54 protein-coding genes and 2 pseudogenes (1 of these 56 running past the window's edge) are annotated in these 56,534 nt (G+C 64.1%); 18 read left to right on the forward strand and 38 right to left on the reverse strand.

What is annotated here, in order from left to right:
• The 4 genes and pseudogenes from AWB78_RS43905 to acnA form a co-directional block, all read left to right on the forward strand.
• A pseudogene (locus tag AWB78_RS43905) lies at positions 1-120 on the forward strand (2-methylcitrate synthase); the annotation flags it as partial.
• Positions 121-207: 87 nt separating this feature from the next.
• Positions 208-720 (forward strand): hypothetical protein, encoded by a 513-nt coding sequence (locus AWB78_RS27860; RefSeq protein WP_062609336.1) that lies wholly within the window; start codon positions 208-210, stop codon positions 718-720.
• 31 nt (positions 721-751) lie between these two features.
• Positions 752-2,203 carry a bifunctional 2-methylcitrate dehydratase/aconitate hydratase gene (locus AWB78_RS27865; RefSeq protein ID WP_062609338.1) on the forward strand — a complete coding sequence of 484 codons (1,452 nt, stop codon included), beginning with the start codon at positions 752-754 and terminating at the stop codon, positions 2,201-2,203.
• 43 nt (positions 2,204-2,246) lie between these two features.
• Entirely contained in the window at positions 2,247-4,952 is a 2,706-nt protein-coding gene (acnA, locus tag AWB78_RS27870; protein WP_062609341.1) for an aconitate hydratase AcnA, read from the forward strand.
• Between the two features lie 80 nt (positions 4,953-5,032).
• Here the strand turns inward: acnA and AWB78_RS27875 are convergent, their stop codons facing one another.
• On the reverse strand, positions 5,033-5,350 hold the full coding sequence (locus AWB78_RS27875; RefSeq protein ID WP_062609343.1) for a DUF2917 domain-containing protein: 318 nt from the start codon (positions 5,348-5,350) through the stop codon (positions 5,033-5,035).
• A gap of 311 nt (positions 5,351-5,661) precedes the next feature.
• On the opposite strand from AWB78_RS27875, the gene AWB78_RS27880 reads away from it, so the two are divergent.
• Positions 5,662-7,086: an aminotransferase-like domain-containing protein gene (locus AWB78_RS27880; RefSeq protein WP_062609351.1), complete on the forward strand. Its 1,425-nt coding sequence runs from the start codon at positions 5,662-5,664 to the stop codon at positions 7,084-7,086.
• 6 nt (positions 7,087-7,092) lie between these two features.
• Here AWB78_RS27880 and AWB78_RS27885 read toward each other — a convergent pair whose 3' ends face one another.
• Together AWB78_RS27885 and AWB78_RS46780 are read right to left on the reverse strand one after the other, a co-directional pair.
• Entirely contained in the window at positions 7,093-7,926 is an 834-nt protein-coding gene (locus AWB78_RS27885; protein ID WP_062609463.1) for an NAD(P)-dependent oxidoreductase, read from the reverse strand.
• Positions 7,927-7,988: 62 nt separating this feature from the next.
• Positions 7,989-8,126, reverse strand: coding sequence for a hypothetical protein (locus tag AWB78_RS46780; RefSeq protein ID WP_157697637.1), 138 nt, complete (start codon positions 8,124-8,126; stop codon positions 7,989-7,991).
• A gap of 152 nt (positions 8,127-8,278) precedes the next feature.
• Between AWB78_RS46780 and AWB78_RS27890 the strand changes: the two genes are divergently transcribed.
• Positions 8,279-8,695, forward strand: coding sequence for a MarR family winged helix-turn-helix transcriptional regulator (locus AWB78_RS27890; RefSeq protein WP_062609465.1), 417 nt, complete (start codon positions 8,279-8,281; stop codon positions 8,693-8,695).
• 58 nt (positions 8,696-8,753) lie between these two features.
• Here AWB78_RS27890 and AWB78_RS27895 read toward each other — a convergent pair whose 3' ends face one another.
• From AWB78_RS27895 to AWB78_RS27905, 3 genes are read right to left on the reverse strand one after another with little or no spacing between them, the layout of a single operon-like run.
• A complete protein-coding gene (locus AWB78_RS27895; protein WP_062609353.1) occupies positions 8,754-9,365 on the reverse strand; it encodes a hypothetical protein in 612 nt (203 codons plus the stop codon).
• A 32-nt stretch (positions 9,366-9,397) separates the two neighbouring features.
• Positions 9,398-10,171 carry a molybdopterin-dependent oxidoreductase gene (locus AWB78_RS27900; RefSeq protein WP_062609355.1) on the reverse strand — a complete coding sequence of 258 codons (774 nt, stop codon included), beginning with the start codon at positions 10,169-10,171 and terminating at the stop codon, positions 9,398-9,400.
• Between the two features lie 3 nt (positions 10,172-10,174).
• Positions 10,175-10,759: a cytochrome b/b6 domain-containing protein gene (locus tag AWB78_RS27905; RefSeq protein ID WP_062609357.1), complete on the reverse strand. Its 585-nt coding sequence runs from the start codon at positions 10,757-10,759 to the stop codon at positions 10,175-10,177.
• A gap of 154 nt (positions 10,760-10,913) precedes the next feature.
• Between AWB78_RS27905 and AWB78_RS27910 the strand changes: the two genes are divergently transcribed.
• A complete protein-coding gene (locus AWB78_RS27910; protein ID WP_062609359.1) occupies positions 10,914-11,585 on the forward strand; it encodes a heavy metal response regulator transcription factor in 672 nt (223 codons plus the stop codon).
• Entirely contained in the window at positions 11,582-13,057 is a 1,476-nt protein-coding gene (locus tag AWB78_RS27915) for a heavy metal sensor histidine kinase (protein WP_232477916.1), read from the forward strand. Before AWB78_RS27910 ends, AWB78_RS27915 begins: the two co-directional genes overlap by 4 nt.
• On the opposite strand, the gene AWB78_RS27920 is transcribed toward AWB78_RS27915, so the two are convergent.
• The 13 genes from AWB78_RS27920 to AWB78_RS27980 all read right to left on the reverse strand — a co-directional run bounded on the left by AWB78_RS27920 (position 13,009) and on the right by AWB78_RS27980 (position 25,067).
• Positions 13,009-14,811 (reverse strand): FAD-dependent oxidoreductase, encoded by a 1,803-nt coding sequence (locus AWB78_RS27920; RefSeq protein WP_062609361.1) that lies wholly within the window; start codon positions 14,809-14,811, stop codon positions 13,009-13,011. The two genes, AWB78_RS27915 and AWB78_RS27920, sit on opposite strands and share 49 nt — an antisense overlap.
• The gene (locus tag AWB78_RS27925; protein WP_062609363.1) at positions 14,808-15,911 is read right to left on the reverse strand and encodes a DedA family protein/thiosulfate sulfurtransferase GlpE; all 1,104 of its coding nucleotides are present in this window, start codon (positions 15,909-15,911) and stop codon (positions 14,808-14,810) included. Before AWB78_RS27925 ends, AWB78_RS27920 begins: the two co-directional genes overlap by 4 nt.
• A gap of 281 nt (positions 15,912-16,192) precedes the next feature.
• Positions 16,193-17,158 carry a D-erythronate dehydrogenase gene (denD, locus tag AWB78_RS27930; protein ID WP_062609365.1) on the reverse strand — a complete coding sequence of 322 codons (966 nt, stop codon included), beginning with the start codon at positions 17,156-17,158 and terminating at the stop codon, positions 16,193-16,195.
• A 16-nt stretch (positions 17,159-17,174) separates the two neighbouring features.
• On the reverse strand, positions 17,175-17,963 hold the full coding sequence (gene otnI, locus AWB78_RS27935) for a 2-oxo-tetronate isomerase (RefSeq protein ID WP_062609367.1): 789 nt from the start codon (positions 17,961-17,963) through the stop codon (positions 17,175-17,177).
• 340 nt (positions 17,964-18,303) lie between these two features.
• Positions 18,304-18,945, reverse strand: coding sequence for a 3-oxo-tetronate 4-phosphate decarboxylase (gene otnC, locus AWB78_RS27940; RefSeq protein ID WP_062609369.1), 642 nt, complete (start codon positions 18,943-18,945; stop codon positions 18,304-18,306).
• On the reverse strand, positions 18,945-20,222 hold the full coding sequence (otnK, locus tag AWB78_RS27945; protein WP_062609371.1) for a 3-oxo-tetronate kinase: 1,278 nt from the start codon (positions 20,220-20,222) through the stop codon (positions 18,945-18,947). Before otnK ends, otnC begins: the two co-directional genes overlap by 1 nt.
• Positions 20,222-21,115, reverse strand: coding sequence for an L-threonate dehydrogenase (gene ltnD / locus AWB78_RS27950; RefSeq protein WP_062609373.1), 894 nt, complete (start codon positions 21,113-21,115; stop codon positions 20,222-20,224). Before ltnD ends, otnK begins: the two co-directional genes overlap by 1 nt.
• 10 nt (positions 21,116-21,125) lie before the next feature.
• Positions 21,126-21,830, reverse strand: a complete 705-nt coding sequence (locus AWB78_RS27955) for a FadR/GntR family transcriptional regulator (protein WP_062609375.1) — start codon at positions 21,828-21,830, stop codon at positions 21,126-21,128.
• Between the two features lie 107 nt (positions 21,831-21,937).
• Positions 21,938-22,276 carry a thioredoxin family protein gene (locus AWB78_RS27960; RefSeq protein ID WP_062609377.1) on the reverse strand — a complete coding sequence of 113 codons (339 nt, stop codon included), beginning with the start codon at positions 22,274-22,276 and terminating at the stop codon, positions 21,938-21,940.
• Positions 22,277-22,360: 84 nt separating this feature from the next.
• Positions 22,361-22,921 carry a hypothetical protein gene (locus AWB78_RS27965; RefSeq protein ID WP_062609378.1) on the reverse strand — a complete coding sequence of 187 codons (561 nt, stop codon included), beginning with the start codon at positions 22,919-22,921 and terminating at the stop codon, positions 22,361-22,363.
• An 86-nt stretch (positions 22,922-23,007) separates the two neighbouring features.
• The gene (locus tag AWB78_RS27970; RefSeq protein ID WP_157697638.1) at positions 23,008-23,340 is read right to left on the reverse strand and encodes a hypothetical protein; all 333 of its coding nucleotides are present in this window, start codon (positions 23,338-23,340) and stop codon (positions 23,008-23,010) included.
• A gap of 418 nt (positions 23,341-23,758) precedes the next feature.
• Positions 23,759-24,688: a 2-dehydropantoate 2-reductase gene (gene panE / locus AWB78_RS27975; RefSeq protein ID WP_062609386.1), complete on the reverse strand. Its 930-nt coding sequence runs from the start codon at positions 24,686-24,688 to the stop codon at positions 23,759-23,761.
• A gap of 37 nt (positions 24,689-24,725) precedes the next feature.
• On the reverse strand, positions 24,726-25,067 hold the full coding sequence (locus tag AWB78_RS27980; protein WP_062609467.1) for a hypothetical protein: 342 nt from the start codon (positions 25,065-25,067) through the stop codon (positions 24,726-24,728).
• A 281-nt stretch (positions 25,068-25,348) separates the two neighbouring features.
• Between AWB78_RS27980 and gnd the strand changes: the two genes are divergently transcribed.
• The 3 genes and pseudogenes from gnd to AWB78_RS27995 all read left to right on the forward strand — a co-directional run bounded on the left by gnd (position 25,349) and on the right by AWB78_RS27995 (position 27,705).
• A complete protein-coding gene (gnd, locus tag AWB78_RS27985) occupies positions 25,349-26,755 on the forward strand; it encodes an NADP-dependent phosphogluconate dehydrogenase (protein ID WP_062609388.1) in 1,407 nt (468 codons plus the stop codon).
• Between the two features lie 161 nt (positions 26,756-26,916).
• A pseudogene (locus AWB78_RS49820) lies at positions 26,917-27,349 on the forward strand (STM2901 family protein).
• On the forward strand, positions 27,346-27,705 hold the full coding sequence (locus tag AWB78_RS27995) for a DUF1493 family protein (protein WP_062609389.1): 360 nt from the start codon (positions 27,346-27,348) through the stop codon (positions 27,703-27,705). Before AWB78_RS49820 ends, AWB78_RS27995 begins: the two are co-directional and overlap by 4 nt.
• Before the next feature lie 10 nt (positions 27,706-27,715).
• Here AWB78_RS27995 and AWB78_RS28000 read toward each other — a convergent pair whose 3' ends face one another.
• The 6 genes from AWB78_RS28000 to AWB78_RS28025 are packed head-to-tail and all read right to left on the reverse strand — an operon-like array spanning position 27,716 to position 34,458.
• A complete protein-coding gene (locus AWB78_RS28000; protein WP_062609390.1) occupies positions 27,716-28,837 on the reverse strand; it encodes a Gfo/Idh/MocA family protein in 1,122 nt (373 codons plus the stop codon).
• Entirely contained in the window at positions 28,834-29,907 is a 1,074-nt protein-coding gene (locus AWB78_RS28005; protein WP_062609391.1) for a sugar phosphate isomerase/epimerase family protein, read from the reverse strand. The genes AWB78_RS28000 and AWB78_RS28005 overlap by 4 nt, the downstream gene beginning before the upstream one ends.
• A 46-nt stretch (positions 29,908-29,953) precedes the next feature.
• A complete protein-coding gene (locus tag AWB78_RS28010; RefSeq protein WP_062609392.1) occupies positions 29,954-30,919 on the reverse strand; it encodes a substrate-binding domain-containing protein in 966 nt (321 codons plus the stop codon).
• Positions 30,920-30,951: 32 nt separating this feature from the next.
• Entirely contained in the window at positions 30,952-31,968 is a 1,017-nt protein-coding gene (locus AWB78_RS28015) for an ABC transporter permease (protein ID WP_062609394.1), read from the reverse strand.
• Positions 31,949-33,436 (reverse strand): sugar ABC transporter ATP-binding protein, encoded by a 1,488-nt coding sequence (locus tag AWB78_RS28020; RefSeq protein ID WP_062609396.1) that lies wholly within the window; start codon positions 33,434-33,436, stop codon positions 31,949-31,951. Before AWB78_RS28020 ends, AWB78_RS28015 begins: the two co-directional genes overlap by 20 nt.
• A gap of 2 nt (positions 33,437-33,438) precedes the next feature.
• Positions 33,439-34,458: a LacI family DNA-binding transcriptional regulator gene (locus AWB78_RS28025; protein ID WP_062609398.1), complete on the reverse strand. Its 1,020-nt coding sequence runs from the start codon at positions 34,456-34,458 to the stop codon at positions 33,439-33,441.
• A gap of 208 nt (positions 34,459-34,666) precedes the next feature.
• Between AWB78_RS28025 and AWB78_RS28030 the strand changes: the two genes are divergently transcribed.
• Entirely contained in the window at positions 34,667-35,083 is a 417-nt protein-coding gene (locus AWB78_RS28030; RefSeq protein WP_062609401.1) for a YciI family protein, read from the forward strand.
• A 37-nt stretch (positions 35,084-35,120) separates the two neighbouring features.
• On the opposite strand, the gene AWB78_RS28035 is transcribed toward AWB78_RS28030, so the two are convergent.
• The 3 genes from AWB78_RS28035 to AWB78_RS28045 form a co-directional block, all read right to left on the reverse strand.
• Entirely contained in the window at positions 35,121-36,314 is a 1,194-nt protein-coding gene (locus tag AWB78_RS28035) for a thiolase family protein (RefSeq protein WP_062609403.1), read from the reverse strand.
• 13 nt (positions 36,315-36,327) lie between these two features.
• Positions 36,328-37,035 (reverse strand): SDR family oxidoreductase, encoded by a 708-nt coding sequence (locus AWB78_RS28040; RefSeq protein WP_062609405.1) that lies wholly within the window; start codon positions 37,033-37,035, stop codon positions 36,328-36,330.
• A gap of 80 nt (positions 37,036-37,115) precedes the next feature.
• Positions 37,116-37,544 (reverse strand): MarR family winged helix-turn-helix transcriptional regulator, encoded by a 429-nt coding sequence (locus tag AWB78_RS28045; protein ID WP_062609470.1) that lies wholly within the window; start codon positions 37,542-37,544, stop codon positions 37,116-37,118.
• A gap of 359 nt (positions 37,545-37,903) precedes the next feature.
• Between AWB78_RS28045 and AWB78_RS28050 the strand changes: the two genes are divergently transcribed.
• Positions 37,904-39,058, forward strand: a complete 1,155-nt coding sequence (locus AWB78_RS28050; protein ID WP_062609407.1) for a branched-chain amino acid ABC transporter substrate-binding protein — start codon at positions 37,904-37,906, stop codon at positions 39,056-39,058.
• A 7-nt stretch (positions 39,059-39,065) separates the two neighbouring features.
• On the opposite strand, the gene AWB78_RS28055 is transcribed toward AWB78_RS28050, so the two are convergent.
• A complete protein-coding gene (locus AWB78_RS28055) occupies positions 39,066-39,992 on the reverse strand; it encodes a LysR substrate-binding domain-containing protein (RefSeq protein WP_062609410.1) in 927 nt (308 codons plus the stop codon).
• A gap of 130 nt (positions 39,993-40,122) precedes the next feature.
• Here AWB78_RS28055 and AWB78_RS28060 point away from each other — a divergent pair, with 130 nt between their 5' ends.
• Together AWB78_RS28060 and AWB78_RS28065 are read left to right on the forward strand one after the other, a co-directional pair.
• Entirely contained in the window at positions 40,123-41,277 is a 1,155-nt protein-coding gene (locus AWB78_RS28060; RefSeq protein WP_062609411.1) for a methionine aminotransferase, read from the forward strand.
• Between the two features lie 32 nt (positions 41,278-41,309).
• Positions 41,310-42,092: an ABC transporter substrate-binding protein gene (locus AWB78_RS28065; protein ID WP_062609413.1), complete on the forward strand. Its 783-nt coding sequence runs from the start codon at positions 41,310-41,312 to the stop codon at positions 42,090-42,092.
• 43 nt (positions 42,093-42,135) lie between these two features.
• On the opposite strand, the gene AWB78_RS28070 is transcribed toward AWB78_RS28065, so the two are convergent.
• Together AWB78_RS28070 and AWB78_RS28075 are read right to left on the reverse strand one after the other, a co-directional pair.
• Entirely contained in the window at positions 42,136-42,474 is a 339-nt protein-coding gene (locus AWB78_RS28070) for a type II toxin-antitoxin system PemK/MazF family toxin (protein ID WP_062609415.1), read from the reverse strand.
• Complete coding sequence (locus tag AWB78_RS28075) at positions 42,471-42,758, reverse strand: AbrB/MazE/SpoVT family DNA-binding domain-containing protein (RefSeq protein WP_082883442.1); 288 nt, start codon at positions 42,756-42,758, stop codon at positions 42,471-42,473. Before AWB78_RS28075 ends, AWB78_RS28070 begins: the two co-directional genes overlap by 4 nt.
• 217 nt (positions 42,759-42,975) lie before the next feature.
• Here AWB78_RS28075 and AWB78_RS28080 point away from each other — a divergent pair, with 217 nt between their 5' ends.
• Positions 42,976-44,544 (forward strand): DHA2 family efflux MFS transporter permease subunit, encoded by a 1,569-nt coding sequence (locus tag AWB78_RS28080; RefSeq protein ID WP_062609419.1) that lies wholly within the window; start codon positions 42,976-42,978, stop codon positions 44,542-44,544.
• A 30-nt stretch (positions 44,545-44,574) separates the two neighbouring features.
• Here the strand turns inward: AWB78_RS28080 and AWB78_RS28085 are convergent, their stop codons facing one another.
• From AWB78_RS28085 to AWB78_RS28100, 4 genes are all read right to left on the reverse strand, one after another.
• The gene (locus tag AWB78_RS28085) at positions 44,575-45,477 is read right to left on the reverse strand and encodes a restriction endonuclease (RefSeq protein ID WP_062609422.1); all 903 of its coding nucleotides are present in this window, start codon (positions 45,475-45,477) and stop codon (positions 44,575-44,577) included.
• A gap of 131 nt (positions 45,478-45,608) precedes the next feature.
• Positions 45,609-46,046, reverse strand: a complete 438-nt coding sequence (locus AWB78_RS28090; protein WP_062609472.1) for a DUF29 domain-containing protein — start codon at positions 46,044-46,046, stop codon at positions 45,609-45,611.
• 93 nt (positions 46,047-46,139) lie between these two features.
• A complete protein-coding gene (locus tag AWB78_RS28095; RefSeq protein WP_062609424.1) occupies positions 46,140-49,823 on the reverse strand; it encodes a DUF748 domain-containing protein in 3,684 nt (1,227 codons plus the stop codon).
• A gap of 182 nt (positions 49,824-50,005) precedes the next feature.
• Positions 50,006-51,472 (reverse strand): DUF1254 domain-containing protein, encoded by a 1,467-nt coding sequence (locus AWB78_RS28100; protein ID WP_062609426.1) that lies wholly within the window; start codon positions 51,470-51,472, stop codon positions 50,006-50,008.
• Positions 51,473-51,778: 306 nt separating this feature from the next.
• Here AWB78_RS28100 and AWB78_RS28105 point away from each other — a divergent pair, with 306 nt between their 5' ends.
• Together AWB78_RS28105 and AWB78_RS28110 are read left to right on the forward strand one after the other, a co-directional pair.
• Complete coding sequence (locus tag AWB78_RS28105; protein ID WP_062609428.1) at positions 51,779-52,429, forward strand: FMN-binding negative transcriptional regulator; 651 nt, start codon at positions 51,779-51,781, stop codon at positions 52,427-52,429.
• Between the two features lie 126 nt (positions 52,430-52,555).
• Positions 52,556-54,802: a heavy metal translocating P-type ATPase gene (locus tag AWB78_RS28110; RefSeq protein WP_062609430.1), complete on the forward strand. Its 2,247-nt coding sequence runs from the start codon at positions 52,556-52,558 to the stop codon at positions 54,800-54,802.
• On the opposite strand, the gene AWB78_RS28115 is transcribed toward AWB78_RS28110, so the two are convergent.
• The 3 genes in view from AWB78_RS28115 to cdhC are tightly spaced (at most 20 nt apart) and all read right to left on the reverse strand, a layout consistent with a single transcriptional unit that may run on beyond the window.
• Positions 54,745-55,224 carry a thioesterase family protein gene (locus AWB78_RS28115; RefSeq protein ID WP_062609431.1) on the reverse strand — a complete coding sequence of 160 codons (480 nt, stop codon included), beginning with the start codon at positions 55,222-55,224 and terminating at the stop codon, positions 54,745-54,747. The genes AWB78_RS28110 and AWB78_RS28115 overlap by 58 nt on opposite strands.
• A gap of 20 nt (positions 55,225-55,244) precedes the next feature.
• Complete coding sequence (locus AWB78_RS28120; protein ID WP_062609432.1) at positions 55,245-56,192, reverse strand: L-carnitine dehydrogenase; 948 nt, start codon at positions 56,190-56,192, stop codon at positions 55,245-55,247.
• Between the two features lie 20 nt (positions 56,193-56,212).
• A protein-coding gene (gene cdhC / locus AWB78_RS28125; RefSeq protein WP_062609433.1) for a 3-dehydrocarnitine:acetyl-CoA trimethylamine transferase CdhC crosses the window boundary here: on the reverse strand, positions 56,213-56,534 show its 3' portion. Its footprint extends 608 nt past the window's final position; 322 of the gene's 930 nt are visible here — the last part of the coding sequence; its start codon lies off the right edge, out of view — the gene reads right to left on this strand; it ends in the stop codon at positions 56,213-56,215.

Below are 56,534 nucleotides of genomic sequence, written 5' to 3' on the forward strand. Positions count from 1 at the left end.
ACGTCGGGCTGGGCCGCGCACATCATCGAGCAACGCATCGACAACAAGATCATCCGGCCGAGCGCGAATTACACCGGACCCGAGAATTTGAAGTTCGTGCCGATAAATAAGCGAAAATAACGGGCTGCGCGATCGGATTTCTCGTGTAAGAAATCCACGCCGCGCTGCAAACCGTTATCAACCCCCATGTTTTGAAAGGTTTTTTCGATGAACAAACTCCTGATCGCTGCAATCGCCGGTACGCTGGCAACGACGAGCGTCTTCGTCAGCACCGACGCCTTCGCCGCGACGACGACCGATGCGAGCAAGGCCAAGACCGCGGCCAAGCGCCCCGCGCCGGCGCGCCGACTGATCAAGCGCAGCCCCAAGGCCGAAGCGGCCGCGGCGGCGAAGACTGATCCGATTCCCGAAGGTGCAGTGAAGTGGTCGTGCAAGGACGGCAATACTTTCTATCTGAAAGGCGACATGAAGCGTGACACCATCGTCACGGTGAACTGGGCCAAGAAGGACTACAAGCTGCCGCGCCAGGACACGACGACGGGCGCCGACCGTTTCCACGACTCCGCATCCGGCATGGATCTGGTCGTGATTCCGTCGAAGGCCATGCTGTTCTCCGACAAGGACTCGTCGCGCCTCGCGGACGAGTGCGTGACGCCGGAAATGGCTGCGGGCGGCGCAGCGCCGACGCAGTCGGAAGCACTGATCAAGAACGCGCAATAACTCAGGCAGCACTTAAATCAGGAATCATTCGATGTCCGCACCGATCTCCAACATCCGGCCTGACCCGGACAAGGTACTGGTCGACATAGTCGATTACGTTCTCGACTACAGCGTCGAAGGCACGCTCGCGCTCGAAACGGCGCGCAACTGCCTGATCGACACGCTCGGCTGCGGACTCGAAGCCCTCTCCTACCCCGCCTGCACCAAGCTGATGGGACCGATCGTGCCCGGCACGATCGTCCCCAACGGCGCCAAGGTGCCGGGCACGCAATTCCAGCTCGATCCGGTTCAGGCCGCGTTCAACATCGGCGCGATGATCCGCTGGCTCGACTTCAACGACACATGGCTCGCAGCGGAATGGGGCCATCCGTCGGACAACCTCGGCGGCATTCTTGCAACGGCCGACTGGCTTTCGCGTAACGCGATCGCTTCGGGCAAGAAACCGCTCAGCATGAAAGACGTCTTGATCGCGATGGTCAAGGCGCACGAAATTCAAGGCTGCATCGCGCTCGAGAACTCGTTCAACAAGGTCGGTCTCGATCACGTGCTGCTCGTGAAGCTGGCTTCGACGGCAGTGGTCGGGCAGATGATCGGCCTGACGCGCGATGAGCTGATCAACGCGGTATCGCTCGCGTTGGTCGATGGCCACGCGCTGCGCACCTATCGTCATGCGCCGAACACCGGTTCGCGCAAATCATGGGCCGCCGGCGACGCGACCTCGCGCGCCGTGCGTCTCGCGCTGATCGCGAAGACCGGCGAAATGGGCTATCCGTCCGTTTTGACCGCTAAAACGTGGGGCTTTTACGACGTGCTCTTCAAGGGCAACGAGTTCAGGTTCCAGCGTCCGTACGGCTCGTACGTGATGGAAAACGTGCTCTTCAAGATCTCGTTCCCGGCCGAGTTCCATTCGCAAACCGCTGTCGAAGCGGCGATGACTTTGCACGGCAAGCTCAAGGCAGCGGGCAAGTCCGTCGAGGACATCAGGAAGATCACGATTCGCACGCATGAAGCGGCGATTCGCATCATCGACAAGAAGGGGCCGTTGAACAACCCGGCCGACCGCGATCACTGCATTCAATACATGATCGCCGTGCCGCTGATTCACGGCCGTCTCACCGCCGCAGACTACGAAGATTCGATCGCGCAGGACGCGCGCATCGACACGCTGCGCGCGAAGATGGAATGCGTCGAAGACCCGCAGTACACGAAGGATTATCACGACCCGGACAAGCGCTCGATCGCGAACGCGCTCACCGTCGAGTTCAACGACGGCACGAAGCTCGATGAAATCGCGGTCGAGTACCCGATCGGTCACAAGCGTCGCCGCGCGGATGGCATTCCGCTGCTCGTCGAGAAGTTCAGGACGAATCTGGCGCGCCGTTTCCCGCAGAAGCAACAACGGGCGATCCTCGCGGTGTCGCTCGATCAGGCAAAGCTCGAAGCGATGCCGGTCAATGAATACGTCGATCTGTACGTGATTTAAGCAAGCAGAGCAATTTCCTCGTCTCAGTCCAAGGAAAATAACCATGGCCCACAATCTCCACAACACGCTCAAAGAATTCGACAGCGGTTCCGGCAAAGCCAAGTTCTACTCGCTGCCGCAACTCGGCGACGCGCTGAAGGTCAAGCTTCAGCGCCTGCCAGTTTCGATCCGTCTGGTGCTCGAATCGGTGCTGCGCAACTACGACGGCAAGAAGATCTCCGAGGAGCACATCGCGCAACTCGCGAACTGGAAGCCGAATGCAGCTCGCGTCGATGAAATTCCGTTCGTCGTCGCGCGCGTGGTGCTGCAGGACTTCACGGGCGTGCCGCTGCTCGCCGACATCGCCGCGATGCGTGGCGTCGCGAAGCGCGCGGGCAAGGACCCGAAGGCGATCGAGCCGCTCGTGCCGGTCGACCTCGTCGTCGATCACTCGGTGCAGATCGACCACTTCCGCGAGCCGAACGCGCTCGATCTGAACATGAAGCTGGAATTCCAGCGCAATAACGAGCGCTACCAGTTCATGAAGTGGGGCATGCAGGCGTTCGACACGTTCAAGGTCGTGCCGCCGGGCATCGGCATCGTGCACCAGGTGAACCTCGAGTACCTCGCGCGCGGCGTGCACAAGAAGGACGGCGTTTATTACCCGGACACGCTCGTCGGCACGGATTCGCACACGACGATGATCAACGGTATCGGCGTGGTGGGCTGGGGCGTGGGCGGCATCGAAGCGGAAGCGGGCATGCTCGGCCAGCCGGTGTACTTCCTGACGCCGGACGTGGTCGGCGTCGAGCTGAAGGGCAAGCTGCGCGAAGGCTGCACGGCAACCGACCTCGTGCTGACCATCACCGAAATGCTGCGCAAGGAGAAGGTCGTCGGCAAGTTCGTCGAGTTCTTCGGCGAAGGCACGGCATCGATCGGCGTGCCTGACCGCGCGACCATCGGCAACATGGCGCCCGAGTACGGCGCGACCATGGGCTTCTTCCCGGTCGACGAAAAGACCATCGACTACTTCAAGGGCACGGGCCGCACCGACGCCGAAATCGCCGCGTTCGAGCAGTACTTCAAGGCGCAGAAGCTGTGGGGCGTGCCGAAGGCCGGCGACATCGACTACACCAAGACGCTCACGCTGGATCTGGGCTCGGTCGCGCCGTCGCTCGCGGGTCCGAAGCGTCCGCAAGACCGCATCGAAATCGGCAACGTGAAGAGCACGTTCGTCGACCTGTTCTCGAAGCCGGTCGGCGAAAACGGCTTCAACAAGAAGGCCGCCGAGCTCGAAGCGAACTACAAGACGGCCGATGGCGTCGACGTGAAGAACGGCGACGTGCTGATCGCCGCGATCACGTCGTGCACGAACACGTCGAACCCGAGCGTGCTGCTCGCCGCCGGCCTGCTGGCGAAGAAGGCCGTCGAAGCCGGTCTGACCGTTGCGCCGCACATCAAGACGTCGCTCGCGCCGGGATCGCGCATCGTCACCGAGTATCTGACGAAGACGGGCCTCCTGCCCTACCTCGACAAGCTCGGCTTCACGCTCGCGGCGTACGGCTGCACGACGTGTATCGGAAACGCCGGCGATCTGACGCCGGAACTGAACGACGCGATCACGAAGAACGATATCGTCGCGGCAGCGGTGCTGTCGGGCAACCGTAACTTCGAAGCGCGTATTCACCCGAACATCCGCGCGAACTTCCTGGCATCGCCGCCGCTCGTCGTCGCGTACGCGATCGCGGGCAACATCACGCGCGACCTGATGACCGAGCCGGTCGGCAAGGGCAAGGACGGCCGCGACATCTACCTCGGCGACATCTGGCCGACGAGCGAAGAAGTGCACGCGCTGCTCAAGTACGCGCTGGATGCGAAGGCATTCCGCGAGAACTACTCGCAGCTCACGAAGGAAGGCGATCTGTGGAGCAAGATCGCGGGCGAAACCGGTCAGGTCTACGACTGGCCGAAGTCGACGTACATCGCCGAGCCGCCGTTCTTCGGCAGCGACTTCTCGATGAAGCCGGCCGATTCGATTCCCGCGGTGAAGGGCGCGCGCGCGCTCGGCATCTTCGGTGACTCGGTGACGACCGACCACATCAGCCCGGCGGGCTCGATCAAGGAGACGTCGCCGGCGGGCGTGTGGCTGAAGGCGAACGGCGTGCAGAAGGCCGACTTCAACAGCTACGGCTCGCGTCGCGGCAACCACGACGTGATGATGCGCGGCACCTTCGCGAACGTGCGTATCAAGAACCTGATGATCCCGGCGAAGGCCGACGGCACGCGCATCGAAGGCGGCCTGACGATCCATCAGCCGAGCGGCGAACAGTTGTCGATCTACGACGCAGCGATGAAGTACATCGACGCCGGCACGCAGACCGTGATCTTCGCGGGCGAAGAGTACGGCACGGGCTCGTCGCGTGACTGGGCCGCGAAGGGCACGCAACTGCTCGGCGTCAAGGCCGTGGTCGCGCGCAGCTTCGAGCGTATCCACCGTTCGAACCTCGTCGGCATGGGCGTGCTGCCGCTGCAGTTCAAGGGCTCGGACAGCATTCAGTCGCTGAACATCACGGGCGAAGAGACGTACGACATCGAAGGTCTCGGCGACGACTTCAAGCCGCAGCAGGAAGTCACGCTGGTGATCCATCGCAAGGACGGCAAGGAAGATCGCGTGCAGGTGCTGCTGCGTATCGACACGCCGATCGAAGTCGACTACTACAAGCACGGCGGGATTCTGCCGTTCGTGCTGCGCTCGCTGCTCGCAGCGTAAGAAAACTCGTTTTGCAGGTGACCGCGCTCGCGAGAGCGCGGGAACATTGAACCCGGCCGTGGCCGGGTTTTTTTTCGTCCTTAAGCCTTCGAAACCGCGATGTGCGGCGACAGCGTGCGGCGCGCGAACCATGCGCGCACGAACTCGCCCACGCTGCGCGCAGGCGTCGAAGCCGACGCAAGCGAGAAGCGGCTGCCGTCTCTCGCACCGCTGACCCAGATCGACGAATACGGCTTCAATTCCACCGACGCGCCCGCGTCGAGCCAGAAATCGCCCGCTTCGCCTTCGATCGTCAGCCAGATCTGACCGCGCGTGACGCGCAGGGTTTGTGGCCGGTCGATGAACCAGCCCGTCGGCGCATCGCACCGGTCGAGTTCGAAAGTCCGAATTTCACGCATGATGCCGCTCCTATGAATCGCTTGGCCGGGAGGCTGCGTGGTGAACACCTGTATGCAGCCGTTAAGCGTATTATTCGACCGATTCCGAACACCTTGAATGCACACTTCTGCACAGTTGCAGAGGAACTGTTAAGCTGAATTCGCTGAACAGTTCGCCGGTCGATGCCAAAAACACACACGCGCGAAACACGCCGGATAGCCATTCGGCCTAGCTTGACGGCAGTTTTCGGATGCGTTCGAATGGCACTACGACAGCAGCGAACAGCGAAATCCAACTGTTCACTCATTCCGACAGAACACTTTCGAACACGATGAACGCACTTCCGCTTCACATCGACGGCGGCACCGGCGTGCCGCTGACCGAGCAGATCGTCACGCAGATCGAGGCGATGATCCGCTCGCGCCGCGTGCTCGCGGGCGCGAAGCTGCCGTCGATCCGACAGTTGGCCGCCGAGCAGCGCATCAGCCGCTTCCCGGTGATCGAGGCCTATGACCGGCTCGCATCGCGCGGGCTCATTCAGCCGAAGCACGGCTCGGGCTTCTACGTGGCGAATCATGTGGAGGAATGCGACCGTCTCGCGGGCAACTGCGATCCGCGCCTCGCGGAAGAGGAATCGAACCAGATCCTCCAGCAGTTCAACTATCCCGGCGAGACGCTGAAGTTGTCGAGCGGCTTCATCCCCGAAGCGTGGCGCGATGTGGACGGCATCACGCAGGCGATCCGTCAGGCCTCGCGCATCGACGTGCCGAGCGTGATCGATTACGCGATTCCCCATGGCGACACCAATCTGCGTCAGCAGGTCGTCATGCGCATCAACGCGCTCGGCATCGACGCCGATCTGCCCAACGTGATGATCACGAACGGCGCGAGCCAGGCACTCGATCTCGTCGTGCGCTTCATGCTGAAGCCGGGCGATACCGTGTTCGTCGAAGATCCCGGCTATTACAACCTCTTCGGCTTGCTGAAGCTGCAAGGCGTGCGGCTCGTCGGCGTGCCGCGGCTCGCGACCGGGCCCGATATCGATGTGGCCGAGGCATTGCTGAAGCAGCATCAGCCGAAGCTCTTTTTCATCAACACCGTGTTCCAGAACCCGACCGCGACGAACATCGCGCCGCAGGTCGCATTCAAGCTGCTGCAGCTCGCGACGCAACACGGCTTCTCGATCGTCGAGGACGATATCTACGCGGACTTCCAGGCCGTGCCGACGCAACGGCTCGCGTCGCTCGATCAGCTCGACCGCGTGATCTATGTGGGCGGGCTGTCGAAGACCCTGTCGTCGTCGCTGCGCATCGGCTATCTCGCGGCGAATCGCGAGCTCGTGAAGAATCTCGTCGACGTGAAAGTGCTGACGAGTCTCGGCGGCACGCGCTTTGCGGAAAGCGTCGCGGCGAGTCTTCTCGAACGCGGCACGTATCGCAAGTATCTGGAACGGCTGCGCAAGCGCGTGCGCGATTCGCTGTCGAGCGCGGTGCAGACACTCGAAGGCTACGGCTGGGATGTGTTCGACGAACCGAGCGGCGGCAACTTCGTGTGGGCGAAAGTGCCGGGCATCGACGATTCGGCCGTGCTCGTCGACGAAGCCGTGAAATTCGGCGTGACGCTCGCGCCCGGCAGCTACTATCGCCCGAACGGCGAAGCGTGTCCGTGGGTGCGCATCAACTCGGCCTATGCGGGCGACCGGCGCGCGGCGCGCTTCTTCGAAGCGATGACGGAAGCCGCCGCCGCGCGCGCATAGTGCACGTCATTGCGCGCGTTCGCCGAAGAAGCGTTCGAGCGCACCGGTGGCGTCCTTATCCTCTGCAAGCCGCGCGTAGAGTCCGGCCGCGCCTTCATAGATGCGATGCTCGGCGAATCCGTCGCCGATGAACTGCGCGATCTCTTCCATCTCCGCGACCCAGCGATAAGCCTTCGGCGGCATGCGCGGCACATTGCTCGCGAGCCATGCGGCGAGCGCGGGCTGACTTTCCGCCAGCTCGCTGAGAAGCGCATCGCCCGCGCCGTTTCGCATCGCGGCGAGCGACATCGCCGAGCCGATTGCCGCCAGCCCTTTCGTAATGCCCGCATACGACATCTTGAGCGCCGATGCCGCGCCGACCGGTCCGTCGAGCACGCGCACGGCGAGGCCGGCATCCGCGAGTTGCCGTGTGCGCGCCGCATGCGGCCCGGACATGTAGAACTTCGGCGCGGACGGCTGGCCGATGATCGCGCCATCGACGAAGGGCGTATCGGCCGGGGCGAGCACGCGCGCGATCCGCTCGACGGTGTCGGGGTTGATCGCGTTGCAATCGACATAGACCGGCTTCGCGTTCGATCGCGCGAGCACGGACGCGATGCGACTCGCGGACTCGACCGCGACGGCGGGCGGCACGATCGACAGGATGAAATCGCATGTCACGAGGCTTTCGAGGCTTGCGTCTTCCATGCCCGCGTCACGCGCACGCGACGCGCTCGCGGCGCTACGGCCTTCGAGCGATGTCAGCACGCGCGCGCCGCCTTGCGTCAACAGGCGGCCGATGGCCGATCCCATGCTTCCCGCGCCGAGCAGCGCGACCGATGGCCTGGTCGATTGAGTCACGTGCGAGCTCCATGTGTCGAGACGAAACACAGAATACGCTCGCAAGCGGGAACGCGCTCGGGCTATTCGCTTTCGTCGGTGTCGGACGAACCGAGCTTCCAGAGTGCATCGAGCCGGCGCAACACGTCGTGTCCTTTGGGTGTGAGGAGCGCGATGCGTTCCGATAGACGGGAAGCACGGAACGAGCGTTGCTGACGCATGTCTCCTTACGCGTGGCGCGGCCCAGCATTACGTTTGCGCGAGATCAAATGTCGTGAGCGGCCATGCCATCGCGAACGCATAAAATCCGCCGATTCGCGCTATGTTCAATCGATAGTTGCAGATCGAATTACATGACATCATGGTGAGCCGTATGTTCGACCAATGCCTTTATTTCAACACCACCGCGCTCGCGCGCACGCTCGAGCGCGAATGGGCGAAAGCATTCAAGCCTTTCGGCCTCACGCCGTCGCAGGCATTCATGTTGCGCGCGGTCGTCGAGCGTCCCGGTCAATTGCAGGGCACGCTCGCCGATGCACTCGCCATCTCCCGTCCGACGGCCACTCGCACGCTCAATGGCCTGCAAAGACTCGGCCTCGTCGAGCGCTGGTCCACCGAGCGCGACCGCCGTGAATCCGCGATTCATCCCACCGATTCCGCGCACGCCATGATGAAGCGCGTCGGCGCGGCCAGCGCGGAGATCACGCGGCGCATGAAGCGCACGCTCGGCAACGCGCGTTTCGACGACACCGTGTCGAACGTCCGGCATATCCGCACGACGCTTGAATGACACGCGCCCGCCGGCATGAATCCGGCGGGCGCGGGCTTTGCTCGGCAAGCCGATGCACTTACATCGGCGGCGCGACGCCATCCTTCTCCACGACGATACGCTGCGCCGCGAAGTCCGAACCCGCCGGGCTCGCGACGACGAACACCTTCTTGCCCGGCTTCAGATCATCGTGCGTTGCGGGCGCGAAGGTCACGACCGGCACATTCTCCGGCACCGTCACCGAATTCGAGCCGCCCTTGTACGACAGCTTCAGATCGCGGCCGCTCGTGCCTTGCACGACCTGATCGACGTTCGCGTTGGTCATCGAGCTCTTCGGGCCGAGGTCCCATGCATAGTGGCCTTCGCCCGTGCCGCGCGCGGCTTCCGGGAACACGAGCACTTCGGTCGCGGTGAGCTTGCCGTCCGTGCCGGTGGTCGCCGCCGTGCCGACGAACGAGCCCGGCTTGATGTCCTGCAGCTTGATGTTCTTCAGCGCGGTGACGGGCGTATCCGACTTGACGGCGATCTTCACGGTATCGCCGCTGCGCCGATGCACGGTGAGCGTATCGCCCGACAGCGACACGATATCGCCGCGAATGCGCGTGGGTTTCGCCGCGGGCGTCTGCGCGAAGGCCGCGGAAGCGAGTGCGAGCGTCACGATGCTGACGCCGAGTTTGATTCGAATCGACATGCAATCTCCTTCGAGTGTGGAAAGCAAGGGCTTCAGGACCCGCCGAACCAGTTGTAACCCTGGTTCTCCCAATAGCCGCCGGGATAATCGTTCGTCACGGTAATTGCGACGATGTGCTTCGGGTTCTTGTAGCCGAGCTTGGTCGGCATGCGCAGCTTCATCGGGAAGCCGTATTTCGGCGGCAGGATCTGACCGTCGTAGGTGAGCGTGAGCTGCGTCTGCGCGTGCAGCGCGGTCGGCATGTCGATGCTCGTCGAGTAGTTGTCGGCGCAATGGAAGGCGACGTATTTCGCGCTCGTATCGGCGCCCGCGCGTGCGAGAAAATGCGCGAAGCGCACGCCGCCCCATTTGCCGATCGCGCTCCAGCCTTCGATGCAGATATGCCGCGTTATCTGGCTCTCCTGCGGCATCGCGTGCAGTTCGTCGAGCGTCCACACGCGCTTGCCCTTCACGAGGCCGCCGATTTCGAGCTTGTACGTCGATGGATCGACTTCGGGCACTTCGTCGATGTCATAGAACGCGTTGAACGGAAACGGCCGTGTGATCATCGATTCCGGATACGTCGGCGCGAGCTTGTTCGGGTCGAAGAGAAGCGCCTGAACGTCGTCGTTGAAGAACGAGATGCGGCGCAGCATCGCGTTGACGGATTTGTCGTCGGTGATGTTGCAGCCCGACAGCATCGCGAGGCCGCCCAGCGAAAGAATGCGCTTGCCGAACAAGCGGCGTGCCGGCGCCTTCAATTCCTTCGCAGCATCCTTGATGATGAGCTCGGCGTCGGGTCTCGATTTGAATAGCTTGAGCGACATGGCTTAACGACCTCGAATCATCAGCACGAGCGAGCGCGGCACGAGCGCGACCATCGCGATATGCACCACGAAGAACGCGACCAGAAAGCTCATGCCGAAGAAGTGCACGACGCGGGCATTGTCATAGCCGCCCATCAGCGTGCGAAACAAGGGAAGCTGCACGGACTTCCATACGGCGAGTCCCGAAAGAATCACGATCACGATGTCCACGATCACCGCGAGATACGCGAACTTCTGCACGGCGTTGTAGTGCGTGAGATCGTCGTGGCCGAGCTTGCCGCGCACCGCAGCGAATGCGTCGCTGAAGATGCTTTTGACCGATAGCGGGAACATGCGGCGGCGCAGGCGGCCCGTGACGAGATTCATCGCGAGATAGACGATGAAGTTCGCGACCAGCAGCCACATCGCCGCGAAATGCCATTGCAGCGCGCCGCCGAGCCAGCCGCCCAGCGTGATCGCGGGCGAGAAGGTGATCGGCTTGAAGATCGGCGATGCGTTGTAGATCTGCCAGCCGCTCGTCACCATGATCAACACGGCGAACGCGTTGAGCCAGTGCGTGATGCGCAGCCATAGCGGTTGTACTTGCACGTCGTGCCTCGCGAATTGGAAGACGGTTCGAGAGGCATGGTAGCCACGCGCCTCTGATCGATCGATGACCTCTCGATGACTTTTTTGTCATTTTCGACGGGACACGCAGGTGCTCTGGCTAGAATGTCGTCAACGACATTCACGCTGCGCTAGCATGACCATCCTCGTTATCGAAGACGACCGCAAGACCGGCGACTACCTGAAAAAAGGGCTCATCGAGTCCGGTTATCAGGTCGATCTCGTGCGCAACGGCACGGACGGATTGCATCAGGCGCTCGCGAACAACTACGAGCTGATCGTGCTCGACGTGATGCTGCCGGGCATCGACGGCTGGCAGGTGATGTCCGCGTTGCGCGCGAAACGTGACCTGCCTGTCATTTTTCTCACGGCGCGCGATCACGTGACGGACCGCATTCACGGGCTCGAGCTCGGCGCCGACGATTACCTCGTCAAGCCGTTCTCGTTCACGGAACTCGTGCTGCGCATCCGAACCTTGCTCAGGCGCGGCGTAATGCGCGAATCGGATACGTTTCAGATCGCGGATCTGCATGTCGATGTCCTGCGCCGCAAGGTGACGCGCAAGGGCATCGATATCGCGCTCACGAACAAGGAGTTCGCGCTCTTGCATCTCTTCTGCAAGCATCAGGGCGAGGCGCTGTCGCGCACGCTGATCGCATCGGAAGTGTGGGACATGAACTTCGACAGCGATACCAACGTGGTCGATGTCGCGGTGAAGCGACTGCGCGCGAAGGTCGATAACCCGTTCGATCTCAAGCTCATCCACACGGTGCGCAGCATCGGCTATTCGTTCGGGGAACAGCCTTGAACCGGCCTTCGCGCTCGCTCGCGGTCCGTATCGCGCTGTCGTTCGCGGTGATCGTATGCGTCGTCGTCGGCATGGTCGGCGCATCGCTCTATCACGCGACGAATCGCGCGCTGTCCACGCGTGCGGATTATCAGCTCATCGGGCGCGTCGAGCATTTCCGTTCGCTGCTGCACGATCTCTACACGATCAAGGAAATCGAAGCGCGCCCCAGGCTCTTCGAGACGATGCTCGGCGACCGGCAGGACGTCATCCTCTTTCGACGCGCGGGCACGGCGCCTTTCATCAACGTCAATCCGGAGCAGATGCCGCTCCCGCCGCTGCATATCGTGCCGGTGACGCGGCCCATCGGGCTCGATGATCTCTACGAAGGCTCGCGCGCCGATGGCGTGCGCATGCGCTGGGTCGGCGCGCAGGCGCGCATCGGCGAGAGCGGCGAAGTCGTCGAGATCATCGCGGCGCACGTGATGACGCAGGAGGCGCGCGTGTTGTCGGCGTATCTCGAGCGCGTATGGATCACCGTGATCGGCGCCGTGCTCGTGACGCTGCTGCTCGCCTACTGGGTCACGAGCCGCGGGCTCATGCCGCTCAAGTCGATGGCCGGCAAGGCCGCGGAGATCACGCCGGATCGATTGTCCGCGCGGCTCGATGTCGCGCATGCGCCGGCGGAATTGCAGAGCCTCGCCGCATCGTTCAATGCGATGCTCGATCGTCTCGAACACGGCTATGAGCGCCTGCTGCAATTTTCCGCCGATCTCGCGCATGAAGTGCGCACGCCGATCGGTGTGTTGATCGGCGAGACGCAGGTCACGCTCGCGCATGAGCGCAGCGTCGCGGAATATCGCAGCGTGCTCGAATCGAATCTGGAAGAACTGGAGCGGCTCGCGCGCATCGCGCAGAACATCCTGTTTCTGGCGCAGGCGGATCATGGGCAGCAGCGCATCGAGCGCGAGCGGCTCGATATCCGCGAGGAACTGGAAACCATCGGCGCTTACTTCGAAGGCATCGCCGATGAACGCCGCATCACGTTCGATATCGACGCCGATGGCGACATGGTTGCGAATGCAATCATGTGCCGGAGGGCGATCGGCAATGTCGTGGTGAATGCGGTGCGCTATGCGACGGCGGGCACCGTGGTGCGCCTGCGCGGACATGCGGATGAAGCGGGCGCGCGCATCGTCGTGGGAAATCATGGCGCGCGCATCGGGCAGGAAGAGCTTGCGAAGCTCTTCGACCGCTTCTATCGCGGCGATGCGGCGCGCAGCGAATTCACCGAATCGAGCGGTCTCGGGTTGTCGATCGTTCAGGCGATCATGCGTCTGCACGGCGGCAGCGCGTCCGCCGCATGCACGCAGGATGGATGGATCGCATTCACGTTGCGGTTTCCGTCGACGGATGAGTGCGCCGCGGACCGCAACGCGAATCCTTACCTCAAGGAAGCCTCCAAAGCTTCCCGCTGCGCCAGCAACCCGTGAATCTGCGCGACGACCGCCGCGCCTTCACCCACCGCAGCCGCGACACGCTTGGTCGAATTCGACCGCACATCGCCGATGGCGAATACGCCCGGCACGCTCGTCTCGAGCGCGAGCACGCCTTGCGTGCGTCCTTCATGCGCCTCGGGACCGGTCATCACGAAGCCCTTGCCATCGACATTCACATTGCAATTGCGCAGCCAGTCGGTATTCGGGTCCGCACCGGTGAACAGGAACAGATGCCGCGAGTCGATCGTGAGCGGCCCTTCCGGCGTCTTGCAGTTGACCGCGGTGAGCGCGCGGCCATCGCCGTCGAGCGAGGTGATTTCCGTATGCGTGCGCACCGTCACGTTCGGCAATGAGGCAATGCGCTCGACCAGATAGTGCGACATGCTCGCCGAAAGCCCCGCGCCGCGAATCAGCACATGCACGTGCTTCGCATGTGTCGCGAGATAGACGACCGCCTGCCCCGCCGAATTGCCGCCGCCGACGAGCACGACTTCCGCGTTCTTGCACAGCTTCGCCTCCACCGGCGATGCCCAGTAATACGTGCCGTGCCCTTCATAACGCTCCAGCCCCGCGATATTCGGCCGCCGATACGCCGCGCCCGATGCGATCACGACCGTCTGCGTCGTGACGCGCGTGCCGTTCTCCAGTTCGATCTGAATCGGATTGCAATCGCAATGCAGCGCCTTGATCTTCGTCGGGATCGCGATATGCGCGCCGAACTTCTGCGCCTGCACGAACGCGCGCCCGGCGAGCGCCTGGCCGGAAATGCCGGTGGGAAAGCCGAGATAGTTCTCGATGCGCGAGCTCGCGCCCGCCTGCCCGCCCGGCGCGCGGCAATCGAACACAGCCACCGACAAGCCTTCGGACGCCGCATACACCGCCGTCGCGAGACCCGCCGGCCCCGCGCCGACGATGGCGACATCGTAGATATGCGCCGGATCGAACTCGGGCAGCCAGCCGAGCTGCGTCGCGATCTGATTCTCATCGGGCGCGCGCAGCACGGTGCCGTCCGGACAGATCACGAGCGGGAAATCGGACGTCGATGCCGAGATGCGCTCCAGCAGCGAAATCGCGTCGGGATCGGTGCACGCGTCGATCACCGTGTACGGATAACCGTTGCGGCGCAGAAAGCCTTGCAGCGACACGAGACGGCCATCGTCCGACTGACCGAGCAGCACCGGACCGCTGCCCTTCTCGATCAGCCCGACGCGCCGCAGGATCAGCGCGCGCATGATGCGCTCGCCCAGCTCCGCTTCCGCGACGAGCAGCGCGCGCAGACGCTCCGGCGGAATCACGATGCCGTCGACATCCTCGGCCGCGAGGCAATCGACGAGACAGGGCTTGCCCGAAAGCTGCGCCACTTCCGCCAGAAAATGCCCCGGCCCATGCTCGACGACCAGATGCTCCTGCCCGAGCGCATTGCGCCGCGTCACGCGCACGAGCCCTTTCAGCACGATCACCATGCCGCGCCCGGTCTCGCCCATGCGGAACAACCACTCGCCGCGGCGCCAGTGCGCGGCCGTGCCGAAGCGGCTCATGCGCTCGATCTCGTTGTCGGTCAGGCGCGGGAACATCTGGTGCGCGCGCGTTTCGAGCGGCGAGAAGGGCGCGCTGTCGTCGCTGGCCACGGGCGCCGCGGCAGGCGACGGCACCACGTTCGGATTCGGATTCTCCAAAGGCTCGCGTGCGTTCCATGCGACGACATCCGGCATGCCTTGACCAAGCTCGCCGTTCGGGGTTGTGCTCATGCGCGATCTCCGTGTGGAAAACCAGCTTCATGAAGGGATGCCGGGCCCGACGAAGCCGCCGGTGCCGCCGCCGATTTCACCGGCCACGGGCACATCGCCGCCATCTCCGCGACTTCCTCGGGCGTGGCCGCCGAGAGCTCGCCGAACTCGGTCAGCGTCGCGACATCGAAACCGGCGAGCCGCCAGGCGTCGAGTCCGCCCGTGAGCGGCACCACGTCGCGAAAGCCCGCGGTGCGCATGGTCTTCGCCATCCACGCCGCCGACACCTCGTTCGGACACGAGCAATAGATGACGACCTTGCGCGACTTGTCGTAGTTCTCGATGATCTCCGCGAGATCGCGCTCGTCGGCGAAGAGCGATCCGGGAATGGTGAACGGATCCAGCATGCGCTTTTCCGGCGAGCGGATATCGAAGATCACCGGCAGCGGCTCGTCGTTCATCAGCGCGTAGAGCTCGTCCACGCTGATGCGCGCCTTCTCCAGCGTGGCCATGAGCGCGCGACGGCGCCACCAGCGATACGCGACATAGATCGCGAACAGCGCGGCGATGACCATCACCGCCTGACGGCCGAGCAGGGAGATCATCGCGAAGACCATTTCCAGCTGCGCCGCGAAGATCACGCCGACGATCAGCCCGACCGCGCCCCACAATGCGATGCCCGCGCCGTCGTGCGCGATGAAGCTGCGCAGCCGCACGCCCATCGCGCCCGCGAGCGGCACGGACACGAGCGAGAGGCCCGGTATGAACTTCGCGACCAGCAGGATGCGCACGCCCCAGCGGCCGAAGAAGCGCTCGGTTTTCTTCACGCAGGTATCGCGCGAGAGGGACAGCTTGCAGATGGTCTTGAGGGTCTTGTCGCCGTACTTGCGCCCGCCCTGGAACCAGACGAGATCGCCGAGCACGCCGCCCGCCACCGCGACGCACAGCACGCCCAGAAGCGGCGCCCAGAACGCGCCGCCGTTCACCGCCATGAGCGCGATGGACGCGCCGACGACGATCATCGTCGGCATCGCGGGCACGGGCAGCCCGAGCGCCGCGCCCATTACGTTGAGGAAAACGATCGCCGGGCCGAATCGATCGACTAGCTGATGCAACAACATGGGAATCTCCCGTGCGGGAAGGGTGCGAATTCGCGGGACGACGGGACGCGCGCCGGGAAACCGGCGCTACGAAGGCGCAAGAAGCACGAAAGCGAGAGAGATACGAGCTTGCAGCCGCTCGTGGTTCAACGCGGTGCACGCGGCGCCGGGCCGACGTTCGTCACATTTAAGGGGTAAGTGTAGCCCGGAAATGCGAACGTAAGCATGACAGGCGCGCGGGACGCGGGCATCGCGCGCGCGATGCCCGGTGCGGGAATGATGCGATGCGCAGAGTGTGGGATCTAGCTGCGTTCGTCGGCGATATAGGCGCGAATCACATCGGCGAAATTCTTGTCGCCCGAGAGGCCCAGTTGCTCCGCGCGCGTCGGATTCCACGCGCCCGGCCAGCTGCAGACGATCTTCTCGATGCGCTCGTCGCGCTGCCAGTCGATGCGCTGCACCGCTTCCTCGCCCGCCACTTCGCGCAGCGCCGCGACCATCTCGTTCACGCTCACCGACAGGCCCGGCAGATTGATCACGGGCCGGTTGCCCAGCTTCTCACGATCGATCTCGCATCCCGCGATCAGCGCCTCGATCGCGCTCTTCGGCGAAAGGACCCATACGCGCGTGTCGCCATCGACGGGACAGGTCGAGCGCTCGCCGTTCAGCGGCTCGCGGATGATGCCGCTCGCGAACGACGACGCCGCCGCGTTCGGCTTGCCGGGCCGCACGCTGATGGTCGGCAGGCGCAGCACGCGGCCATCGACGAAGCCGCGCCGCGCGTAATCGGAGAGCAGCAGCTCGGCGATCGCCTTCTGCGTTCCGTACGACGATTGCGGATTGAGCGCGGTGTCGTCCTGCACGACATCGGGCAGCGTGCCGCCGTACACCGCGACCGAGCTCGTGAACACGACGCGCGGTGCGTGGCCCGCCGCGCGGCACACTTCGAGCAGCGCGCGCGATGCGTCGAGATTGATCTTCATGCCGAGATCGAAGTCCGCTTCGGCCTGGCCGCTCACGATCGCGGCGAGATGGAAGATGGCTTCGGTCTGCGTGTCGATGCAGCGCTCCAGCACCGCGCGATCGGAGATGTCGCCGGTTTCGGCGCGCACGCGTTTGTCGGCGAGAAGCCGTTCGTCGTTGGGGCGCGCGACGTCGAGCAGCACGAGTTCGGTGACCGGCTTGCCGTCGAGTTCATTGCGCTCGAGGAGACGCTTCGCGAGACGCTGACCGAGAAAGCCCGCGCCGCCCGTGATGAGAATTTTCATAAGGTCGCTTCCTTGCTCACAGATAAGGTTTGAGCCAGCCGAGGCCCTCGGACGTGCCCGCCTTCGGCTTGTATTCGCAGCCGATCCAGCCTTCGTAACCGAGCGAATCGATCAGCTCGAACAGATACGGATAGTTGAGTTCGCCGATGTTCGGCTCGTGCCGCTCCGGTACGCCCGCGATCTGGATGTGCCCGACGCCCGCGTTCGGGCGCTTCATGTCGCGCTTCAGCTTTACCGCGATGTCGCCTTCGACGATCTGGCAGTGATAGATGTCGAACTGCACTTGCAGGTTCGGTGCGCCGATTTCGTCGCAGATCGCTTGGGCTTCGTCCTGACGGTTCAGGAAGAAACCGGGGATGTCGCGGGTGTTGATCGGCTCGATCACGATGCCTATGCCTGCCTTTTGCGCTTCTTTTGCCGCGTATTCGAGGTTCTTCAGGTACGTTTCGCGGTGTTTGTCGCGAGGTTGATCCGGGGCGATCAGGCCGGCCATGACGTGCAGTTTTTTGTTGCCCAGCACGGCGGCGTATTCGAGGCCTTTTTCCACGCTCTTTTTGAACTCCTCCTCACGCCCTGGCAGCGATGCGATACCGCGTTCGCCCTTCGCCCAGTCGCCCGGCGGCGCGTTGAAGAGCGCTTGCGTCAGATTGTTGTCCTTGAGTCGTTGCTCGATGTCCTTCGCTGCGAAGTCGTACGGGAACAGGAACTCGACCGCCTTGAAGCCATCTTTCGCCGCAGCGGCGAAGCGGTCTAGGAATGCATGCTCCGTGTACATCATCGTCAGGTTTGCGGCGAATTTTGGCATTTGCCTGGCTCCTTGGGTTCTCGTGTCGATGCGGCTTGCGCTTCTGTGAAATCCTGTGTTCGTGTCGGTCTATTTGCTCTGCCCCTGTGCGGGGCGGCAGTCACTTTCTTTGCTGCTGCAAAGAAAGTAACCAAAGAAACAGCTATCCCCAGCCTAAGCACTTCAGGCCGGCCGCGGCACAGAACTTCGCTCGTGGTCCGGCTGTAGCGAGTGCCCTCACAAGCCTAACCGGGCTTGGATCGCGCACGGTCTGTCATCTCGCGCCACATAACAAACTGGTTCAGCAGTCATTCATCCGGCACCGCGCTTCGCGCTGCCGTCGGGCTCTTCCGGTGGTCTGCTACCAGCGTGCGCCGAATGTTTTTCGCAAATCCTCGATCGCCGACTCCGGCAGCGGTTCGGGGCGCGGCGTCGTCGACAGATACAGTTGCGCCGTCTCCTCTAACTCTTCCAACGCGTAGCTCGCGTGCGATACCGACTTTTCCCACACCACCGGCCCGAGGCGTTCGAGCAGCACCGCGCGCACCTTCGACGCCAACGCCGCCACTTCTTCCGCCACGGCGGCATCGCCCGGTCGGCGATACGCTATCAGCGGCACGTGACCGACCTTCATCACGTAGTACGGTGTAATCGGCGGGAGCACGTCCTCGTTCTTCCATACGCCCGCCAGCGTCAGCGCGACAAGATGCGTCGAATGCGTATGCACGACGCCGCGCGCATCAGCGTTGTTCTCGTAGATGCGCCGATGCAGCGCAAGCGTCTTCGACGGCCTTCCGCCCGAGACGTGATTGCCTTGCAAATCGACCTTGGCGATGTCGTTTGGATCGAGGCGGCCAAGGCATGCGTCGGTCGGCGTGATCAGCCAGCCATCGTCGAGGCGCGCGCTGATGTTGCCCGCGCTGCCCACCGTGTAGCGACGCTCGTAGAGGCTCTTGCCGGTAAGGCAAATCTCTTCACGTACGGAGTTTTCGGTCGATGCCATCACAGTGCCTTCAGCGCCTTCTCGAAAAAATCGGTCGTGCCGAAGTTGCCGGACTTGAGCGCGAGACCCAGCGCATCGTCGGCCTTCGCGCCGATGGATTGCGTCGCCGGCACACCCGGATCGATCTGCGGTCCGATGCGCAACGAACGCACATCGAGCGCCTGCACGACCGCGCCCGACGTCTCGCCGCCCGCGACGACGAACTTGCGCACGCCCGCATCGCGCAACCGGCGCGCAATCGACGCGAGCGCGTCTTCCACCAGATGTCCCGCCTTCTCGACGCCCAGTTCCTTCTGCACGGCCTTCACTTCATCGGGCGATGAGGTCGCGTAGATCAGCACGGTTTCATTCTTTGCGAGGTGATCGCGCGCGAATGCGACGGCCTCATCGGCCACCGGTTCGCCGCGCGAAAGCGCCATCGGATCGATGCGAAAGCTCGGCTTCGATTCGCGCCAGTGCGCAACCTGCGCGTTCGTCGCCTTCGATGCGCTGCCCGCCAGCACCACCGACTTGCCTTCGATCTTCGGCAGATCGGCGGCGTGCTCCGCATGCGCGAGCAAATTCGCCGCGCGGAAGTTTTGCGGCAGACCGAGCGCGATGCCCGAGCCGCCCGTGATCAGCGCAAGATCGCGGCACGCTTCGCCCAATGTGTAGAGATCGGCATCGGACACGGCATCGGCGATCGCGAGGCGTACGCCGTCCTTCTTCAATTCGTCGATGCGCGCGCGGATCGCGTCCGCGCCCTTCGCGATCGTGTCGTAGCGGATCAGTCCGACTTTCGATTTCGTCTGCCGCTGCAAGACGCGCACGAGGTTCGGATCGGTCATCGGCGTGAGCGGATGATTCTCCATGCCCGACTCGTTCAGCAGCACATCGCCGACGAACAGGTTGCCGCGAAAGATCGTGCGGCCGTTCTCGGGAAACGCCGGGCACGCGATGGTGAAATCGTCTTTCAACGCATCGAGCAAGGCGTCCGCGACCGGGCCGATGTTGCCCTTGTCGGTGGAATCGAACGTCGAGCAATACTTGAAGAAGAACTGGCGGCAGCCCTGCGCGCGCAGCCATTCGAGTGCATCGAGCGACTGGCGCACCGCATCTTCCGCGGGAATCGTGCGCGACTTCAGCGCGACGACGATCGCGTCCGCTTCGATCTGCGTCCCCGCTTCCGGTATGCCGATGGTCTGCACCGTGCGCATGCCGCCGCGCACGAGCATGTTGGCGAGATCGGTCGCGCCCGTGAAATCGTCGGCGATACAGCCGAGCAGTGCCTGCGTCATCACTTCGCTCCCTTCGGGACTTCGATGCCCGGAAAAATCTTGATGACCGCGGAATCGTCCTCGCCGCCGTGGCCGGCCGTGGACGCCATCATGAACATCTGATGCGCCGCCGCCGAAAGCGGCAGCGGGAATTTCGACGTGCGCGCCGTATCGAGCACGAGGCCCAGATCCTTCACGAAGATATCGACGGCGGACAGCGGCGTGTAATCGCCCGCGAGAATATGCGGCACGCGGTTCTCGAACATCCACGAGTTGCCCGCGCTGTGCGTGATGACGTCATAGAGCGCATCGGGATCGACGCCTTCGCGCAAGCCCAGCGCCATGGCTTCGGCCGCAGCCGCGATATGCACGCCCGCGAGCAGTTGATTGATGATCTTCACCTTCGAGCCCGCGCCGTGCGTATCGCCCAGACGATAGACCTTGCCCGCGATCGCATCGAGCACGTCCCCGCACGCGGCGTAGGCATCGGCGGGGCCGGAGGTCATCATCGTCATGTCGCCGGAATTGGCCTTGGCCGCGCCGCCGGACAAGGGCGCGTCGAGCATCAGCACGCCCTTCTCCGCGATGCGCTTGCCGAGGTCGGCGGCGAATTGCGGCGATACCGTCGCGCACGCGAGCACGACGCTGCCGGGCTTCATCGCGGGCACGGCGCCGCTTTCGCCGAACAGCACGGCTTCGGTCTGCGCGGCGTTGACGACGACCGTCAACACGACCTCGCACTTGCCGCCCAGTTCAGCCGGCGACGCGCACGCGATGCCGCCTTCGGCCGCGAATGCATCGAGCACGGGTTGGCGCACATCGCATGCATGCACGGCGAAGCCCGCGCGCAACAGCGAGCGCGCGACGCCCATGCCCATCGCGCCCAGGCCGATCACCCCGACGTTTCGTGTCATAGCAAAGTCCTTAACAGATGCCCGCTTCCGCCAGACGGCGCGCGGCGTTGATGAGATGTGTCTGCGCGGCGTCGCGCGCGGCGGCGGCATCGTTCGCGCGGATCGCCTCGACGATCGCCGCGTGCTCCTCGCGCACCTGCCGCATGAAATCCTCGCGCAGCGCCTCGTTGCCGCGCGTGACGAGCGTGCCGGCTTCGAGATACTGGTTCAGAAAGGTGAGGGTTTTCAGGAAGTACGGATTGCCGGTGGCGTTGGCGATTTCCCGGTGAAACGCGACGTCCTCCGCGACGCCGTCGCGGCCTTCGCGCACCGCCGCGTCGATGCGCGCGAGCGCGGTGTCGATCGCGGCCATCTGCTCGTCGGTGCGGCGCAGCGCGGCTTCGGACGCCACTTCGGCCTCGATCGCCCGGCGCAGCGCGAGAATCTGCATGACCGCGCCCGGCTCGACCGCCTGCGCGTAATCGATGCGCAACGGCCTGATGCCCGCCCGCTCGACGATGAACACGCCGCTGCCCTGACGCGGCTCGACCATGCCTTCGTTCTTCAGCCGCGAAATGGCTTCGCGGATCACCGTGCGGCTCACCCCGAATTCCTGCGAGAGCACGGCTTCGGTCGGCAGCTTGCCGGTCTTGACGAAGCTGCCCTTCTCGATCAGCTTTTGCAATTGCTGCGCGACCGTATCGCTCAAGGCGCGCGGCGGGATTTTCTCGAACATGCGATCCGATGAGGCTCGTAAAGTCATCGGGTCATCATACAAGTTTTTGAGATGAACGTTGACCGAGGGATAACCCTCGGCCACGCATCATTTGGCGTCCTGTGGCGTTACTGAGCGAGCGGTTCGTCGATGAGGGCCAGCGCGTCGCGAATTTCGGAGACGTCGCCGGGGCGCACGAGGCGCGCGACTTCCTGGCCGCCGAGCATGAAGATCAGCGTCGGCCAGAGCTTCACCCGAAACGAGCGGCCGAGCGGTCGGCCGCTGCCGTCCTCGATTTTCATGTGTTTTACCGCGCCATGCCCATGAAACGCCTGCGCGATCAGCGGCTGCGCGGCGCGGCAGAAGCCGCACCAGTCCGTGCCGAATTCGACGACAGTCGGGCCGCTCAGCGCATCCACGTCGGCGCGCTCCGGCGCGGTTTTCGCATATTCGATATTCATGCTCATGGCGCTCGTCCTGGCTCCTTTGTGTCTCGATGAAGTCAGCAGAAAGCTTGCCCGCTCGCTCCGGCAGCGGGCATCGGGCACCTGTCAGGCGCCGACGGCGATCGCCGTGACTTCGTTATGCAATCCGGCGGTAATCGTCACCGGGATATTCATCCGCAACGCCATCATGAAAAGGCTGTTTCGGTTGTCGTAAGTATCGCTATTAGGCCACATATGAGTGCAATACCGGGACCCGTCGTCGGTTTGCAGCACGTAGTTGATGGCGGCGCCGTGATCGTTGTCGACGATTCTGACGATCATTCCGGTGCGGCTGTCCCGAAGTTTAAGAAACGCACAACTGAGCGAGGGCATCGGTGAATTGCTCGGCGCGATGGCGATGCCCGTAATGTTTCCGGAATCGTCTCCGGACAGCGTGATGGGCAGTCCATAGTCCAGCGCCATCATCAGCAAATTATTTCGATTCTGGTGAGCGAGGATATTCAACTGGCCGCAATACAACGCGCCCTCCGCGGATCTCAAAACGAAATTAACCTTGTCGAGATCGTTCGAATCGATAATGCGGATGAGAAATCCGCCCTTGACACCCGTGAGCGGAATACCGCCCGGAACGAGGCACAGGTCGGAAGGACTATCATTGTTTCTCACTGGTGATCCTTTCTAACAGGGATTTGACTCGCCCGAGTCGAAACGCACGGCGCGACTCGGCGCGTCTCCGATTCAGGGCTATCGCCTCACATTTCGTTTGCGTGATTCGAGCCATTGCCGCGGAGCGATTGGCCGGAGTCGCCAATGACCGCCGTTCTGACATAACTGTTTATTCCGCCGGCGACCATCATCGAACGTCCCGATTCAAGCGCCATGCAAAGCAGCGCGTGCCGGTTGCGTCGGCGCCGCGTGTCCATCTGCGCGCAGTATTGCGTTCCGTCAGGCGCCTGCACGAGATAATTTACATAGACCGATGCATCGGAATCGATGATCCCGACGATCACTCCAGCCCGTACGCCATCCAACGGAGTTCCGGGATGAACAAGGGATGGAATCACGGGCGAACTTCTGATCTTCATCCTTTATTCTCCTGACTGATGATGCGGCCGTTTAAAAGAATGAGTCCGGGTGGTCCGGGCAGGCGATTCGTTAGCGACAGAAAGCTTCTGCTCATACTTAAAAGGTTAGATATATCAGGCTTTTTATGTAATTTTTTAATCATGCATTGAACTTAAGCGGACGTTTCATCCATCCGCCACGAATAATCAGCGATAAAGACCTCCCGCGCGACGCGGAACGCGTACGCCTGGTGAAGTAGAAATTTTAGTAGATCGAGGAAAACGATTAATTGCTTCGGAATTCCTCGATTAATTAGAGCGTAAATCCATGCCGCCGGAATTTTGCCGATCGGAATTGTAAATTGTCAGTTTTTTACAGAAGGCGCGCGCAATGCGGCACGCCGCAAAGCTGCGGCGTGCTGTCGACCAACCGCGCATTTCAGGCCGCGCGCGCGCGACGCGCCTCGTACGCTTTCAGATGCGCGTAAGCCACCGCCAGTGCGGACACGCCCTCGACCGGCGTGCGCCGCCGCGACAGCAGATCGCCGACGATGTGGTCCGCTTCGATCGGCGCGCCGCTTTCCAGATCGCGCAGCATCGACGCGGTCATCAGCGAGCCGCGCTCCGAGAAGAACGCACGTGCGCGCATGACGACCGCATCGCCCGGCGCATGCGCATGGTCGCGCGCGACGCCGCTGCATTCGTCGAAGAGCCGGAACAGCAGCGCCTCGCCGCCCGGCACCGCGACGATATCGCCGATGGGCGCGCGCATCAGGCAGGTGCCCGTCGCGAGCGTGGCGAGGAACACCCACTTGTCCCACATCGACTGCAGGATGTCCTCGCTCACGCTCAGCTCGAAGCCCGCGCCGCCGAGCTGCGCGGCGATCGCGTCGATGCGCGTGGAGCGCCCGCCCGCGCGCTCGCCGATGGTCATCGAATGCATGTTGTTGAGGTGCAGGATCTCGCCGTCGGCGTCGAGCGTCGCGGCGATCACGCATTGGCCGCCGAGCACGTTCGCCGGGTCGAAGCGCGCATCGAGCGCGTCGAGATGGCCCATGCCGTTCAGGAGCGGCAGGATCGCCGTATCGGGGCCGACGGCGGGCGCGAATGAATCGATCGCGCCTTGCAGGTCGTAAGCCTTGCAGCTCAGCAGCACGAGGTCGTAGGGACCGTCGATGTCTTTCGCGAGGACCATCGGCGGACAGGCGAACGCGAGATCGCCCTCGGGGCTCTTCACTTTGAGGCCGCACTGCCGCAGCCGCTCGGCGCGACGTTCGCGCACGAGAAAGGTGACGTCCCTGCCCGCTTCGAGCAGCCGCGCACCGAAGTATCCGCCGATGGCCCCCGCACCCACTACCAGAATCCGCATGTCTCGCTCCGTGTCATTGGTTTGCTCTTTGCCGATGTCAGGCCTGCCACACGCCGTAGCCCGCTTCCCGCAAGCCGATCGCCAGTTCCACTTCCATGTCGCGCGCGCCGTCGTAGGGCATCGGGTTGTACATCTCGTACAGATGCGGCAGAAGCCGCAGCCCGAACTCCCGCACGAAGCGGTTCGACTGGATGCCCGCCTTGTGTTTGTCGAAACGCACGTCCGGGTCGATGCCCGTCATGCCCACGTACACGAACGGCATGCCGGTCACGTAGTCGGGATTCGCGCGCCGAAAGCGCGCTTCGTTCCAGACCGTGTCGGACAGTTCGACGACGTAGACGGAATAGTGATGGCTGCGCGCACGCCGGGAGGGCGGCATGTTTCGGATGGCCTTCTCGGCGTGCTCGTTGCGGGCGTTCATTCTAAGACGGCATCGCGCGATGCGCCCGGTCGGCCGGCGTCCAACCTGCCGGATACGCCCCAAAGTGGTAAATTCGGGGCGGTCTGCGCTCGCGCAACGATCGGAGCGCCGCACGGCCGGCGCGCCGCCGATCGGCCGGAGACGACCTCTCACGCGCGGGCGCCGCTACCATCGACACGTTTTCATCCCGAAGCCGCGCGCCACGAGCCGCGCTCGCTTCGGTCATTCGGAGATCAAGCATGAGCAAACAAGCTATCGGCGTGGTAGGCCTCGCCGTCATGGGCCGCAATCTGGCCTTGAACATCGAGAGCCGAGGTCACGCCGTTTCGGTCTATAACCGCAGCCGGGCCAAAACCGACGAACTGATTGCCGAACATCCCGACAAGAAGCTCGTGCCCACCTACACGCTCGAAGAGTTCGTCGATTCGCTCGAAAAGCCGCGCCGCATTCTGATGATGGTGAAGGCCGGCGCGGGCACCGACGAGACCATCGCCCAATTGCGCCCGCTGCTCGACAAGGGCGACATTCTCATCGACGGCGGCAACACGCATTTCACCGACACCATCCGCCGCAATCAGGATCTCGCGAAGTCGGGCCTGCATTTCATCGGCACGGGCGTGTCGGGCGGAGAGGAAGGCGCGCTGAAGGGTCCGTCGATCATGCCGGGCGGACAGAAGGAAGCCTATGAGCTCGTCGCGCCGATCCTCACCGAGATCGCCGCGAAGGCGCCGGACGGCGAGCCGTGCGTCGCGTACATGGGCCCGGACGGTGCGGGCCACTTCGTGAAGATGGTCCACAACGGCATCGAGTACGGCGACATGCAGCTGATCGCCGAAAGCTATGACGTGCTGAAGCGCGTCGCCGGTTTGTCGAACGAAGAGCTCGGCAAGGTATACGTCGAGTGGAACCAGGGCGAGCTGGACAGCTATCTGATCGAGATCACGTCGAAGATCTTCTCGAAGAAGGACGATGAGACGGGCAAGGATCTCGTCGATGTCATTCTCGACCGCGCCGCGCAGAAGGGCACGGGCAAGTGGACGAGCCAGAACGCGCTGGATCTCGGCGCCCCGCTGCCGCTGATCACCGAGGCGGTGTTCGCGCGCGTGCTGTCGTCGCTGAAGGATCAGCGCGTGGCGGCGAGCAAGGTGCTGTCCGGCCCGACGCCGAAGTTCGACGGCGATCGCGCCGCGTTCATCGAGTCGGTGCGGCGTGCGTTGTATCTGTCGAAGATCGTTTCGTATGCGCAGGGCTTTGCGCAGTTGCGCGCGGCGTCGGAAGAGTACAAGTGGGATCTGCATTACGGCGAGATCGCGAAGATCTTCCGGGCGGGCTGCATCATCCGCGCGCGCTTCCTGCAGAAGATCACGGATGCGTATGCGAAGAACGCGCAGCTCGCGAATCTGCTGCTCGATCCGTATTTCAGCGATATCGCAGCGAAGTATCAGGACGCATTGCGCGATGTGGTCGTCGCGGCGGTGAAGGCAGGGATTCCGGTGCCGGCGTTTTCATCGGCGATTGCTTATTTCGATGCGTATCGCTCGGAGCGCTTGCCCGCGAATCTGGTGCAGGCGCAGCGGGATTTCTTCGGCGCGCATACGTTCGAGCGGACGGATAAGGCGGGGAGTTTTCACGCGAATTGGGCGTGATGATCGGGATCGATCTGATCGGGAAGTGAGAGACGCGGCTCCGTTGGAGCCGCGTTTTTTTATTCATCGAGCAACGTGAGGTTACTGACGCGGCGCAAGCGTTGATTACTTCGTTATACACACTTATTATCGCCCATCCGTGAATGATCAGTGGGTGAAATATGAGCAATCTTTATCGATACGGCATGCACACGGACCTAGGGCCCGCCGAACTATTCTTCCTTATCACAGTCGATGAAACCTATAGACAAACGGGTCTTGACGATCTGACGAGCGTCGCGATGATCCTGCTGGGGCAGCCCTTCCTTCCGACCCGAGGGAAATTCAAACTCGCGATCAAGGGCACCTCGGTTGCATCAATCGTCTCAAGAACAATGCTGCCCTTCGACATCATACAGGATATTGCCGACTGTCACGTCGTTTTCGAGCCTTTTGATGCTTCGCATCAAGTTCACTCGCAACCTTGGAGCATTCGTGGGACGAGCGATTCCGGGCGTAGGTTGGGTCCTTCTCGCTACCGATGTGTCCACGATTCTTTTTCGCTCCGTTCTGCTCTATAACAATATGGTGAGACCCGAGGATCGACTCAGATGACCGCCCAATCGCAAACCTGGGACCGTCTTGTCGAATACTTCGAAGCAAAGATCGGCAAGCCGCCCTTGGGACAGACTCGATTCACGCCCGAGACCGATCTCTATCACGACCTCGACTTGAATCCACCCGAGATTTCAGCGTTGCTTCACGACTGGGGATTAAATTTTGGCGTCGACATCAGCGAATTCGACATCGGCCATTACTATCCCTTCAGTCAATTGAGCAAACCGGCCTTCTTCTGGACGCTGCTCAGGTCGCCCTTTAGCCGACAGGCCCGGGAAACGCTCGGAGGCTGGCAACTCACCCTCGGCATGCTCGAGGAAGCGATGATTCGAGAAAAGTGGGTCGTCGATTGAGCCATCCGCTTCAAGCAAGCTCCACCCACTCCCCATTCCCCCGACTGCTCCTCAACACCGCCTCCACGAACCTCAACCCCGCGACCCCATCCTCGACCGTGGTGAGCCACTCATCCCCCTGCGTCGTCCCGCTAAGAATGCAAGCCGCCGCATCCGTATAAACCTGCGCGAACGCTTCCAGATACCCTTCCGGATGCCCCGCCGGCACGCGCGTCGCGTGCAGCGCTTCGGGACTCTGCACGCGCCCGCGCGTGATGCGCTCCGATGCGCCGCCGATCGGCGTGAACCACAATTCGTTGGGCTTCTGCTGATCGAACGCGATGCCCGCCTTCGTTCCATACACGCGCAAGCGCAGCGCATTCTCCTCGCCCGCGGCGACCTGACTCGCCCACAGCATGCCGCGCGCGCCGCCCGCATACCGGAACATCGCCTGAACATGGTCGTCCACGCGACGATCCGCGACGAAGGTCGTCACTTCCGCCGATAGCTCCGCGGGCCGCATCCCCGTCACGTACTCCGCAAGCTGATACGCATGCGTGCCGATATCGCCGAGACAGCCCGCCGGACCCGCCAGCGCCGGATCGGTGCGCCACACCGCCTGCCGGTTCGCCTGCGTCTCCACGGGCAACGACAACCAGTCCTGCGCATACTCGACCTGCACGACGCGAATATCCCCGAGCAGACCACGCCGCACCATCCCGCGCGCATGCCGCACGAGCGGATAACCCGTGTACGTATAAGTCACCGCGAACACGCGATCCTTCTCGCGCGCGAGCTTCGCCAGCGCCTCGCCTTCATCGAGCGACACGGCCAGCGGCTTGTCGCAGATCACGTGGATGCCCGCTTCGAGGAAAGCGGTGGCGATCGGCGCATGCAGATGATTCGGCGTGACGATCGCCACCGCCTCGATGCCGTCCGAACGTCCCGCTTCGATGCGCGCCATCTCGCGATAATCGTCGTAGCTGCGTGCAAGCCCGATCGCCGCCGCGCTCGACGCCGCCCGCCGCGCATCCGACGACAACGCACCCGCGACCAACTCATAGCGATCATCGAGCCGCGCCGCCATGCGATGCACCGCGCCGATGAACGCGCCCTCGCCGCCGCCGACCATCCCCAGCCGCACGCGATTCATCGCTTGTCTCCGATCCTGTCTCCGATGCCCAGCACGCCGCGCATCTGCTCGCGGCTCGCGCCGCTGCCGGCGAAGTCATCGAAGGCGCGCTCGGCCACGCGGATGATGCGATCGCGTATGAACACCGCGCCCTCGCGCGCGCCGTCCTCCGGATGCTTCAACGCGCATTCCCATTCGAGCACCGCCCAGCCGGGAAAATCGTATTGCGCCATCTTCGAGAAGATCGCCTTGAAATCGATCTGGCCGTCGCCCAGCGAACGGAAGCGTCCCGCGCGATCCACCCAGCCCGAATAGCCGCCGTACACGCCCTGCTTTCCGTTCGGCCGAAACTCCGCGTCCTTCACATGAAACGCCTTGATGCGCGCGTGATAGATATCGATGAACGCGAGGTAATCGAGTTGCTGCAATACGAAGTGACTGGGATCGAAGAGGATATTCGCGCGCGGATGATCGTCCACCGCGGCAAGAAACCGCTCGAACGTCACGCCGTCATGCAGGTCCTCGCCGGGATGCAGTTCATAACATACGTCGATGCCCGCGCGATCGAACTCATCGAGAATCGGGCGCCAGCGATTCGCGAGCTCGTCGAACGCGGCTTCGACGAGACCCGCCGGACGCTGCGGCCACGGATAGATATACGGCCACGCGAGCGCACCCGAGAACGTCACATGCGCGCTCAGACCCAGACGCTTCGATGCCGCCGCCGCGAGCTTCAGTTGCGCGATCGCCCATTCGGTGCGCGCTTGCGGATTGCCGCGCACATGCGGCGCGGCGAAGCCATCGAACAAGGCGTCGTAAGCGGGATGCACCGCGATCAACTGGCCTTGCAGATGCGTCGACAACTCCGTGATCGCGACGCCCGCATCGTCGACGGTGCGGCGGATGTCATCGCAATAGGCATCGCTCGATGCGGCCTTCTCGAGATCGATCAGACGCGGATCGGCGGGTATCTGAATGCCTTCATAGCCGAGCGAACCTGCCCACTTCGAAAGATTCGCGAGCGTATCGAACGGCGCCTGATCGCCCATGAACTGCGCGAGAAAAATCGCCGGGCCCTTGATGGTCTTCATCTTTCGCCTCTGAGAGAAAGAAGGCCGAATGAACGGCCTTCGCACATCAAAACGGCGAGTTCGGGAAATAGAACTGCTTCGCGTTGTCCTTCGTGATGAGCACCGAAGGGATGATCGTCGTCGGCGGCAGCTTGTCGCCCTTCAGGCGCGCTTCGGCGGTCAGCTTGATCGCGTCGTAGATGAACTTCGGCGAATACGATACATCGGCCTTCACGCGCGGATCGCCATCCATGATGCGCTTCACCGCTTCCTTCGATCCCGCGCCGCCGAACACTTCCTTGATATCCGTGCGCTTCGCCTGATCGATCGCCTTCAGCACGCCGACCATCATGTCGTCGTCGGCGGCCCACACGGCGTCGATATGCTTGAAGCGCGTGAGATAGTCCTGCATCACCTTGAAGGCATCGTCGCGATTCCAGTTCGCGTACTTCGCATCGAGAATCTTGATGTCGGGATACTGCTTCATCACGCCTTCGAACGCGGTCCAGCGCTCGTTGTCGAGCGTCGTCGGAATGCCGCGCAGCGCGACGATATCGCCCTTGCCGTTCAGCGTCTTCGCGAGATACTCGGCGGGAATTCTGCCGAACGCGGTGTTGTCGCCGGCCACGTATGCATCCTGCGCGCTGGTGTCGGTGAGGCCGCGATCGACTACCGTCACATACACGCCCTTCTTCTTCACCTGCGCCACCGGCTGCGTGAGCGACGCCGATTCCTGCGGGAAGATCACGAGCGCATTGATCTTGTTCACCGTCACGAGATCCTGCAGCTGGTTCGCCTGCTCGGGCGCGCTCGCCGCCGTCTTCACGATAACCTTGAGATCCGGATGCGCCTTCTCCAGTTCCTTCTTCGCTTCGTTGGCCCACCACACGATGCCGCCCGTGAAGCCGTGGTCGGCCGTCGGAATCGCGACGCCGAGTATCACCTTGTCGGCTGCGAATGCGGACGACGATGCGACGGCGAACGCGCTGGCCGCAAGCGTGAGCGCGCCGAGCGCGCGAAGCATTTTCTTCATGACGATGTCTCCTTGTCTTGTTGAACTTCCGGCTATCGACGACCACGCTGCAAAAAGGCCACGACGACGATCACGGCGCCCTGCACCGCCGCGTTCAGATACACGCTGATGATGCTCGTGAGATTCAGGATGTTGTTGATGACGGAAAGCAGAATCGCGCCGATGACCGTGCCGATCACACGCCCTTCGCCGCCCTTCAGCGCCGTCCCGCCGACGACCACGGCGGCGATCGCTTCCAGCTCCCACAGGATGCCGGTGGTCGGCGTGGCCGATCCGAGGCGCGGCACGTACAGAATGGTCGCGACGGCGACGCACAGCCCGAGCAACACATAGGTGACGATCTTCACGCGATCCACGCGGATCGCGGCATAGCGCGCGACCTGCTCGCTCGAACCGATCGCCTGCACATGCCGTCCGTACACGGTGCGGTTCAGCACGAGCGCGCCGCCCGCCGCGACGATGAGAAACACCCAGATCGGCACCGGCACGTGCAGCACGCTCGCGTAATAGACCGGGCCGTACAGATCGACGAGCGAGTTGTCGAGCGTGAGCGCGCCGCCGTCCGCGAGCCACGTGAGCAGCGCGCGAAAGATGCCGAGCGTGCCCAGCGTGACGATGAACGGCTCGATGCGTCCCTTCGTCACGAGCAGGCCGTGCGCGAAGCCGAACAGCGCGCCGAGCAGCAGCGCGAGCACGATGCCGAGCGCGATGATCAGAAGCGGCGGCACCGCGTGACCATGAAAGCCCTGCAAAAGCCCGTTCATCATGTAGATCATGCTGCCCGCGATCAGCGCGGCCATCGAGCCGACGGACAGATCGATGCCGCCCGAGATGATCACGAAGGTCATCCCCACCGCGATGATGCCGATGAACGATGTACGCGTGAGCACGTTCATCGCGTTGTCGAAGGTGGCGAAGTCGCCGTTGAGCAAGGTGCCGCCGATGCACAGCGCGATCAGCCCGATCAGCGGCCCGACGCCGAACAGAAAGCGCGAAACGGCGGAAAGGCGGCTCTCGCTTTCGATGTCTTCAGTGTGTGCCGGTCGCATGCGCGATCAACCTCTCTTCGGTCAGAAGGTCCATGCCGAGCGTCGCGACGAGCTCGCCCGCGCGCATCACCGCGACGCGATGGCAGAGCCCGATCAGTTCGATCAGCTCGGATGAAATCACGATCACCGCGCGGCCTTCGGCGGCGAGCCGATGAATCAGGAAGTAGATATCGCGTTTCGCGCCGACATCGACGCCGCGCGTGGGTTCGTCGAGCACGATCACGCGCGGATCGGGATGCAGGAACTTCGCGAGCGCGAGCTTCTGCTGATTGCCGCCCGACAGCATGCGCGCGCGGCTCGACGCATTGCCCGTGCGAATGCCGAAGTCCTTCAGCGCAGTCGCAAGCGCACCGCGCTCCGCGCGCGTATCGACGAGCGGATGCGCGTAGCGCTCGAGCGTCATCATCGTGAGATTGTCTTTCAGCGCCATGTCGACGTGCAGGCCGCGACCCTTGCGGTCTTCGCTCAGATAGGTGATGCCGTGCTTCATCGCATCGCGCGGGCTCTTCAGTCTGATCGTTGCGCCATTGATCACGATGCGCCCCGCGCTCAGCGGCCGCAAGCCGACGAGCGCCTCGAACAGCTCCGTGCGTCCCGCGCCGACGAGCCCCGCGAAACCGAACACCTCGCCTTCGCGCACGCTGAAGCTCACGCCGTCCGCCCAGCCCGGCACCGATGCCTGCTCGATCTTCAACGCGACGGGCGCATCGTCGGCGAGCGCGGGCTTGGCCGGGAACATGTCGGAGACCTCGCGGCCGACCATCAGATTCGCCATCTGCTGACGCGTGAGCTCGTCGGTCGGCGCGCGCGCGACGAAGCGGCCATCGCGCATCACGATCACTTCGTCGGTGATGCGCTCGACTTCATCGAGCTTGTGCGAGATATAGACGATGGTCGTGCCCGCTTCCTTCAGACGCGCCATCAACGCGAACAGGCGCTGCGTCTCCGATGGCGTCAGCGTCGCGGTCGGCTCGTCCATGACGAGCAGGCGCGCATCGCGCAGCATCGCCTTCGCGATCTCGACGAGCTGCTTCTCCGCGACGATCAGATCGCGCACCTTCGTATCCGGATTCGTGTGCAGGCCGACTTCGCTCAATCGCGCGCGCGCGGCGTCGCGCATCGCGGGCTCGTCGAGAAAGAAGCCTTTCTTCAGCTCGTGCCCGAGGAACATGTTCTGCGTGATGCTCAGGTGATCCGCGAGATTCAGTTCCTGGTGAATCAGCACGATGCCCGCATGTTCCGCATCGCGCGAGCTCGTGAAGCTGCGCTCCCTTTCGTCGATATAAATCTCGCCCGCGTTCGCGCGCTCATAGCCCGCGAGTATCTTCATCAACGTCGACTTGCCCGCGCCGTTCTCGCCGAGCAATCCGTAGATGCGCCCCGGCGCGAGATCGAAGGTGACGCCGTGCAGCACGCGCACCGGCCCGAACTGCTTTTCGATGCCCTGAAAGCGCACGGCAAGGCTCATCGTCACGCGCTCCTTCGTTCGATGAGCCGATGCGGCAGCAGCACGCCCGGCACTTCCGCGCGCGGATCGCGCAGGCGTTTCAGCAGCAATTCGGCGGCGGTTTCGCCGAGCAGTTGCATCGGCTGGGAGACGGTCGTAAGCGGCGGATCGACATGCGCGGCCACGGCGATATCGTCGAAGCCGACGACAGCGACATCGTCGGGCACGGAAAAGCCCGCGCCGCGAAAGCCGTTCATCACGCCGATGGCGAGCGTGTCGGACACGGCGAACGCGGCGGTCGGCCTCGCGTCACCAAGCGCCGCGAGTTGCGCGGCTGCGCGTTCGCCGGCGTCGTAGTCGAGGCTGTCGAGCTCGATGAGCCACGCCGGGTTCGGCTCGATGCCCGCGTCCTTCAGCGCATCGCGATAGCCCGCGAGCCGCTGACGTCCATACAGATAGCCGTGCCCCGAGTTGATGAGCGCGATACGCCGATGACCCTTCGCCGTCAGATAGCGCACGACATCGCCCGCGGCGAGATGATTGTCGATGCCGACATACGGCACGCCGGCCGCCGGATCGAACTCGCAGCACGCGACCCACGGCAGCGCCGATGATTCCTCGGCAAGCGCCTTTTGCACGGCGGCGGGATCGAGACAGATCGCGCCGTCCGCGCGGCGTCCGCGCAGGAGATCGAAGTAGCTTCGCTCGCGCAACGGGTCCGCGCCGGTATCGCACAACAGCATGAAGTAGCCGTTCTGACGCGCGACGCTGTCGATGCCGCGCACGATCGCCGCATAGAACGGATTGCCGAAATCGGGGACCATCGTGAGCAGCAGGCGGCTTTCCGCCGTGCGCAGATTGCGCGCGAGCTCGTTGATGCGATAGCCGCTCGACGCGACCGCTTCGAGGACTCTCTCGCGCGTCGCCTCGCGAACGTTCGTGTGCCCGTTGAGCACGCGCGACACGGTGGCGACCGACACGCCCGCGCGCTCGGCGACGTCGGCAATCGATACTTCCTCGCGTGGACGAACCGTATCTGACATCGCTGAAACGTCGCTCGCGGCGATCGAGATGTAATGGATTACATTATTTGATCGTACGAGCCGCGAAGGCAACTGCAATCGACTAGGGAAAAACGCTTAAAGGGAAAAGTCGCGCGCATGTGTCGATCTCGTGCGATGTTGCTCGTCGTGGTGTCAGAGCGGCCGATGACGCTCGACACCTATACACTGATTTCGAGGAGCGATCCACATGCGATTCATGATGCTGATGATCCCGCGCGGCTACGAAAGCGCGGAACCGGGCGCGATGCCGAGCGCGGACGCCGTCGCCGCGATGATGAAGTACAACGAGGAACTGCAGAAGGCCGGCGTGCTGCTCGCGCTCGACGGGCTGCATCCGCCGTCGATGGGCGCGCGCGTCTCGTTCGAAGGCGGCAAGCCGCGTGTCACCGACGGCCCGTTCGCCGAGGCGAAGGAAGTGCTCGGCGGCTACTGGATGATCCAGGTGAAGTCACGCGAAGAGGCGATCGAATGGGCGAAGCGTTGTCCGGGCTCGGAGAACGAAGTCATCGAAGTGCGGCAGGTGCAGGAGATGGATGACTTCCCGCCCGATGTGCAGAAGGCCGCAGCGGGTTTCGACGAAATGCAGAAGGCGGTGAAAAAGTGAACGCGATGGCCGGCAGGCACACTGCCGGCCGTGTCGCTTAGCCGATGCTTTCCAGCGCCAGCGCGATCCCCTGACCGCCGCCGATGCACAGCGTCACGATCGCGCGCTTCACGCCGTCGCGGCGCATCGCGTGAGCGAGGCGCGTCGTGAGCACCGCGCCAGTCGCGCCAATCGGATGCCCATGCGCAATCGCGCCGCCCTCCACGTTGACGATCTCCTCCGGCACGCCCAGCGTCTTCGCCACGGCGATCGGCACCGCCGCGAAGGCTTCGTTGATCTCGAAGCGTTCCACGTCGCCGAGCGACCATCCCGCGCGCTGCAGCGCCTGCCGAACGGCGGGAACCGGCCCGAGCCCGAACAGGCCCGGCTCTACCGCCGCCACGCCGAACGCCGCGAGCCGCACGAACGGTGCGATGCCGCGCGCCTCTGCTTCGTCGCGGCTCGTCACGATCATCGCCGATGCGCCGCTGTTCAGACCGGGCGCATTGCCCGCCGTGATCGTGCCGTCGGGGCGGAAGGCGGGACGCAGCTTCGCGAGCGTCGCGAGGGTCGTGTCGGGGCGCGGCTGCTCGTCGCGCGCGAACGCGACGGTTTCACGCCCCATCTTCACGTCGATGCCGACGATCTCCGCATCGAACGCACCGTCCTTCTGCGCCGCCGCGAACAACTGCTGCGAACGTTCGGCCCATCGGTCCTGCGCTTCACGCGTGATATCGAGCTTCGTCACGAGGTCTTCCGTGTGCCAGCCCGAATGCTCGCCGGAGAACGCATCGACGAGGCCGTCGCGCAGCATGCTGTCGTAGATCTGCGCATTGCCCATCCGATAGCCGCGACGCCCGCCATCGAGCAGATACGGCGCGCGATCCATGTTCTCCATGCCGCCCGCGATGGCGAGCTTCGCCACGCCCGCCGCGATTTCCGTCGCCGCCGTCGCGATGGCCTGCGCGCCCGACCCGCACACGCGATTCACCGTCAGCGCGGGCACCGATACCGGCACGCCGCCGCCGACCGACGCCTGCCGCGCCGGATTCATGCGATTGCCCGCCTGGATCACGTTGCCGAACACGACCGTATCCACCGATGCCCGATCGAGCGCCGAGCCCGCGCGCCGCAGCGTTTCCGCGATCGCGGCGGCGCCGAGATCGACGGCCTGCGTGTCCTTCAGCGCGCCATTGAACGCGCCGATCGCCGTGCGCACCGGATGACACAGCACAATCTCCTGAGAAAACATGTCGATGCCCCCGTTAGCGCGGAATGCCGGTGAGATAAAGCGGCGCGTCGGTGGAAAGCGACTGCTTGACGGCGCGGCCGGTGTCATCGACGAGGACTTCTTCCTGGTTCTTCTCGACCGCGGCGAGCACTTCGTTCACCACGTGCGCCGGCGTCGACTTCGGCGCGGTGACTTGCGCGGTCATGTCGGTGTCGATGTAGCCGGGATGCGCCGCCACCACGAGCGTGCCCTGCACGCGCAACTCCTCGCGCAGTGCGTTGGTCGCGGCCCACGCCGCCGCCTTCGAGATGTGATACGCGCCGCCCGCCGGCAGCGAGACCCAGCTCAGCACCGACAAGATATTGATGACCGCGCCGCCGCCGTTCTTCTTCAGCACGGGCGCGAACGCCTGGGTCAGCGCAATCGGGCCGAAGGTGTTGATCTCGAGCAGATCGCGGATGCCCTGCGTCGATGTCGCATCGACGACGAGCCCGCGCGTCGTCACGCCCGCGTTGTTCACGATCACGTCGACGTCGGTGTACGTGGCGGCCGCTTCGGCGATATCGGCGGCGTCGGTCACATCGAGCCGGATCGCCTCGACGCCCGGAATATCGACGCTCTTCGGATCGCGCGCGGCCGCATACACCTTCGCCGCGCCCGCTTCGAGCAGCGATTTCGCGAACTGTTTGCCGAGACCGCGATTCGCGCCGGTCACGAGTACCACTTTTCCTTTGATCTGCATGCTGTGCTCCATCAAACTGTGCATATGCACTAATAAGGTCGAACAAAAGGCCCGCGCATGGCGGGCCTGCTGTGCTCCACTCACTCCATCGTCGTCAGTTCGAACAGCGATTTGCGCAATGCCTTCGCGCGTTTCTCGCCGAACTTGGCCTCGAACTCCGCCTGCGCCGTGCGCCATTGCGCCGACGCCTTCGCGAGCGTATCGCGGCCCGACGCCGTGAGCCGCAGACCGACCGCGCGCGAACTCGCCAACTCCTGAGCCGCCTCGACGATGCCGTCGCGCTGCAAGGGCTTCAACGCACGCACGAGCGTCGTGCGGTCCATGACCATCGATTCGGACAGCTCGGCCATCTGCACGCCCGGCTTGCGTCCGATCGCGGCGATGATCGTGAACTGCGCCGCCGTGATGCCGACCACGTTCAAATGCCGCTCGTACAGCTGCGACACATAGCGCGCGGCCTGACGGATCGCGAAACAGTTGCAGTCGAGAGGAGAAGAGTTGGAATTCATGTGTCGCAGCATATGAGTGCATATGCACTTTGTCAAGCCGCGAAATTCCAATCGATGCGATAGGCGCGCGGCGGGAATGGTCGGGAATCGTCGCGCGCGGCCGGGCGGCAAAATGCGCGAAGCCGCTTCGGGCGTGCGCTGCGGACGCATCGGGCCTATGCCGAAATCCGCATCCGACGCGCGACTTAACACCAAGACGCGGCGAATTTGGTTTCCTAAATTGCGCATGTCCGCTGCCTGTGCCGGGCCGCGCGCGAAGCGGGTGCTTACTTCATCGGACGATCGAGGGTATGCCCGTCTTGCCGGCACTGAAACGGTCATGTTCCGTTCGATTGCCAAACCAAAATGGAGAGGAAACCATGCGCATCCGTACCAAACCTTTGGCATTGCTGGTGGCATGCGCCACGGCCGCCCTTGGCGTTGTGCCTTTCGCGGCGAGCGCCGACGAATTGCCGGTGAAAGTGGGCTTCGCCGCGCCGCTCACGGGCGCGAATGCGGGTTACGGGAAGGACCTTCAGAACGGCGTGCAGCTCGCGCTCGACGAAGCCAACGCGAAGAAAATCAGCATCGGCGGCAAGACGGCGAAGTTCGAGATTCGCGCGGAAGACGATCAGGCCGACCCGCGCGTCGGCGTGCAGGCGGCGCAGAAGCTCGTCGACGATGGCGTGGTCGTCGTCGTCGGACACTTCAATTCGGGCACGACGCTGCCCGCCTCGCCGATCTACAACAGTGCCGGCATTCCGACGATCGACCCCGCCGCGACCAATCCGACCATCACGACGCGCGGCCTCGAAAACATGTTCACGGTGATTTCGAGCGACGCGCAGAACGCGGGCAACGCCGGCGTCTACGCGGTGACGACGACGAAGGCGAAGCGCATCGCGATCATCGACGACCGCACGGCCTTCGGTCAGGGCGAGGCGGACGAGTTCGAGAAGGCCGTGAAGGCGAAGGGCGGCACGATCGTCACGCGCGAATACAGCGACAACCAGACCGTCGATTTCAGCGCGCAACTCACGCGCATCAAGGCGACCAACGCGGATCTGATCTTCTTCGGCGGCCTCGACCGGCAGGCGGCGGCGGTCGTCAAGCGAATGAAGCAGCTCGGCATGAACGCGCAGTTCGTGGGCGGCGGCGGCGTGATGGACGCCGATTTCCTCAAGCTCGCCGGCGACGCCGCCGAGGGCGCGCAGGCGTGGGAATACGGCAGCCCGCTCGACAAGCTGCCCGCAGGCAAGGCGTTCAGCGACAAGTTCCAGAAGCGCTTCGGCGTGGCCATCCTGTCGTACGCGCCGTTCGGCTATGACGCCGCGTGGGCCGCCATCCACGCGATGCAGAAAGCCAATTCCATCGATCCGAAGGTGTACCGGACGGTCTTGAAGTCGAACCAGTTCGAAGGCATCACCGGGCCGATCGCGTTCGAGAGCAACGGCGCGCTGAAGAACGCATCGTCGACGCTGTATCAGGTCAAGAACGGACAGTGGGAATCCGTCGTGACCAAGCACGGCATGTGATGACGGTTCAGGCCTGCGCCGCGTGCGTCCGGGCCTGAAGCCGCTCGCGGGTCGTCGCGGCCTCGTCGCCGAGCCATTGCACAAACTGCTGCAAGGCCGGCGACGGCGCGGGCCGCTCCGGATATACGAGGTAATACGCCGCGCCGCTCGGCACGCACAACGGGAACGGCGCGATCACGCGCTTCGCGCGCAAGTCTTCCTCGATCAGCGAGACATCGCCGATCGTCACACCCAAACCCTGCATCGCCGACGATATCGCGAGATCGAGCGTGTCGAAATGCTGGGCTTTCGTCGACGGCAGCCCCGCGTAGCCGTAGGCCCCGAGCCACAACAGCCAGTCGCGGCGGTCGCGCGTGGGATGCAGCAGCGTCTCGCCGGCGAGATCGTCGGGCGTCGGCGCGGCGTGCTTCTTCGGCTTCCATAACTCGGGCGCGCAGACGGGCGTCAGCACTTCATCGAACAGATGATGCGCGCTCACACCCTTCAACGACGGCGCCGCGCCGAAGACGACCGCCGCATCGAACTGCTCCGCGTCGAACTCGACGCCGTGCGACACCGACGCCGTCACCTCCACCACCAGCTCCGGCCGCTCGTTCTGCAGACGGATGACGCGCGGCAGCACCCAGCGCATCGCGCAGGTCGGGCACTTCACGCGCAGAATGCCCGATTGCGCGCCGCCTTTCGCGAGCGCATCGTCGATATGCGCGAACGCCTGCTGCAAGGGCGCGACGAGCAGCGCGCCGTGATGCGTCAGCGCGAGCCCGCGCGCCTGCCGTGTGAACAGCGCATAGCCGAGATGCGCCTCCAGCCCGGCGATCTGCCGGCTGACCGCGCCCTGCGTCACGTTCAGCACTTCGGCCGCGCGCGTGAAATTCAGCTTCTGGGCGACGACCAGAAAGGTTTTGAGCACGTCGAGCGAAGGAAGGGGTTTCATCGGGTTTTTCGCATGTAGCCATGATCTGCAAGCATGGCTAGTATGACAAAGTTTCGATTGTCCGCGCTTTATTGCTGCGGTTGAATCATCGGCAGCCATAGCCGAACCGCAATCCCCGGAGACACCCGCCGTGCAAAGCGCCTGCATTCCCGAGTCGAAGCTGCCGAACGTCGGCACGACCATTTTCACCGTCATCGGCCAGTTGGCCGAGGAGCATCACGCGCTCAACCTGTCGCAGGGCGCGCCGAACTTCGCGTGCGATCCGAAGCTCGTCGAAGGCGTCGAGCGAGCCATGCGGGCAGGACATAACCAGTACTCGCCGATGTCGGGCGTGCTCGCGCTGCGCGAGGCGATCGCCGTGAAGACGCAGAAGCTCTACGGCGCGACCTACGACCCGGGCACGGAAATCACCGTCGTCGCGAGCGCGAGCGAAGGCCTGTACGCGACGATCAGCGCGCTCGTGCATCCCGGCGACGAGGTCATCTACTTCGAGCCTTCGTTCGACAGCTACGCGCCGATCGTGCAGTTGCAAGGCGCGAAGCCCGTCGCGATCAAGCTGTCGCCGGAAGATTTCCGTATCGACTGGGACGAAGTCGCCGCCGCGATCACGCCGCGAACGCGCATGATCCTCGTCAACACGCCGCACAATCCGACCGGCAGCGCGTTCACGTCCGCCGACATCGAGCGGCTCACCGCCCTGACGCGCGACACGAAGATCATCGTGCTGTCGGATGAGGTCTACGAGCACGTCGTGTTCGACGGCGCGCTGCATCAGGGCATGGCGCGTCATCCGGAACTGGCCGAGCGCAGCGTGATCGTGTCGTCGTTCGGCAAGTCGTATCACGTGACGGGCTGGCGCGTCGGCTACTGTCTCGCGCCCGCGGCGCTGACGGCCGAGATCCGCAAGGTCCACCAGTTCATGACCTTTTCCGCCGATACGCCGATGCAGATGGCCTTCGCCGAGGCGCTCGCGGACGAATCGAGCTATCTGAATCTCGGGCCGTTCTATCAGCACAAGCGCGATCTGCTCGCGGAATCGCTGAAGGGCTCGCGCTTCGAACTCTTGCCGAGCGCGGGCAGTTTCTTCATGCTGGCGCGCTACGACGCGATCTCGAACGAAAGCGACAGCGACTTCGTGCTGCGTCTGATCCGCGAGGCGCGCGTCGCGACGATTCCGCTGTCGGCGTTCTACACCGACGGCACCGACAACCGCCTGATCCGTCTTTCCTTCGCGAAGGACGACGACACGCTCGTCGAAGGCGCGCGCCGCCTTCGTTCGATCTGACGATTTTTCCGCCTTTTCTGGAGACCAACACGATGAAACTCAACCACATCGCCAGCGCATTGCTCGTCGCGTGCTCGTTCGCGAGCGGCGCGGCGCTCGCCGCCGATACGCTGCGCTTCGGCCTGGAAGCGCAATATCCGCCGTTCGAGTCGAAGTCGTCGACTGGTGAGCTGCAAGGGCTCGATATCGACGTCGGCAATGCGGTGTGCGCCGCCGCGAAGATGCAGTGCAAGTGGGTCGAGACCTCGTTCGACGGCCTGATTCCCGCGCTGCAGGGCCGCAAGTTCGACGCGATCAACTCGGCGATGAACGCGACCGAGCAGCGCCGCCAGGCGATCGATTTCACGACGGTCGTGTATCGCGTCCCGACGCAGCTCATCGCGAAGAAAGGCAGCGGGCTCGAGCCGACGTCGGCGTCGCTCAAGGGCAAGAGTGTCGGCGTGCTGCAAGGCTCGATTCAGGAGACGTTCGCGAAAGCGCACTGGGAAAACGAAGGCGTGAAGGTCGTGCCGTATCAGGACCAGAACCAGGTGTACGCGGATCTGAAGTCCGGCCGTCTCGATGCGACGCTCGTGCTCGCGCCGGCGGGACAAAGCGGTTTCCTGTCGAAGCCGGATGGCGAAGGTTATGCGTTCGCCGGCGCGCCGGTGCGCGACGACAAGATTCTCGGCAGCGGCATCGCGTACGGCGTGCGTAAAGGCGACGATGCGCTGAAGGCGAAGCTCAACGCGGCGATCGACAAGGTCAAGGCGGACGGAACCATCGACAAGTACGCGAAGAAGTATCTGGGGAATATCGATATTTCGGCGAAGTAAGGCTGCGAATGCGCGGCGGTCACGCTGCCGCGCATACCGCACATCACAGCTGGAGAAAGGCGCGGATTGCGAACTTCGCCGCGTCGAGTTCCTCGTCGGTGACCGTCTCGCCCTTGAAGGACAGTTCCCGATCGACGTGACTCCAGCTGCGAATCTGATCGACCAGTGCCACGCCGGGTCGCTTCAGGCTCGTAATCGGCACCTCGGTTTCCCATCCGCGAATGGACGAGGTGATCGGCAATCCGGTAAAGCGCCCGGTGATCTCGTTCATCACGACGTCCGAGATCACGAGCACCGCGCGATACCCGTCCTGCTCGTTCCCCTTCGATGGACCGACGTGTAGCCGCACTACGTCGCCGGCATCCGGAATCCCGTGTTTCATTCGAAACCCTCGCGCGTCGGATCTGCGGGACCGCCCCACTCGTCGCCGACGGGATCGCCGAAATCGATCTCCTCGTGCCGCTCGAGTTTGCCCTCGCGAAACTGCTGAATGAGCCGTTCGCGCGAAAAACGCCGGATCGCCCGGTGCGGCCGCACGATAACGCGGCCATCCTCGACTTCTACATGCACTTCCTGCCCCTCCTCCAAAGAAAGCTCGCTTGCGATATTCGCAGGGATGCGCACGGCGAGGCTATTGCCCCAACGTTTTAGGATTTGCTTCGGCACGACGGCTCTCCGGGACGTTGATACATATCGATACATCGATCGTATTGCCCGTAAATCAACGTGTCAACGCGTATATACATTTCTCGAAGTGATCCAACGCCTCGCCCTCGTCCGTTCGGCCGTGCAGCTTTTTTTGAGCACGGGCACACTGGCGGCTTGACCTTCTTCGGCCGCGGCGCGCCCGTCGCGATAGTGCGGCCTCGAGCATGGAAGCCGCATGAGCACGCCGACGAAGCCCGCTCCCGCCGCCGCACCGCCACCGCCGCTCGAAGGCGGCCAGCTCGTCCTCGCCACCTTCGCAGTGGCGCTCGCGACCTTCATGAACGTGCTGGATTCGTCGATCGCCAATGTCGCGATTCCGACGATCTCCGGCAATCTCGGCGTGTCCGTCAACGAGGGAACGTGGGTCATCACCGTGTTCGCCGCGTCGAACGCCGTGTCCATTCCGCTGACCGGATGGCTCACGCAGCGGCTCGGCCAGGTGCGCCTTTTCGTCGGCGCGATTCTGATGTTCGTGCTGTCGTCGTGGCTGTGCGGCCTTGCGCCGAACCTGCCGGTGCTGCTGCTCGCCCGCGTGCTGCAGGGCGCGGTGGCCGGGCCGCTGATTCCGCTGTCGCAGGCAATCCTGCTCGGCTCATATCCGAAAGAGAAAGCGTCGATGGCGCTCTCGCTCTGGGCGATGACCGCGACCGTCGGCCCGATCGCCGGCCCCGCGCTCGGCGGCTGGATCACCGACAGCTATTCGTGGTCGTGGATCTTCTACATCAACATTCCGGTGGGCCTCTTCGCCGCGGGCGTGACGTGGCTCATCTACCGCGAGCGCGAGTCGCCGACGAGGAAGGCGCCCATCGACGTGATCGGCCTTTTGCTGCTCGTCTCGTGGGTCGCGTCGCTGCAGATCATGCTCGACAAGGGGCGCGACCTGGACTGGTTCTCGTCGCCGTTGATCGTCGTGCTGGCGATCGTCGCGGCGATCGCGTTCGCCTTCTTCGTCGTGTGGGAATTGACGGACCCGAACCCCGTCGTCGATCTGCGGCTCTTCACCGGGCGCAATTTCTTCGGCGGCACGGTCGCGATTTCGGTCGCGTATGGCGTGTTCTTCGGCAATCTCGTGCTGCTGCCGCAATGGATGCAGCAGTATCTGAACTACCGCTCGGTCGATGCAGGGCTCGTCACCGCGCCGCTCGGCATTTTCGCCGTGGTGCTCGCGCCCGTGATGGGCAAGGTGCTGCCGCGCAGCGACGCGCGCATCATCGCGACGGCGGCCTTCGTCGGCTTCGCGTTCGTGTTCTGGCTGCGCTCGAAGTATGTGATCGAGATCGACACCTGGCATCTCGTGCTGCCGACGCTCCTGCAAGGCATCCCGATGGCGATGTTCTTCGTGCCGCTCACGGCGATCGTGCTGTCGGGCTTGCCGCCGTCGAAGATTCCGGCGGCCGCGGGCCTGTCGAACTTTGCGCGGGTGTTTTGCGGCGCGGTGGGCACGTCGCTCGCGGGCAATGCCTGGGATGACCGCATCGCGCTGCACCACGAGCGGCTTACCGAGCAGGCGAATATCTATAACCCGGCGTTCCTGCAATCGCTCGGGCTTTCGCAATCGGCGCTCGATGTCGGCGAGGCGCAGGCGCGCGGGATGTTCAATTTCACCGTCAACTCGCAAGCCGCGATGATGGGGCTCAACGATATCTTTCTGATCTCGGCGGTGATCTTCATTCTGATCATTCCGCTGATATGGATTACGAAGGTGGTGAAGGGTGGGGGCGGTGGAGCGGCGGGGGCGCATTGACGATTCGGGGTGCGCGCCACCGCCGAACACTCAACTCTTGGGCGTAAGAAAATAGATCGGCGTCAGGGGCATGCGAGCGCGCGCTTTATCGTCGAGCTTGCCGTAGAACTGGATCCAAAGGTCGATCAGGCGCTCGGAATCAATCAGCGTGATCTTCCGCCGCTCCTGATTGCGGGCAAACGCTTCGGCGTCGCGAGTAAATCCGCCTGTCGAGACGAAGAGGCCGACGTCGTCCTCGTTGACGATTGCGATAAATGACCGGAGGCCGTCCGTGTCAACGCGTTGTCCGACGCGCTTGACTTGAACCTTGATGCGGGGCGGACGTGTCCCGAGCGGGTCGGTGTTGGCAATGATGTCCACACCGCCATCTCTGCCCGGCGGAGAAACCCAGCCGATGTGATAACCCATGGCCCTCAGCAAATCTGCGACGAGGTCCTGAAAATCGTACGGCGGCATTTTGCGCAGATGCTGCTCGATCTCGGTCCACGCCTGCTCTTCCGCTTGTTCGAAAGTCACGCTGGTGGTCTTTTCTTCGACCTCGAGCAAGGTCTCGTTCGTCTCGCTCGGCGCGGATGTCTCTCCCGGTTGAGATGCCCGCCATTGCGCGTATAGGCGGCAGGCTTCGCGATAGAACTCGGTGGGATCTTTGAACTGCTCGGTGGCGGCCAGTCCTTCGTCCGTGACAGTCCATATTCCCTTGTGCTTGAGCATCCAACCTGCTTTCACGCAATCGACTGTTGCGAATCTCACGATCTTGTCGAAGCGTGGCGCGCCGGATGCTTCATATATTCCCGACTCGTACGCAGAAAGCGAAAAATGCCCGCGCAACTTCTCGAGCGCTAGTCCCGCTTGAATACCTTCCGGGTGGAGCCTCAGGATTTCAAATAGCTTCTTGAGAAACGCGCCCGTGCGCTGCCTCGTAATTTCTGCCATTGCTTTTTCTTGTCAATCAGACGACCGTCGTCCGCCGCACAACATTATTGCAAGTGACTCATCGGACACCAAGAAGACATCCCGAATTCTGCTTTGCGTAGCAGCGTCGACTCGCGCCGCCGGCCCGCGCATCAGTCCGGATAAAATCCGACATCAAGCACGTCTTCCATAAGCCACGGACAAACCTCGGGCAGTTCGGCGATACCGATTTCCATCTCGTTGGCCGCGAGTTGACTGGCATCGCCCCACATATCGGCGATCCAGTCTTCGTCGGCAAGCATCGGCCTCAGACTCGGCGTTTTTCTGAGCCTGCGCTCGATGGCGCCACGCTGTGTTCGAATGGTATTCGACCAACTGGTTCCGCGTCGCCCTGGCTGAAACTTCCACTTCAACAAATGCGCGAGCAGCACGGCCATCCTGCTCGCAAACTCCCTCTGCTCACTCTTGCCCACGTCCTCGATTTCCTCTGCGATATGCTCGATATCGATGGACGCAAGTTTCCCCGCACGCAGTAACGCGGCCTGTTCTTCGGCCCACGCCACCACGTCCTTCTCATAAGGTGTTCCCATCGGCTGATTCCCGTCCTCTTCCTGATTCCCGGTATCGCCGATATTAGTTTGCATTCCTTTACGCATACAGATCGTCCAGACGGCTAACCCCGCTCACTTCAACCCAAGTTCCACGCGCGAACCCGCGCCCTTGTCCTTGATATCGTCGGCGCTCATCTTCGGTGCGACGACGAAAATCCGCTTGCTGTCGATCTTGCCGTCGAAATACTCCTGCACCGCCTGCGCGCGACGCTGCGCCAGATCGCGCAACGAGCCTTCATCCACCGGCGCGTTCTTCGTCAGCGCGGCCTTCATCTCTTCATCGGGCAATGTCTTCGTCATGCCCACGAAGTTGGTCGGCTTCTTGAAGTCCGTCGATTTGTAGACCTTCGTCAGATACTTGTCGTAGTCGGCATCCGAAACCTTGATCGCGTTCCAGTCCACGCTCTCGCCGTTGCTCGACATGTCGCGCACCTTCGCGCGCTTCACCTGACTATCCACCCACGCGGCGCGCAACGCCGGTTCGTCCGTCTTCGGATCGACACGGCCTGTCACGTCCACACGCACCGAAGGCTTGTCCGTCAGCGCCTTCGCGATCGTATCGAGCTTCTTCTGCGCGGCATCGTTCAGCGTGGCCGATCCCGCGTCGAACTCGATGTAGTTGAGGTCCTCGCCGCTGCCGCCGCCGAACGCATGCGCGAGCAGCGTGAACGGCGCGGTCACCGCCTTCTGCACGAGGTTCAGAATGGCCTGCCACACCAGCCCGCCGATCGAAAACTCCGGATTATCCAGCGAGCCGGAAATGGGAATGTTCACATCGATCTCGCCGCGCGAGTTCTTCAGCAGCGACACGGCCAGCCGCACCGGCAGCTTCGTCGCGGTCGGATTGTCGATGTGATCGCCGAAGGTCAACTGATCGATGAACAGATGGTTGTTCGCCGTGAGCTTGTTGTCGGCGAGCATGTAATGCAGATCGACGTTGAGCTTGCCCTTCGTGATCGGATAGCCCGCGTATTTCGACGAATACGGCGTGAGGTTGGTCAGCTCGACGCCGTGTGCGCTCGCCGTCAGATCGAGCGCGGGCTTCTCGATCAGCGGATTGACCTGACCCTTGATCGACACCGGCCCGTTCGCTGCGAGCTTCGCCGATACATCGACGGGCGCGGGCGTCGTCGAATGCGTGCCGAACGCGCCGATCGTGCCGTTGATCGCGACGAGATTCGCCGTGTAGTTCGGCTTGATGAAGTTGTCGGTGTAGCTCACGCGGCCGTTCTGCAGCACGAGCTGACCGAAACGCATATTGACCGGCGGCGCGGACTGCTCCGCGGCCTTCGCGGGCGATGAAGCGGGCGCGGGCACCTCCGCGGTCTTGGTCTTCTCCTTCGTGACCGGCTGCGTGGTGCCGCTTTCGTTCGCCACCACGCCCTTCAGGTTCAGCCGCCCTTGCGAATCCAGCAGCACGCGGCCATAGAAATTCGCGAAGGTCACGCGCGCCGCCTCGACATCCGTGCCGCGCTCGCCGTAGTTCACTTTCACGTTCGAGAGGCCGAGCAGCTTCCAGCCCGCGAAGCGGTCGTTCGTGAGCTTGTCGATCATGCGCACGTCGGTGAGAGACACGTCGCCCTTGTACGTGGCGGCGAGCGTCTTGCCGCTGCCCGACATCGCGACATCGCCGTTCGCGTTCAGATACGCGCTCTGCACGTCGACGTTGAGCTTGTCGCCGAAATACGGCTCGAACGCGGACGCGTCCACCTGGTCGCCCTTCACGTGCAGCGCGAGCTTCAGCGGACTGACCGTGACATTGCCGCCGATCGCGAGCGCGCCCTTCCCGTTCAACGTGAGCTTGCCGTCGACGGCGAGCGGCTTCGTCAGATCGTCGCTGAACTGCTTCACGCTCACCGCGAGCGGCGCGACGCGCAGCTTGAGCGGCCGCGCGGGCGTTTCGTCCGTGATATTGGCCGATGCATCGGCGAGCGAAATCTGTCCGATCTGATAACGCCACGCCGGCCCCGCCGCCTGCGCCTTCTGGATCTTGCGCGTCGCGGTCTGCTCGGGCGCGGCCTCGTGCGGACCGGCGAGCGCGGCGAGATCGATGCTGCCGTCCTTGCGGCGCGTCGCATCGAGCGCGAGGCCGCTCAGTTGCACGCTGTCGAGCGCGGCGTTGCGGCCGGGCACGTCGATCTTGCCGATCTTCGCCACCGCCGACGCGAGCTTGATCGGCGCGCTTCCGCCCACATCAGGCACGAGCGTGAGCGCATCGAGTTGCACATCGCCCGCGCCGACCTGAACGCCGCCTTCCGGCTTGCTCCAGTCGACGGACACCGGCAGATTCGCGCCGAGCGTGCCGCTCGTCACGCGCGCGGCCATCACGTTCGCGAGATACGGTTGAAACGGCGACAGCGCGAGCGCCTTCAACGCGAGCTTCGTGTCGGCGGTTTTCGCGGCGAGCGTCACGCTGCCCGATGCATCGAGCGCGCCGCCCTTGTCGAACGCGGTCTTGAGCGTGTATTTCGCGGGCGTCTTCGCGAGCGTCGAGAAGCCGTCGAGCGTCACCGCGATACCTGTGAGCGCGCCTTGCACGCGCGCTTTCAGCAACTGGTCGTCGAGGCCGATCCTGCCGTCGCTGATGGCCAGATGGCGGATGGCGAGGTCGAGCGGCGGCATCTCCTTCTTCGCATCGTCCGCCTTCGTTTGCGCCTGCGCCGGCGCGGGCCCGGCGAGCTTCTGCACGTTCAGCACGCCGGACGGATCGCGCGCGAGATGCACGTCCGGGTTCGACAGCGTGATTTCATCGAGATGGTAAATATCGCGCAGCGGCTCCGCGTTCGCGATCTTCACATGCAGCGCGCGGGCGGCGACGAGCGGCGCGTTCGCTTTATCCGTGACGGCAAGATCGGCGAGATCGGCAGTGCCGTCGATGCGGATCGTCGGCGTATCGCCCGAGATCGCGAAGCGCACGTTGAGGTCGGTCGAGAGCTTGCCGCTCTTCACCGCGACGGGCACCGAAGCCGGCGCGTAGGACGCCATCTGCGGCACGTCGAGGCCGTCGAGCGACAGCGCGACTTCCGATTCGCGCGACTGCGAGAACGGCTTCGTGCGGCCCTTCACGACGAGCGGCGAGCCGTCGATGCGCGCCTGCAGCAGCGGCGTCACGAAGATATCGGTGGCGGAAGGCAGCGTCGCGATGAACGGAATGCCGAGCGCGAAGCGATCGATCACGTGCTTTGCCTTCAGAAGCCTGTCATCGAACGTGATCTGGCCGTTCTCGAGCCGGATGTTCGACACCGAGAAGCGCGCGGGCTTGTCCGAAGGCGGCGACGATGGCGTCGAGAATTTCGCGATCAGATCGGAGAAATTGAAATGCTCGCCGTCGAAGCGCACGACACTGATGCGCGGCGAATCGATCTTCACTTCGTTGACGACCGGCGCGAGCCTGAAGACCGACGACCACGACGTACGCACGACGAGCCGCGACACATCGACGAAGCTGCCCGGACTGCCCGGCGCCTTCGCGAGATTCGCGGGCGACTCGCCGATATGCACGTCATTGGCTTCGAGATCGAGCGTGTAGGGATTGAGCGAAATGCGCCCGATGCTGACGGGCCGGTCGAGCTGCTTCGAGATCTGCTGCTCGGCGATATGCCGGACGACCGGCGGCGCGACGAAAAACCCGAGCACGCCGATGACGAGTATCGCGATGAGCACGCCGATGAAGATGCGCCGCGTGCGACGCGCATGCACGACGCCGCGCAGTGTCTGGCCGGCGGAGGCAAGAGAAGACTTGGTGATGCTTGACATTCGATGCGCGGCGACGAGCCGCCCGTATGAGCGCCGCCCGAGCTTCGCCGTCCTGGGAAAGATGATGTCCGAGTATACGACGGCAAGGCGCGCAAACGTTATGCCATACGTGCATCAAAAGCATGAAGGCCGCGAAAAAACGCGGCCTTCATGTTTCGATTCGCTGCTTTCGTGCAGCCGGCTCACTGCCGCTCGACGGGCGGCGGCGCCCACGAGCCATCGCTCGCCTGCGACTTCGGCGCGTAGAGACGCATCGCGATCTGGAATTCGCCTGCCGGCGCGGGCAGCCAGTTCGATGCCTGCGCGCGTGCCGGCGGCTTCGCCGACACGATCACGTCGACGGAGCCATCGCGATTCTTCCTGAGACGATCGCGATCGGACAGCGACAGACGCGGGAGCTTCCCGTCCGCGAGCACGCCGTCCTTCGTGTAGGCCGTGATCGTCCAGAAGCCGCGCACCGGCGGAAGCTGGTCCGGCGCGAAGTGCAGCGTGTACTGGTTCGCACCGTTGAGCGGGTGGCCTTCGCTGTCCACGCGCGCGACGGGCTTCACCTCGCCTTCCTTCGTGCTCGTCGCGGTCTGCTGGCGCGCGAGATACGCGCGCAGCGTGTAGTCCGTGCCATAGACGCCGACGCCATCGGTGAACCAGGTCCAGCCATGCTTCGTGATCGCGTTCGACGGCACCGTCGCCAGGCGCTCGCGCGCATCGGCGAGGCCCGAATCGAGCAGCGGCGCATCGGTCTTCTGGAACTGCACCGGCTCGCCGGGCTTCACGCCGAGTTCGGCGAGCTGGCTCATCGCGTGGCTGTCGTCAGTGGCGGCGGGATTGTCGTCGAGCGAGCGGGCGAGGCGCGCGAAGAACGCGTTCGCATCGAGCGCCTCGGCCTGCGCGCCCGGCGTGGCGGCCGCGAGCGCGTCGGAAAGCGGCGGCACCGCGGGCTGCTTCGCGCTGTTCGCGCCCCACGCGCCGGCGACGACGGGCGTCGGATCCGACACGGAACCTTTCTCGGGCGTGAGCGTGTCAATGCGCATCGCGGTCTGCAGCTTGCGCGCCTCCTGCACGTCGCGCGGGCCGTTCACGCGCACGCGCACCGACAGCCACACATAGCGCGTGCGCGTCTCGACGCGCGTCGCGTTGGCGGGCAGCGTGCCGGTCCAGCCCGCGGGCACGAACGCGATCAGCTGCATCTTCGGATACGGCGTCGTGTCGGCGCTGGAATAGAGCGCGTTGGTCCACGCATCGAACGCGCGGGCGTCGAGATAGCGGCCGCGCGGCGCGGCGGGCAGCGAGACGATCACGGGATCGGCGGAGACATCGAGCCACGCGGACGATTCGAGCGTGTCGACGCTCGGCGATCCGGCCGCGCCCACGGGCGGCAGCGCGTTCGCATGACGGAAGGTATTGAGCGGCGCCAGGCCGGGCTGCCCGGCGCGGCCGCTCGCGCGCTCGCGCGCGATATCGGTGGCGACGAGCGGAAAGCCGAACGTATAGGCATCGGCGACCTGGTTTTTCACCCAGCCGGCGGTGCTGGGCGCTTTCGCTTCGGGCGCCTTCGTGGCGCAGCCGGCCAGAACGGCCATGCCCGCGAGGCTCGCGCTCATCCAGATCGCGGCATCGCGCGGGAGCGTCCAGCGTCGGTTGTTCTTCATTCGAATTTGAAATCCGGTTTTCTTTCGATTGGGTTGCCGGCAGATCGACAGGCGTATCGACGGCCGGCAGGCTCGCGAGCGGGTTCATCGCCGCATCGGGGCCCCAGGCGGCGCACCGCGAGCATGATGTCGAAGTTCGGGTTTTAACTTATCCGCTGACTATAGGCAAGCGAAGCGCACAAAAGCTTGCCGACGTTTCGAAGAATGCACCAGATGCCGCCTAAAAGCACGGTATGACGTGCATTCCGCGTCTCGCGTAACATCGGCTCGTAGCATTCGATGGTCCAACCTTTACGAGTCCGCCCGATGTATTTGCCCGCCCATTTCGAAGAAAACCGCGCGGAAGCCCTGCACGCGCTAATCGCCGCGCATCCGTTCGGCGCGCTCGTCACGCACGGTCCCGATGGTCTCGACGCGAATCACGTGCCGTTCGAGTTCGACGCCGCCGCGGGCGAGCACGGCACGCTGCGCGCGCATGTGGCGCGGGCGAATCCGGTGTGGCGCGACGTCCGGACCGGCGCGGACGTGCTCGTGATCTTCCAGGGCGAGCACGGCTATATCTCGCCGACGTTCTATCCGAGCAAGCAGGAGACACATCGCCAGGTGCCGACGTGGAACTATCTCGTCGTCCACGCCCACGGCCGCATCACCGTGCGCGACGACGAAGCCTACGTGCGCGGCGTCGTCGCGCGGCTCACGCGCAAGATGGAAGCGGGCGAGCGCGCGCCGTGGAAGATGGGCGACGCGCCGCGCGATTTCATCGATCAGATGCTCTCGGCGATCGTCGGCATCGAGATTGAGGTGACGCGGCTCGTCGGCAAGGCGAAGCTGTCGCAGAACAAGTCCGACGCCGATCGCATCGGCGCCGTGAAGGGCCTGCGCGAGCGCGGCGGCGACGCGGCCGATGCGCTCGCCGACGCCATGGCCGGCGCGCTGAACGGCGCGCCGCGCGACTGATTGCGCGACTGATTGCGCGATCGCACGGCGCCGTTCGCGCCGCGCTTGACCTTCCAATCATTGGAAGGCCGATACTGGTGTCCGTGAGGGATCTTCGCGATCCCGGCCAGACCGGAGCGTTTCAGCATGTCCACAGCATCGACCGACAATCCCAGAACCGCGGAGCTCGCCGTGAGCGGCATGACGTGCGCGTCGTGCGTCGCGCGCGTCGAAAAAGTGCTCAGGCGCGTGCCCGGCGTCGAGAGCGTCGCAGTGAATCTCGCCACCGAAAAGGCGACCGTGCACGCGAGCGCCGCCGTCACCGACGATCAGCTCGTCGCGGCGATCGCGAAAGCGGGCTACGAAGCCGCGCCGATTCTTCCCGAAGCGCCGCCCGCCGCCCCGGCTTCGGCCTCGCAGGCGTTCGATCGCGAGCTCGCGTCCGTCGTCGTTTCCGCCCTGCTGACGTTGCCGCTGCTCGTGCCGATGTTCGGCGCGACGCTGAACCCGTGGCTGCAGCTCGCGCTCGCGAGTGTCGTGCAGTTCGGTTTCGGCGCGCGCTTCTATGTCGGCGGTTATCGCGCCGTGCGCGCGTTCGCGGGCAACATGGATCTGCTCGTCGCGCTCGGCACGTCGGCGGCGTGGGGCCTGTCCGTCTGGCAGATGTTCGCGCACGGCGGCATGACGGAGCATCTGTTCTTCGAGGCGTCGGCGGTCGTCATCACGCTGGTGCGCTTCGGCAAATGGCTGGAGGCGCGCGCGAAACGCCAGACCACCGACGCGATCCGCGCGCTCAACGCGCTGCGGCCGACCCGCGCGCGCGTGCGCGATCGAAACGATCCGGCGCGCGAGCGCGACGTGGCGCTTGCGGACGTGCGCGTCGGCGATATCGCCATCGTGCGGCCAGGCGAGCGCGTACCGGTGGACGGCATCGTGCGCGAGGGCCGCACGCACATCGACGAATCGCTGATCACGGGCGAAAGTCTGCCCGTGGCGAAAGAACCGGGCGCGCGCGCGACCGGCGGCTCGATCAACGGCGAAGGCGTGATCGCGATCGAAACCACGGCGATCGGCGCGGAAACGACGCTCGCGCGCATCATCCGGCTCGTCGAATCGGCGCAGGCGGAGAAAGCGCCGATCCAGCGGCTCGTCGATCGCGTGTCGGCGGTGTTCGTGCCGGCGATTCTCGCGATCGCGTTCGTCACGCTCGCCGGCTGGCTGCTGCACGGCGCGGACGTCGAAACGGCGCTGCTGAACGCCGTCGCGGTGCTCGTGATCGCGTGCCCGTGCGCGCTCGGCCTCGCGACGCCGACCGCGATCATGGCCGGCACCGGCGTCGCGGCGCGTCAGGGCATTCTCATCAAGGACGCGCAGGCGCTCGAAGAGGCGCATGCGATCAAAATCGTCGCGTTCGACAAGACCGGCACGCTGACCGTCGGCAAGCCGAGCCTCGTCGCGTTCGATGCGGCGCCGGGCCAGGATCGCGACCAAGCGCTCGGGCTCGCCGCCGCCGTGCAGCGCATGAGCGAGCATCCGCTGGCGAAGGCCGTCGTGGCCGTCGCGAACGACGCGCCGCGTTTCGATGCGAGCGCCGCGCGGGCGGTCGCGGGGCGCGGCGTCGAGGCGAGCGTCGGGGCGCGGCGCATCGCGATCGGCAGCGCGCGGTGGCTCGCGGAACTGAATCTCGACGTGCCGCCGACGCTCGCCGCGCGCGCCCGCGAACTCGAAGCGCAAGGGAACACGATCTCGTGGCTGATCGATCTCGACGGCGCCGTGCTCGCGCTGCTCGCGTTCGGCGATACGGTCAAGCCGACGGCGCGCGCCGCCATCGAACGGCTCGCGCGAATGGGCGTCAAGAGCGCGCTCGTCACGGGCGACAACGAAGGCAGCGCGCAGGCCGTCGCGCGGGCGTTGGGCATTCCGCCGGATCTCGTGTTCGCGCAGACGCTGCCCGACGACAAGGCGCGCGTCGTCGGGCAACTGAAGGCATCGGGCAAAGGCATCGTGGCGATGGCCGGCGACGGCATCAACGACGCGCCCGCGCTCGCCGCCGCCGATGTCGGCATTGCGATGGCGAGCGGCACCGATGTCGCGATCGAGGCGGCCGGCCTCACGCTGATGCGCGGCGATCCGGCGCTCGTCGCGGACGCGATCGACATCTCGCGGCGCACGTACCGCAAGATCCAGCAGAACCTCTTCTGGGCGTTCGTCTACAACCTGATCGGCATTCCGCTCGCGGCGGCAGGCTGGCTCGATCCGATGTTCGCGGGCGCGGCGATGGCGTTCTCCAGCGTGAGCGTCGTGACCAACGCGCTGCTGCTGCGCACGTGGCGCGCTCAGGCGGGCGCGGTGGACGAAGCGCGCGCCGGCAAGCCGATCACGCGGCCGGCGTAACGCGCGTCCTTGGCGGCGACGGTCGGCTCGGCGGCGATGCGCGCGGCGATGTCCTCATCGAACGATGCGGACTTCGGCGCGCCGCTCGAATCGATGTGCATCAACATCTGTTCGCACGCGGACACCGGGTCCGCGGCATCGCCCTCGAACATCTCCATATATAGATGGATGCGTTTCCTGTCGTGCGCGATCACCCGCCATTCGACGCGCACCGCCGCGCCCTCCTTGATCTCGCGCAGATAGCTGATGTGCGCTTCGAGCGTGTAGAGCGTGCGCTGGCGCGCGCGGCGGCCCGCCTCGTCGAGACCGATGCGGTCCATGAACGCATCGGTCGCGAGGCTGTAGATCAGCATGTAGAACGCATCGCGCAGATGGCCGTTGTAGTCGACCCATTCCGGCTTGACCGTGTCGCGATAGCTCATCGTGGTTCCTCGTCGTTCCGTTAGTCTTCGATGCCGTGACGCGCCTTCGCGGCGGCGATCGCCTCGATCACGCTCGCGATGCAGTCGTCGCGATACCGCTCCAGCTCCTTGATGCCGCGCCCGTTCGTCTGCTTCGACGTGCCGTCGACCACGCGGTCGATGAGTTCGTCGGTCAGTTTCGGCGCGACGAGTTTCGTCCACGGCAATTCGAGCGCGGGGCCGAACTGCTGCATGAAGTGTCGCATGCCCGCTTCGCCGCCTGCCAGCGTGTACGTGAGGAACGTGCCCATGAACGACCAGCGGATGCCCGCGCCGTAACGGATGGCGTCGTCGATCTCGCCGGTCGTGGCGACGCCCTCGTTCACGAGATGCAGCGCCTCGCGCCACAGCGCTTCGAGCAGCCGGTCCGCGATGAAGCCCGGCACTTCCTTTCGCACGCGCAAGGGCCGCATGCCGATGGATGCATAGAAGCTCATCGCCGAGTCGATCGCATCGCCTGACGTCTTGTCGCCGCCGAGCACTTCGACGAGCGGCAGCAGATACACCGGATTGAACGGATGCCCGACGACGCAGCGTTCCGGATTCACGGCGCGCGCGTAGAAATCGCTCGGCAGGAGGCCCGACGTCGACGACGCGATGATCGCATCCGGCTTTGCCGCGCGGCTCACGCGCTCGTGCAGCGCGAGCTTCAGATCCTCGCGCTCGGGCGCGCTTTCCTGGATGAAGTCCGCATTGGCGACGCATTCCTCGACGGTCTCGACGAAGCGCAACCTTTGCTGCGACGCGCCTTCGGCCAAGCCGACGCGTTCCAGCGCGGGCCACGCATTCGCGACGTTCGCGCGAAGCTGCGCCTCGGCGCCGGGCGCGGGATCCCACGCGGTGACGTCGAGTCCATGCGCGAGAGCGCGCGCCACCCAGCCGCTGCCGATCACACCCGCGCCGAGCGCGGCGAATTGCTTGACTTGCATGTCGTGATGTCCTTGTTGGTTCAGGCGAATTGTTCGAGCGCGCGCTTTTCGAGCAGGCGTTCCCCGCGCGGCGGCAAGCCGAGCTTTTTGCGTCCTTCGGCGGGCGTGAGCGCGCGTGCGCCCAGTCGTTCAATGATTTCCACCGCGCGCTGCACGAGCGAGCCGTTCGTCGCGTGCACGCCGCGATCGAGCCACAGGTTGTCTTCGAGACCGACGCGCACGTGGCCGCCGAGGAGCATCGCTTGCGCGACCATCGGCATCTGCATGCGGCCGATGCCGAAGCCGGCCCAGTGCGCGCCGGGCGGGAGGTTGTCGACCATGGCTTTCATCGTGCCGGTGTCG

Origin of the sequence: Caballeronia calidae (genome assembly GCF_900044055.2) — a bacterium.
GTDB lineage: Bacteria > Pseudomonadota > Gammaproteobacteria > Burkholderiales > Burkholderiaceae > Caballeronia > Caballeronia calidae.

Bases quoted from the DNA above. Each gene is read 5' to 3' on its own strand.
- AWB78_RS28080 (WP_062609419.1), top strand. From the start codon at position 42,976: ATGAGCACGCCGACGAAGCCCGCTCCCGCCGCCGCACCGCCACCGCCG.
- AWB78_RS27955 (WP_062609375.1), bottom strand. From the start codon at position 21,830: ATGTTCGAGAAAATCCCGCCGCGCGCCTTGAGCGATACGGTCGCGCAG.
- AWB78_RS28030 (WP_062609401.1), top strand. From the start codon at position 34,667: ATGCGATTCATGATGCTGATGATCCCGCGCGGCTACGAAAGCGCGGAA.
- AWB78_RS28070 (WP_062609415.1), bottom strand. From the start codon at position 42,474: ATGAAACACGGGATTCCGGATGCCGGCGACGTAGTGCGGCTACACGTC.
- ltnD (WP_062609373.1), bottom strand. From the start codon at position 21,115: ATGACACGAAACGTCGGGGTGATCGGCCTGGGCGCGATGGGCATGGGC.
- AWB78_RS28045 (WP_062609470.1), bottom strand. From the start codon at position 37,544: ATGAATTCCAACTCTTCTCCTCTCGACTGCAACTGTTTCGCGATCCGT.
- acnA (WP_062609341.1), top strand. From the start codon at position 2,247: ATGGCCCACAATCTCCACAACACGCTCAAAGAATTCGACAGCGGTTCC.
- AWB78_RS28025 (WP_062609398.1), bottom strand. From the start codon at position 34,458: ATGTCAGATACGGTTCGTCCACGCGAGGAAGTATCGATTGCCGACGTC.
- AWB78_RS27910 (WP_062609359.1), top strand. From the start codon at position 10,914: ATGACCATCCTCGTTATCGAAGACGACCGCAAGACCGGCGACTACCTG.
- AWB78_RS28095 (WP_062609424.1), bottom strand. From the start codon at position 49,823: ATGTCAAGCATCACCAAGTCTTCTCTTGCCTCCGCCGGCCAGACACTG.
- AWB78_RS28010 (WP_062609392.1), bottom strand. From the start codon at position 30,919: ATGAAGAAAATGCTTCGCGCGCTCGGCGCGCTCACGCTTGCGGCCAGC.
- AWB78_RS27880 (WP_062609351.1), top strand. From the start codon at position 5,662: ATGAACGCACTTCCGCTTCACATCGACGGCGGCACCGGCGTGCCGCTG.
- denD (WP_062609365.1), bottom strand. From the start codon at position 17,158: ATGAAAATTCTCATCACGGGCGGCGCGGGCTTTCTCGGTCAGCGTCTC.
- AWB78_RS27860 (WP_062609336.1), top strand. From the start codon at position 208: ATGAACAAACTCCTGATCGCTGCAATCGCCGGTACGCTGGCAACGACG.
- AWB78_RS28065 (WP_062609413.1), top strand. From the start codon at position 41,310: ATGAAACTCAACCACATCGCCAGCGCATTGCTCGTCGCGTGCTCGTTC.
- AWB78_RS28055 (WP_062609410.1), bottom strand. From the start codon at position 39,992: ATGAAACCCCTTCCTTCGCTCGACGTGCTCAAAACCTTTCTGGTCGTC.
- AWB78_RS27925 (WP_062609363.1), bottom strand. From the start codon at position 15,911: ATGTTGTTGCATCAGCTAGTCGATCGATTCGGCCCGGCGATCGTTTTC.
- AWB78_RS28090 (WP_062609472.1), bottom strand. From the start codon at position 46,046: ATGGGAACACCTTATGAGAAGGACGTGGTGGCGTGGGCCGAAGAACAG.
- AWB78_RS28000 (WP_062609390.1), bottom strand. From the start codon at position 28,837: ATGAATCGCGTGCGGCTGGGGATGGTCGGCGGCGGCGAGGGCGCGTTC.
- AWB78_RS27980 (WP_062609467.1), bottom strand. From the start codon at position 25,067: ATGCCGCCCTCCCGGCGTGCGCGCAGCCATCACTATTCCGTCTACGTC.
- AWB78_RS27895 (WP_062609353.1), bottom strand. From the start codon at position 9,365: ATGTCGATTCGAATCAAACTCGGCGTCAGCATCGTGACGCTCGCACTC.
- AWB78_RS28015 (WP_062609394.1), bottom strand. From the start codon at position 31,968: ATGCGACCGGCACACACTGAAGACATCGAAAGCGAGAGCCGCCTTTCC.
- AWB78_RS27900 (WP_062609355.1), bottom strand. From the start codon at position 10,171: ATGTCGCTCAAGCTATTCAAATCGAGACCCGACGCCGAGCTCATCATC.
- AWB78_RS27875 (WP_062609343.1), bottom strand. From the start codon at position 5,350: ATGCGTGAAATTCGGACTTTCGAACTCGACCGGTGCGATGCGCCGACG.
- AWB78_RS28035 (WP_062609403.1), bottom strand. From the start codon at position 36,314: ATGTTTTCTCAGGAGATTGTGCTGTGTCATCCGGTGCGCACGGCGATC.
- AWB78_RS28100 (WP_062609426.1), bottom strand. From the start codon at position 51,472: ATGAAGAACAACCGACGCTGGACGCTCCCGCGCGATGCCGCGATCTGG.
- panE (WP_062609386.1), bottom strand. From the start codon at position 24,688: ATGCGGATTCTGGTAGTGGGTGCGGGGGCCATCGGCGGATACTTCGGT.
- AWB78_RS46780 (WP_157697637.1), bottom strand. From the start codon at position 8,126: ATGCGTCAGCAACGCTCGTTCCGTGCTTCCCGTCTATCGGAACGCATC.
- AWB78_RS28020 (WP_062609396.1), bottom strand. From the start codon at position 33,436: ATGAGCCTTGCCGTGCGCTTTCAGGGCATCGAAAAGCAGTTCGGGCCG.
- AWB78_RS27995 (WP_062609389.1), top strand. From the start codon at position 27,346: ATGACCGCCCAATCGCAAACCTGGGACCGTCTTGTCGAATACTTCGAA.
- AWB78_RS28050 (WP_062609407.1), top strand. From the start codon at position 37,904: ATGCGCATCCGTACCAAACCTTTGGCATTGCTGGTGGCATGCGCCACG.
- AWB78_RS28110 (WP_062609430.1), top strand. From the start codon at position 52,556: ATGTCCACAGCATCGACCGACAATCCCAGAACCGCGGAGCTCGCCGTG.
- AWB78_RS27960 (WP_062609377.1), bottom strand. From the start codon at position 22,276: ATGAGCATGAATATCGAATATGCGAAAACCGCGCCGGAGCGCGCCGAC.
- AWB78_RS28115 (WP_062609431.1), bottom strand. From the start codon at position 55,224: ATGAGCTATCGCGACACGGTCAAGCCGGAATGGGTCGACTACAACGGC.
- AWB78_RS27890 (WP_062609465.1), top strand. From the start codon at position 8,279: ATGTTCGACCAATGCCTTTATTTCAACACCACCGCGCTCGCGCGCACG.
- AWB78_RS28105 (WP_062609428.1), top strand. From the start codon at position 51,779: ATGTATTTGCCCGCCCATTTCGAAGAAAACCGCGCGGAAGCCCTGCAC.
- AWB78_RS27865 (WP_062609338.1), top strand. From the start codon at position 752: ATGTCCGCACCGATCTCCAACATCCGGCCTGACCCGGACAAGGTACTG.
- AWB78_RS27920 (WP_062609361.1), bottom strand. From the start codon at position 14,811: ATGAGCACAACCCCGAACGGCGAGCTTGGTCAAGGCATGCCGGATGTC.
- gnd (WP_062609388.1), top strand. From the start codon at position 25,349: ATGAGCAAACAAGCTATCGGCGTGGTAGGCCTCGCCGTCATGGGCCGC.
- AWB78_RS28005 (WP_062609391.1), bottom strand. From the start codon at position 29,907: ATGAAGACCATCAAGGGCCCGGCGATTTTTCTCGCGCAGTTCATGGGC.
- AWB78_RS28085 (WP_062609422.1), bottom strand. From the start codon at position 45,477: ATGGCAGAAATTACGAGGCAGCGCACGGGCGCGTTTCTCAAGAAGCTA.
- otnK (WP_062609371.1), bottom strand. From the start codon at position 20,222: ATGACGCAGGCACTGCTCGGCTGTATCGCCGACGATTTCACGGGCGCG.
- otnI (WP_062609367.1), bottom strand. From the start codon at position 17,963: ATGCCAAAATTCGCCGCAAACCTGACGATGATGTACACGGAGCATGCA.
- AWB78_RS27970 (WP_157697638.1), bottom strand. From the start codon at position 23,340: ATGAAGATCAGAAGTTCGCCCGTGATTCCATCCCTTGTTCATCCCGGA.
- AWB78_RS28040 (WP_062609405.1), bottom strand. From the start codon at position 37,035: ATGCAGATCAAAGGAAAAGTGGTACTCGTGACCGGCGCGAATCGCGGT.
- otnC (WP_062609369.1), bottom strand. From the start codon at position 18,945: ATGGCATCGACCGAAAACTCCGTACGTGAAGAGATTTGCCTTACCGGC.
- AWB78_RS28120 (WP_062609432.1), bottom strand. From the start codon at position 56,192: ATGCAAGTCAAGCAATTCGCCGCGCTCGGCGCGGGTGTGATCGGCAGC.